Source organism: Pseudomonas sp. Z5-35, from assembly GCF_051131945.1.
Classification (GTDB): Bacteria; Pseudomonadota; Gammaproteobacteria; order Pseudomonadales; family Pseudomonadaceae; genus Aquipseudomonas; species Aquipseudomonas marvdashtae.
In genome coordinates this window covers 395,395-450,781 of sequence record NZ_CP071640.1, presented here as the reverse complement: position 1 = coordinate 450,781, position 55,387 = coordinate 395,395, and the positions used below count along the sequence as shown (strand labels likewise).

Here is a 55,387-nt window from a genome sequence, read left to right as displayed (position 1 = left end):
AAATATTCTGGCGAACAGCCATTGAAGGGCGCAAAAATCCTCGGCTGCATCCATATGACCATCCAGACCGCCGTGCTGATCGAAACCCTGATTGCCCTGGGTGCCGAAGTTCGTTGGTCCTCCTGCAACATCTTCTCGACCCAGGACCAGGCCGCTGCCGCCATCGCCGCTGCCGGTATCCCGGTATTCGCCTGGAAAGGCGAGACCGAGCAAGAGTACGAGTGGTGCCTGGAGCAGACCATCCTCAAGGATGGCCAGCCGTGGGACACCAACATGATCCTCGACGACGGCGGCGACCTGACCGAGCTGTTGCACAAGAAATACCCGGCCGTGCTGGACAAGGTCCACGGCGTGACCGAAGAAACCACCACCGGCGTACATCGCCTGCTGGACATGCTGGCCAAGGGCGAACTGAAGATCCCGGCCATCAACGTCAACGACTCGGTGACCAAGAGCAAGAACGACAACAAGTACGGCTGCCGTCACAGCCTCAACGACGCCATCAAGCGCGGCACCGACCACCTGCTGTCGGGCAAGCAGGCCCTGGTGATCGGCTACGGTGACGTGGGCAAGGGTTCGGCCCAATCCCTGCGTCAGGAAGGCATGATCGTCAAGGTGTCGGAAGTCGACCCGATCTGCGCCATGCAAGCGTGCATGGACGGTTTCGAGCTGGTTTCGCCGTTCATCGACGGGATCAACGACGGCACCGAGGCCAGCATCGACAAGGCACTGCTGGGCAAGATCGACCTGATCGTCACCACCACCGGTAACGTCAATGTCTGTGACGCCAACATGCTCAAGGCCCTGAAGAAGCGCGCCGTGGTCTGCAACATCGGTCACTTCGACAACGAAATCGACACCGCTTTCATGCGCAAGAACTGGGCATGGGAAGAAGTTAAGCCGCAGGTCCACAAGGTGCACCGCACCGGCACTGGCAGCTTCGACCCACAGAACGACGACTACCTGATCCTGCTCGCCGAAGGCCGCCTGGTTAACCTCGGCAACGCCACTGGCCACCCGAGCCGCATCATGGACGGCTCGTTCGCCAACCAGGTCCTCGCCCAGATCTTCCTGTTCGGCCAGAAATACGCCGACCTGTCGCCGGCCCAGAAAGCCGAGCGCCTGACCGTGGAAGTGCTGCCGAAGAAACTCGACGAAGAAGTAGCCCTGGAAATGGTCCGCGGTTTCGGCGGCGTGGTCACCCAGCTGACCAAGCAACAAGCTGACTACATCGGCGTCACCGTCGAAGGCCCGTTCAAGCCGCACGCTTATAGGTACTGACGGCAGCTGCGAGCTTTGAGCTTCAAGCTGCAAGTGAAAGCGGTTGTTCACTTGCAGCTTGAGGCTTCCTTCTTCATCGCTATTACGCAGCCGCGGGCTGCAAGCTTGAAAGCACAAGAATTCGGCGCACCGTCCTCTTGCAGCTTGTGGCTTGCAGCTTGCCGCTGGGAGCCCCGACCATGTCCCAAGAACGCCGCTACAGCTTCGAGTTCTTCCCGACGAAGACCGATGCTGGGCATGAAAAACTGATCGCCACTGCCCGTCAGTTGGCCAGCTACCAACCCGATTTCTTCTCCTGCACCTACGGCGCCGGCGGTTCGACCCGTGATCGCACGATGAACACCGTGCTGCAGCTCGAACGCGAAGTCAAAGTCCCGGCCGCTCCGCATCTCTCTTGCGTGGGCGATAGCAAGGATGACCTGCGCAGCCTGCTGACCCAATACCAAGCCGCCGGCATCAAGCGCATCGTGGCCCTGCGCGGCGACCTGCCGTCAGGCATGGGCATGGCCAGTGGCGAGCTGCGTCACGCCAATGAACTGGTTGAGTTCATTCGCGAAGAAACCGGCGAGCACTTTCACATTGAAATCGCCGCGTACCCGGAAATGCACCCTCAGGCGCGAAACTTCGAAGATGACCTGCGCAACTTCGTGCGCAAGGCCAACGCCGGCGCCAACAGCGCGATTACCCAGTACTTCTTCAACGCCGACAGCTATTTTTATTTCGTCGAGCGCGTTCGCAAGATGGGTGTCGACATTCCTGTGGTACCGGGGATCATGCCGATCACCAACTACAGCAAGCTGGCGCGATTCTCCGACGCCTGCGGGGCAGAAATCCCGCGCTGGATCCGCAAGCAACTGGAAGCCTACGGCGATGACACGTCCAGCATCCAAAGCTTCGGCGAAGAGGTCATCACGCAGATGTGTGAGCGGCTGCTGCAGGGTGGCGCGCCGGGCCTGCACTTCTACACGCTGAACCAGGCCGAGCCTAGCCTCGCGGTGTGGAACAACCTCAAGCTGCCGCGCTAGGCACCTCCCGAAGTGCCGGTACGCAAAGGCCCTGGTGAAAACCCGGGCCTTTTTCATGCGCCTTGCAGGCAAAGGGCAACCAACCCGCGAGCCAGAGCGCTCTAGCTATTTGATGAGTTCTCGTCGTAACCTCCGGCCATGCCCGTAGTCGTCCAGTTACTGACAGCCCTCTTTCTCTTGTGCCTGAGCGTCGCCGCCCAGGCCGAGAAGTTGCGCATTGTCACCGAACCCTGGGCGCCCTATGTCTATGAAGAAAATGGCAAGACCTTGGGCCTGGACTATGAAACCACGGCCATCGTTTTCAAGCGCCTGGGCATCGACGTGGAATGGCAACTGCTGCCCTGGAAACGTTGCCTGGCGATGTTGGAGCAAGGGCTGGCGGACGGCGCATTGGACATCTTCCGCAGCGACGAGCGCGATGCCTTGCTGCTCTACCCCAGCGAACCGCTGTCGGATGTGGAGTTCGTCATGTTCTACGCCAACGCGAGGCCCCATCCGTTTCGTAGCCTCGAGGACCTGGACGGGCTGACCGTCGGCACCTCCCCCGGTTATCTGTACAGTCAGGCGTTCAGGGAATCGACCCGATTCAAACAAGAAGCGGCGCCCACCCACGAAGCCAACTTCGGCAAGTTGCAGCTGGGCCGGATTGACTTGCTCATCACTGATCGCCGGGTCGGCCGGCATGTGCTCAAGGCGCTACAACTGGGGGACCAGATCACCGAAAGTCCCACGGTCGTGAGCCGCCAAAGCCAATACCTGGCGGTGCGGCGCGGCGCCGGCATGGATCTGCTGGTGCAACGCTTCGGCGCTGAGCTCAAGCGTTTCAAGCATGAGCCCGCCTATGCCGAGCTGAGTGCCCGCTATGGTGCCGGCCCGACGGCCAAGGCGGCTGGGACCGACACGGTGCCGCGTTGAAATACACCGTTGAGCAGCAGGAAAGCGGCGCACGGCGATTGCTCTGTTATACTCCGGCATTCCCGCCAGGCTCACGCCCGGACGCCCGGTCTTGCAAAAGGCATCCCGACACCGCTACAGCGCAGCTTCCAGCCCGCGCGAGCCCTGTCCGGACCCGTCTTCCAGACCCGGCGGGACCGGACGGGATGAGGTCTTCGATTGACCCCATTCGCGCCAGGCAAGACTATCCCTTTGGGCCAGGCCCTCACTAAAAACAGGATTACTCATGTCCTTTGCTTCCCTCGGTCTCTCCGAGGCTTTAGTCGGCGCCATCGAAGCCGCCGGCTACACCCAGCCTACCCCGGTGCAACAGCGGGCTATCCCCGCCGTGTTGCAAGGTCGCGATCTGATGGTCGCCGCACAGACAGGTACTGGCAAGACCGGCGGTTTCGCCCTTCCGATCCTGGAGCGGTTGTTTCCCAACGGTCACCCAGACAAATCCCAGCGTCATGGCCCGCGCCAACCGCGCGTACTGGTCCTGACCCCCACCCGCGAACTGGCGGCCCAGGTACACGAAAGCTTCAAGGTCTATGCTCGCGACCTGAAATTCGTCAGTGCCTGCATTTTCGGCGGCGTCGGCATGAACCCGCAGGTCCAGGCAATGGCGCGTGGCGTCGACGTGCTGGTGGCCTGCCCCGGTCGCCTGCTGGACCTGGCTGGCCAGGGCAGCGTCGATCTGTCCCACGTGGAAATCCTCGTGCTGGACGAAGCCGACCGCATGCTCGACATGGGTTTTGTCCATGACGTGAAGAAAGTGCTGGCCCGCCTGCCGGCCAAGCGCCAGAACCTACTGTTCTCGGCGACGTTCTCCAAGGACATCACCGACCTCGCCGGCAAGCTCTTGCACAACCCGGAACGCATCGAAGTCACGCCGCCGAACACCACGGTCGAGCGCATCGAGCAACGCGTATTCCGCCTTCCATCCAGCCATAAGCGTGCGCTGCTGGCGCACCTGATCACCACCGGCGCCTGGGAACAGGTCCTGGTGTTCACCCGCACCAAGCACGGCGCCAACCGCCTGGCCGAGTACCTGGATAAGCACGGCCTGCCGGCTGTGGCGATCCACGGTAACAAGAGCCAGAACGCCCGCACCAAGGCCCTGGCCGACTTCAAGGCCGGCGAAGTGCGCATCCTGGTTGCCACCGACATCGCCGCTCGCGGCCTCGACATCGACCAGTTGCCGCATGTGGTCAACTTCGAACTGCCGAACGTCGATGAAGACTACGTACACCGTATCGGCCGTACGGGCCGGGCCGGTCGTTCGGGCGAGGCGATCTCCCTGGTCGCGCCGGACGAAGAGAAGCTGCTCAAGAGCATCGAGCGTATGACCAAGCAGAAAATCGCTGACGGCGACCTGATGGGCTTCGATTCCAGCACCATTGAGGCTGAAAAACCTGAAGTGCGCGAGCGTCCGGATGTTCGTAACCCGCGCAACCCGCGTGGTCCACGCGGCGATGGTCCAAACGGCGGCGGCGGTGGCGGCGGTCGTAAAGACAAAGGCAAGGACAAGGGCAAGGAAAAGGCGGCCACCAGCGGTCGCGGCGAACGTCCGGCCCGCGAGCAGAAGCCCCGTGAAGGTACGCCAGCCCGTGAGCAGCAACGCCCAGCACCGCGCGCCGCAGCCGATCGTGCCCCGGATGAGTTCCTTGACGATGATGTCGATAACTTTGGCAACCGTGTCGACTACGTGCCACAGCAGAAACCGGCCCAAGGTCGCGGTCGTCGTCCAGGCGCCCCGGCACCCGGCGCTGGCGCTGGCGCAGCACCACGCAGTGGCCAGCCACAGGGCGGTCGCCAGAACGGTCCGCGCAACAGCAACGGCTCGTCCACCGGCACGCCACCGGCCAAGCGCAGCGGCCCGCGCAATGGCGCTCCGCGTGACGGCCAGGCCCGCCGCGAAGACTCTCGGCCACGCCGCCCGGCCCGTGATGACGACCAGCCTCGCCAGGAACCCGCCGTGCAGAACCCGCGTGGCAGCCAGCCGAAAATCATGCACAAGGAATCGAAGGTCGATCGTTTCCCGACGCCTGAGCAGCTGGATCAACTGCCAAGCCGTCCACGCGGTGAGAAGCCGGCATTGCTGACGCGAAATCGCTGAGTTTTTCCAACGCTTGAAAAAACGCCCCTGGTCGCAAGACCAGGGGCGTTTTTTTGTCAGGCCCGAAAGTTACTTCGCTTGAACACCTTCAAACGTCACGTACAGCTCGACCACGTCGGATTTTGGTCCCAGGTCTTTCTGCTTGCCAAAGTCGGAACGCTTGATCGTGGTAGTGCCTTCAAAGCCGGCACGGTAGCCGCCCCATGGGTCCTTGCCTTCACCCAGGAAAGTGGCCTTGACGACGATCGACTTGGTCACGCCCAGCAGGGTCAGATCACCAGTCACATCGGCGGTGTTCGCGCCGGTGGACTTGACGCTGGTGGACACGAAAGTGGCCTTGCCAAATTTGCTGGCGTTCAGGAAGTCGGCGCTGGCGATGTGCTTGTCACGCTCGGCGTGGTTGGTGAACACGCTGGCGGTATTGACGTTGAATTCGATCTTGCTGGCTTCAGGCTTGGCGGCGTCGAAGCTGAACTTGCCGTCGATATCCTTGAAGGTGCCGGTGATGTAGCTGTAGCCCAGGTGGCTGATCTTGAAGTCGACGAAGGCGTGCTGGCCTTCCTTGTCGACCACGTAGTCTGCGGCCATGGTCTGGCCGGCGGACAGCAGGGCAGAACCGATTGCCAGGGCGGCGAGCGTCTTTTTCAACATGCTTTCTATTCCTTTGGAGTCGAGGTTGAACATCAGGCTTGGCGCCCCAGCATGCGCTTGAGGGTCGCGTCACGGTCGATAAAGTGGTGCTTCAATGCTGCCAACGCATGGAGGCCGGAAAAAATTACCAGCGCCCACGCCAGGTAGAAGTGGATCTGGCCGGCGACGTCTGCCTGATCAGGCAGTCCGGATACCAGCGCGGGTACTTCAAACAAACCAAACACCGAGATCCCGACACCGTCTGCGGTGGAAATCAGGTAACCGGCGATCATCACGGCGAACAGCCCGAGATACAGTGCACTATGACCAATCCTGGCGCCGACGCGTGTAAGGCGGCCATAGGTTTCCAGGGTCGGTGGCGGCGGGCTGACGAAACGCCAGATCACTCGCAGCACCATCACCGCCAACAGCACCAGGCCGATGCTCTTGTGGATGTCCGGCGCGTCTTTGCGCCAGGTGCTGTAATAATCCAGCCCGACCATCCACAGGCCCAGCGCGAACAGCCCATACACCGCCAGGGCAACGGCCCAGTGCGAAACGATGCTGACCCAGCCATAGCGAGAAGAGGAGTTGCGTAGCTGCATTGCTCATATCCTGTAAAAACTGTGACCAAGACTAGCGAGTTATCTATCGAATTAAAGCGGAAAATTTCGCTTTGAAATATCGAGAAATACGATCATCAGTCTGGGACGAGTGCGTTAAGGAAAGATTAAAGCGGATGCGTTGGTTGGTGCCGAAGGGGGAGCCAGGAGATCAGCTTGGCTGGAAGGCGTCATCGCGAGCGGATTCGGCCCCACCAAAGCCGAGTGGGGCGACATTTGAGGAATGTGGAAATTAAAACTTGGTCGTTTTCTCTACCGCCTCTCTAGAGTCAATTGTTGACGCATTCAGACCTGTAGGGATCCATGTCGCATCTATAAGCTAATTGAGGATCGTGCTTTTTAAGCACCATACGGCCATTAGTACAGCCACCGACACCAAACACTATCAATACAATTAAAGCCGCTATCAATCTCATCTTCGCTCCAGTTTTTACGAGCTAAAGCCTTGAATGATTAGTTCACTGAACATTTTGGGTTGTAGGGATCAAGGGTGCATTTGTACGCCAACTGAGGGTCCCGTTCTGGAATCATCGGAATAATCAGGGGATCCCGACATTCACCATACACACACCCGTACAGCGAAACTGATACGACCATTGCCATCAGTATTTTCATACGCGCTCCTGTTTTTCAAGGAGCCTGAACGCATGGCCCGGCGAGCTCTATCGGCTGCTTCCGGTTAAAGGGTGGGAAGTTTCCGATATATCGTCGAGCCCTGTAGGACGTCGGCGTAATGATCGACCCGTGGCGAGGGAGCTTGCTCCCGCTCGGCTGCGAAGCAGTCGTAAACCGGCGGGTGCGGTGTGTCTGATGTTCCGCATCGGGAGGGTTTGGGGCCGCTTCGCGGCCCAGCGGGAGCAAGCTCCCTCGCCACGGGTTTATTGCTTGCCTTAAGTGGACGGCAGCGTTCTTTCCACTTGACGTTACTGAGCCTTGGTCTCAGCAGTCGTTGCCGGTTTGGCGGCGGGCTTCTTCGCCGGTTCAGCCTTTTTTACCGGAGCCTTGGCCGGGGCTTTTTTAGCCGGGGCCTTGGCCGCCGGCTTCTTCGCCGCTGGCTTGGCCGCAGCTTTCTTGGCTGGCTCGGTCTTCGCTGGCGCCGGCGCGGGTGGTTCCACCGGCGCTGGGGCTGGGACGGGGGCCGGTGCCGGTGCTGGAGGCGGCGCTACCGGCTCGGGGGCCTTGGCCGGCTCTGGTTTCTTGTCGTCATCCGAGCCGCCGAACAGGTTGCTGAAGAAATTGCCTTTCTTCGCCGCCACCGCTCCGGCGGCAGCTGCTGCGGCCGGGGCGACTTTTGGTGGTTCGAACGACTTGCCCGCCGCCAGGTCTTCAACCTGGCTGGCGGCGCGCTGGCCGCTGCGCAGTGCGCCTTCCAGGGTGCCCGGGTACAAAGCGTCAGTGTGTTCGCCGGCAAAGGCTACGCGCTGCAAGGGCTTTTCCCACAGGCGCCAGTATTTGCTGATCTGGCCCGGACCAAACGCCAGGTACGCGCCGCCCATGGCAGGGTCGGTGCTGTAGCGACGGATTTCATAACCGGTGAAGGCGCCGCGCGCCTGTGGATAAAACGCGTGGAGGCGGATCAGCACCTGGTCGACCATCTGTTTGTCGCCGAAGGCCTGCATCACTCGCGCATTGTCGCCGGACAGGTTGATGACCACATTGGCGCCGCCCTTCATGGCCGGCTCGATCCACATCATGCCGAGCCCGGCGTTGCTGTAGATCTCGCCCGACATGCGTGCCTTGCTGTCCCAGACCGGGGTCTTGAACTTGAGCATGATCTGGTCGCGCCAGCCGTAGTTGGTGCCTTTGATCGCGCCAAGGTGCTGGGCATCCAGGGCCGGGGTCAGCTGGATCTTGTTCAGCGCCCGCAAGGGCACGGCCAGCACGACATAGTCGGCCTGGTAACCAACGCTGCCGACCTTGACGGTGACGCCATCCTTGTCCTGGGAAATGGCCGACACCGGCGAGGCGGTCTTGATGGTTTTCAGTTGCTTGACGAACGCCTGGGCCAATACCGGGCTGCCACCGAGCAGGCGCGAGGCGCGCAGGTCACGGTCGGACACGCCGCGATAGACGCGGTTCTGCTGGGCGAAATAAAGCAGCGACAGGCGCGACGGCTCGTCATAGCGCGTGCGGATTTCCTGGTTGACCAACTGTCGGGCGGTGGCCGGCAGTTGCAAACGGTCCAGCCAGTTAGACACGGTGATCTGGTCGAGCGCGTGTAACGTACTGGTCGCCGTCGGGTTCAGTGGGTCGTCGATGGAACGGGCCAGATCATCCAGGGTGGTTTCGTAGCGCTTGAGCGCTTCGGCGGTCGCTGGCTGCTTGGTCGCCAGGTCGGCGGCAGTAAAATAGGTGCCGTCGATCAGGTAGCTGGGGGTACGCACGAATTCCGGCGCCGGCGTAGTGCTCAGCTTGAAGGTCGAAACGTACTTGTTCAGTACCGGCTGGACCTTGTCGTTGCCGATCCACTCGCTGGTGGCCATGCCCGAACGGCCGCCCAGGCTCGGTTTGGCTTCCAGCAGGGTCACGGCCCAGCCCTTGTTTTGCAATTCGTAGGCCGCCGTGAGTCCGGCCAGCCCGCCGCCGATGACGATGGCCGTCGGTTGTTTGTCCTTGGCCAGCGCCGAAACGCTGAACAGCCCTATCATCACCAGCGCACAGGCGCGCAGCCAACCAGCAGACATTCAGCGAACTCCGGAATTACGTAAGAATTTTCGGTTTTTCGAGCCAGTCGGCTCCGGGAACGGCGAAGAATACGTCAGCCATCAAAACGCCGCCAGCGACGTCTATCGCCTCACCGAAACTAGCGCGGACGACACAATGGGTTGTTCCCCGGCCCGCCATTGCATAGGCTTGCGCGATTGTTTTGCCCGCGCCCGCCGCGAGCTGCCTCGAGGAGACTGTACATGGGCCTGAATAACCAGTGGATGCAACGCGACCTCGCGGTGCTGTGGCATCCTTGCACGCAGATGAAAGATCACGAACAGCTGCCGCTGATCCCTATCAAGCGCGGCGAAGGCGTGTGGCTGGAAGACTTTGAAGGCAAGCGCTACCTCGACGCCGTCAGTTCCTGGTGGGTCAACGTGTTCGGCCACGCCAACCCGCGCATCAACCAGCGCATCAAGGATCAGGTCGATCAACTGGAACATGTGATCCTCGCCGGTTTCAGCCACCAGCCGGTGATCGAATTGTCCGAACGCCTGGTGAAGATGACGCCTGAAGGCTTGACCCGGTGCTTCTACGCCGATAACGGCTCGTCCTGCATCGAAGTGGCGATGAAGATGAGCTTTCACTATTGGATCAATCGCGGCCGACCGGACAAAAAGCGCTTCGTCACCCTGAGCAACAGCTACCACGGCGAAACCATCGCGGCGATGTCGGTGGGCGACGTGCCGCTGTTCACCGAAACCTACAAGGCGTTGCTGCTGGACACCATTAAAGTGCCGAGCCCCGACTGCTACCACCGCCCCGACGGCATGGGTTGGGAAGAGCATTCGCGCAACATGTTCGCCGCGATGGAACAGACCCTGGCCGAGCACCACGACACGGTGGCGGCAGTGATCGTCGAACCGCTGATCCAGGGCGCCGGCGGGATGCGCATGTATCACCCGGTGTATTTGAAGTTATTGCGCGAAGCTTGCGACCGCTACGGCGTGCACCTGATCCACGATGAAATCGCGGTCGGCTTCGGCCGCACCGGGACGATGTTTGCCTGTGAACAGGCCGGCATCACGCCGGATTTCCTCTGCCTGTCGAAGGCCCTGACGGGCGGTTACCTGCCGCTGGCGGCATGCGTGACCACCGATGAGGTCTACAGCGCCTTCTACGACGACTATCCGACCCTGCGCGCCTTCCTGCATTCCCACAGCTACACCGGCAATCCGCTGGCCTGCGCGGCCGCCCTGGCGACGCTGGATATCTTCGAAGAAGACAACGTTATCGAAAACAACAAGGCCCTGGCCCAGCGGATGGCGAGCGCCACGGCGCACCTGGCCGACCATCCCAACGTGGCCGAAGTGCGCCAGACCGGCATGGTGCTCGCCATCGAAATGGTCAAGGACAAGGCCAGCAAGACCGCCTATCCGTGGCAGGAGCGCCGCGGCCTGACGGTGTTCCAGCATGCCTTGGAGCGCGGCGCGTTGCTGCGGCCGCTGGGCAGCGTGGTGTATTTTCTGCCGCCTTATGTGATCACGCCGGAACAGATCGACTTTCTGGCCGAGGTCGCCAGCGAAGGTATCGACATCGCCACGCGAGACACGGTCAGCGTGGCGGTGCCGAAGGATTTCCACCCTGGCTTTCGTGATCCAGGCTGATTGCACGCTTTCCCGTGGCGAGGGAGCTTGCTCCCGCTGGGCTGCGTAGCGGCCCCATTCTTGCGATTGCTGCGCAATCGAGCGGGAGCAAGCTCCCTCGCCACAACAGCACTTGACCATGCAGCAATGCGCACCCGTACTTAGAGAACAAAACATGAGACTGTCCCGCTTCTTCATCGACACGCCCCTGAGCCTCGGCGACCATGAACTGCCCGAAGCCCAGGCCCATTACATCGGCCGTGTGCTGCGCATGGCCGAGGGTGATGCGGTGCAGGTGTTCGACGGCTCCGGCCAGGAGTTTCGCGGCACCCTGGCCGAAGTCGGCAAGAAGCGTGTGCGCGTGCAGCTCGACGAACAATTTGCCGGCCAGGCTGAATCGCCCTTGCGTATTCACTTAGGCCAGGGCCTGTCCCGGGGCGAGCGCATGGATTGGGCGATCCAGAAAGCCACGGAACTGGGCGTCAGCGAGATCACGCCGATTTTCACCGAGCGCTGCGAAGTGCGCCTCAAGGATGAACGCGCCGACAAGCGTTTGCTGCACTGGCGCCAAGTGGCGATCAGCGCCTGCGAGCAATGCGGGCGCTCCACCGTCCCAGTGATTCATCCACCCTTATTGCTGGCCGACTGGTTGAAGCAGACCGCCGCCGAACTGAAGCTGGTGCTGCATCCGGTGGCCGAGCCGCTGGTCAGCCATGCCAAGCCGACAACGCTGGCATTCCTGATCGGCCCGGAGGGTGGCCTATCCGACGCCGAGGTCGGGCAAGCCAAGGGCAACGGCTACCACGCCGCCCGCCTCGGCCCCCGCGTGCTGCGCACCGAAACCGCGCCAGTGGTAGCGCTGGCCGTGGCGCAGCAGTTGTGGGGAGATTTCTGAAGCTGGAAATTTCCCCGGTGTAAAAAGTTTATTTCACCGGATCACTGGTCGGCTTGGCAATGATCGCCTTCAATTCGCTGGTCATGGGGAATTCCAGGTTCAAGCCCTTGGGTGGGATCGGCTTCTGGAACCAGCGATCATAGATCGCGTTGATCTCGCCTGACTTGTACAAATCCGCGAGGGTCGCATTAACCAGCGCGAGGAACCGCGGGTCGTCCCTGCGCACCATGCAACTGTAGATTTCCCGCGATTGCTCTTCCCCGACCACCACCCATTTGTGCGGATCGCGGGCCTTGGCCCGTTCGCCGTAGAGCAGCGCGTCGTCCATGTAGAACGCCGCCGCGCGACCGGTCTCGAGCATCTGGAAGGCTTCGCCGTGGTCCTTGGCGCTGATAACGAACATGTCGACCTGGTTGTCCTGGTTGTAGCTTTTGAGGAAGCGCTCGTTGGTGGTGCCTGCCGTGGTCACCACGTTCTTGCCGCGCAGATCGGCGAAGCTGCGGATGCCGCTGTCCTTGGCCGTCAGCAACTGGCCCTTTACGTAAATGAAGCCGTAGGAAAACGCCACTTGCTTCTGGCGCTCGGCGGTAACGCCGGTGGAGCCGCACTCCAGGTCCACAGTGCCGTTTTGCACCAGGGGAATGCGGGTTTGGGAAGTCACCAGGTTGTACTTCACGTTCAGTTGCGGCAGCGCCAGTTGCTGTTTGATGCGCTCGACCACCTTGTTCGCCAGTTCCACCGAATAACCCATCGGCTTGCCGCTGTTATCTGCGATATAGGAAAACGGCACCGAAGCATCGCGATAGCCCAGGGTGATGCTGTGGCTGCTGGCGATCTTGTCCAGCGTGCCAACCGGGGGCGGCTCGTTGGCGAAAACCTGGGAGCCGAGCAGCAGGCTCAGGGTGCAGCCGATCAACGTGATTTTTTGCATTGTTATACTCCGTTGCGGTAGGTCAGGCGGCGCGGGGCGTGAGGCCCTGCATGTCGATAGAAGGCGTGCGATGGCGGATCAGTTCGCTGAGCAAACGACCGCTGCCGCAGGCCAGGGTAAATCCCAAGGCGCCATGGCCGAGGTTGAGCCACAGGTTGCGATAACCCGTGGCGCCGATCAGCGGCACGCCGCTGGGCGTGGCCGGACGCATGCCCGCCCACTCGACGGCGCGTTCGTAATCGCCGACCAGCGGGAACGTTTCCATGGCCTGACGCCGGATCAGGGCCAGGCGTCTGGGGTCTGGCGCTGGGTCGAAGCCGACAATGTCCACCATCGCCGCCACGCGCAGTTGTTCACCGATGCGAGCGTAGACGACCTTGCGGTCATAGTCGGTGATGCTCAGTTCAGGCGCGCGGTGTCGCGCATCGATCGGCACCGTCAGGCTGTAGCCCTTGAGCGGGTACAACGGCATTCGCATCCCTGGCAATGCAAGCGCTGCGCTGCGGTGCCCGGCGGCGATGACCAAGTGCTCCACTTCCAGGCGTCGCTCGCCCAGGTCGACCGCTTGCACCGCCCCGTTGGCATGATGGATACCCGTCACGGCGCGCCCCAACATGAATTCGCAGCGCCCTGACGCCCGCAGTCGCGCCGCCAGTTGCAGGCAAAAACCGTGGCAATCGGCGACTTCCTCATCCGGCGTGTAGATCGCCCCCGCCCACGACACGCCAGCCAAGGCAGGCTCCAGGCCAGCGCATTCGGTTGGGCCCAGCACGTGCTGATGAACGTGATCGGTCACTCGCTGGCGTGCGTGTTGAAAATGGCCGGCACTGCGAAACGTCACCAACTTGCCGTTGCGCCGCCACTCGAAGCCGTCGAGACGGTCTTCTTCACGCCAGGTCTGGAGCGTCGCCTGGCTCAACAATGCCAGGCGCAACAGGTGCGCGCCGTTGCGCCGGTTGATCGAGGTCCGGCATGCGGCAACAAACGCCGCCATCCAGCGCCATTGCGCCGGATCCAGGCGCGGACGCAGCTTGAGCGGCGAATCGCCACGCAACATCCAGCCCAACGCCTGCCACGGCACGCCGGCGTCAGCCAGCGGCGTGACGTAGCGATAGGACAACTGGCCGCCGTTGGCGAAACTGGTTTCGCTGCCCACCTCATTCCGGGCGTCCACCAGCGTGACGTCGATGCCATCGCGAACCAGCGCATAAGCCGTCGCCAACCCGACCACACCGCCACCGATGATGCAGACCCGCTCAGCCATGTCCATCTCACACCCGTTTCGAATGGACCGAGATTAGAACCAGGTGACAGCCCTCGAACAATGAATAAAGATGGGCCTCCTATAAGCAAAGGTTATGGGCTTGCCATGCGCCTTCGTCATATCGAGGTTTTCCAGGCCATTCGCCAGGCCGGCTCCATCAGCGGCGCCGCCCAGTTGCTGCACGTTTCCCAGCCGGCGGTGACCAAGGTGTTGCAGCATGCCGAGCAGCAACTGGGGTTTGCGCTGTTCTTGCGGGTGCGCGGCAAGTTGCAGGCCACGCCCGAGGCGCTGGAACTGGAACGCGAGGTCGACAAGGTCAGCGAAAGCCTGCAAGGTGTTCGACGCCTGGCCCAGAGCCTGCGCCGCGAGCCGGGGCACAGCCTGCGGATCGGCGCCACGCCGGCCTTGGCCCTGGCATTGTTGCCCGCGGCGGTCCATCAATGGACCCGACGCTATCCGGACATCGTCTGCGAGCTGTCCAGCGCCCATAGCCGCGAACTGACGCAGAACCTGCTGATGCGTGAAATCGACGTCGCCCTGACCTTGCAACCTCCCGACCACCCGGGGCTCAAGGCCCAGCCGCTCGCCAGCGGTGTGTTGGTGGCGCTGGCCCCGCGCGACCATTGGCCCGAAGCGGCAATCGGCAGTCCGATGCCGTTGCAGGAACTGGCCGATGCGCCATTGATCGGCCTGTCCAGCACCGACCCTTTATCCGCTAGGCTGGACGGCTATCTCATATCGGTGGAGCCGCCACCGCGCGTCAACATCGCTGTGCAGACCTATTCTCTGGCCCGGGCCATGGTCGAGTCCGGCGCCGGGCTGGCGGTTATCGACCCCTTCACGGCCTTGGGCGCCTCGAGCACCCGCACGGCCATCCGGCCACTGGCGCCGCCTCTGCCCATTTGCCTTTACGCCGTGACCCGAGCCAACGAGGCTGCGGCGCATACGCTGGGCGCCTTGCTGGAGATTGTTGCCAGCCAGGCCCAGGCGCAGTTGGATCGCCTGTTCGCCACCGCTCAAAGCACATAGAACAGAATTGCCACGAAGTGCAGCAGGCTCCCGGCGATCACGAACAGGTGCCAGATGCCATGGGCATGGCGCAGGCGATGATCGAGGGCGAAAAAAATGATGCCGACGGTGTAGAGCACGCCGCCCGAGGCCAGCCAGGCGAAACCGGTGCTGCCCAGGGCCGCCAGCAACGGCTTGACCGCGATCAATACAATCCAGCCCATCACCGCATAGATGACAATCGACAGGATCCGCGCTTCGGAACGCGGCTTGATCTCCTGCAGGATGCCGATCACGGCCAGTCCCCAGACGATCCCGAACAAGGTCCAGCCCCACGGCCCGCGCAGGGTCACCAGGCAGAACGGCGTATAACTGCCGGCAATCAGCAGATAGATCGAAAAATGATCGACCTTTTGCATGATCTCTTTCCGGCGCCCGCGCACGCTGTGATAAACCGTCGAGGCGCTGTAGAGCACCAGCAAGGTGAACCCATAGATCGCCACGCTGACGATCTTCCAGGGATCGCCGGCCATCCCGGCAATCACCAGCAACCACACCGCGCCGATAAACGCCGCGACCGCCCCCACCAAATGCGTCCAGGCGTTGAGTCGTTCCCCGTGATACATCCAATCCCACCCTACATTCCGAAACAGGTGCCAAGGCTCAGGCTTGGCGCTTTAAAGTGCAATGGTTTGCTTTTTTAAATGGCTACACGGCTTCTTCGGGCACAATCAGGCCATACGAATAAGAGTCCACCCCATGTTGATCGACGAAGAATTGACCCTTAAAAAGCTCGAGGTGTTCCTCGCCTTCATGCGCACCGGCAACCTGGCGCGGGCAGCGGCCGATTTGCAGACCAGCAACGTCAGCGTGCACCGGGCCATTCATTCGCTGGAGAGCGCGCTGCGTTGCCCGCTGTTCAAGCACGAAGGCCGCAACCTCACTCCGCTGGAGAGCGCCTATGTGTTGGAAGAGCGCGCGCAGAAGCTGATCCAGGACGTGGTCGAAAGCGTGCGCCTGACCCGCGAGGCGGCCGGGTTTTCCGCCGAACGCTTCAAACTGGGCTCGCTGTATTCGTTGACGGTCAAGACCGTGCCGCAACTGATCATGGGCCTGAAGATCCGCCGCAGCGAACTCAATATCGACCTGATCATGGGCTCGAACATCGACCTGTTGTACAAGCTCAAGAACATGGAAGTCGATGCGATCCTGGTGTCCCTGGACGACAGCGTCAACGATCCGGACTGCGAGCAAATATCGCTGTTTTCCGATGACATCTTCCTCGCCACGCCGGCCGACTCACCCTTCGCCCAGCGCAGCGACGTCGACCTGGCCGAAGTGCGCAACGAGACGTTCATTACCTTGACGCAGGGCTTTGCCACGCATCAGGACGGCGTGCGGGTGTTCAAGCAGGCAGGGTTCGCGCCGAAGGTGGCGATGCAGGTCAACGACATCTTCACCCTGCTGAGCATGGTCAGCTCCGGGGTCGGTTATGCGTTGCTGCCGGGCAGGATTGCGGCGGTGTATGAGAACCGGGTGAAGCTGATCCCGTTGCAGGAGAAATACCGGTTGCAGCAGCACATCGGCGTGGTCTTCCTGAAGGCCAAGGAGCGTGATCCGAATCTGCTGGCGCTGTTGGCCGAGTGTCGGATGTATGCCAACCGCCAGGCCTGAAACCGAGCCTGTCATGATCGTTCCCACGCTCTGCGTGGGAACGATCACTCAACGATCGCTCAAGCCCTACCCCATCAACCCGCGCATGATCAGAAACAACAACGAAGGCCCAAGCAAGCACCCTAGCGCGGTGTAGAACGCCGCCGTCAGGCAGCCATAGGGCACCAGTTTCGGATCGGTCGCCGCAAGGCCGCCCGCCACGCCGCTGGAAGTGCCCATCAAGCCGCCAAAGATCACTGCGCTGCGCGGATTGTTGAGACCGATATAGGGCGCCACGAAAGGCGTCGCCACCATCACCAGAATGGCCTTGATCAACCCGGCGGCAATCGACAGCGCCATGACTTCGGAACTTGCGCCAATCGCCGCGCCGGTGACCGGTCCGACAATGTAGGTTACGGCGCCGGCACCGATGGTAGTCAGACTCACCACGTCGGTGTAACCAAAGGCCATCGCGACACCGACCCCGGCGACAAACGAGGTGCCCACCCCGACGAACAGCGCCAGCACGCCGACGAGTCCCGCGCGCTTGAGCTCATCGACGCTGACGCCAAATGCCGTGGCGACAATGGCGAAGTCCCGCAGCATGGCGCCGCCGAGCAGACCGATGCCGGAGAGCAGCGGAATATCCACGACACCTTTTTGCCCGCCGGTCATTGCACCACCGATGTACGCGAGCACCAACCCCAGCAAAATTGCAATGGCCGAGCCGTGCAGGCGCCCCTTGGTGAACGTGTCGCTGATCCAGTACGACACCCACATGGTGATGCCGACAATGGCAAAACCACTGATCAGGCCGTAGCCGGTAATCACCTTCATCATCGATTCGTACATGGCGGTCACCCTACGGTTTTCACGGAAACATCGGCTTCAGGCGTCTTGTTGCCGATGCGCACCAGCACCGGAACGAGCGCGAATGCGATGACCACCGCCAACGTCCCGGCCAGAATCGCCATAGGCCCGCCCTTGAGCGCGCCATAGACGTTTTGCTGCGCCGCCATCGCCACCACGATCGGGATGTAGATAGCGCTCCAGAACTCCACGCCAGCTTCGGACTTGCCCTTGAATAGGCCACGCTTGCTCAGGTAGCTGCCCAAACCTATCAACAGCAGCATCGCTAAACCGACACCGCCGACGTTGGCCGGCACGCCAATCAGCTTGCCCAGCAGCTCACCCACAAAAATACCCGCCAGGGTACAAAAGGCCAGAAACGCCACACCATAGATAATCATTGTCGTCATCCTCAAATTGCATCGTCGAAGTTGTTGTTTTTGTGCTTCGCCAGCTTGAGTCGGTGTCTAGGGTTGGCGGCGTCCCTCCTCATGCAACAGCGCTTGCAGGGTGTCGAGCCGCGCGCCGTCAAACGCCATGACCGTGCCCTGCTCGAATACCCGGCGCGCCAGCCCGGTCAGCACCGCGCCGGGCGGCAACTCGATCTGCAAACGCACCCCACGCTCGTAGGCGCTTTGCACCGTGCCACGCCAATCGACCACGCGGCACATGTTGAACGCCAGGTCGTCGCGCAAGGCATCGGGCTTGATGATCGGCCGAGCGCGGCTGCCGCTGAGATAGCCCAGTGTTGGCGCTTTCAACGGCACCTCGGCAAACGCCTGGGCCAACGTCCGGGCCGGCGTCTCCAGCAGCGGACAATGGGACGGCACGCTCACCGCCAATCGGCAGGCCTTGCCGGCGCCCTGGCTGCGCGCCTGTTCGGCGACGCGGCGCATGCCTTCATCGCTGCCGGCGATGACTACTTGGTTGTCGGCGTTGATATTGGCCAGGTAGACCGGTGTGGTTTCGCTGTGCACCTGCGCCAGCAAGGCTTGCACCGCCGCGAGATCCAAGCCGATAATTGCCGTCATGCCGTAGCCTTGCGGATACGCCTGCTGCATCAACGCGCCGCGCAGGCTGACCAGTCGCAACGCATCCTCGAACTCCAGCGCGCCAGCCACCACCGCCGCCGGATAGGCACCGATGGACAGTCCCGCCACGTAATCCGGTGCGGGGGCCTGTTCCAACAGTTGACGGGAAGCCGCCACGCCTGCGATCAACAGGCACAGCTGCACGGCGCGGGTCGATTGCAGCGCCTGGGCCGTGTCGAGTTGCAGGACATCCTCGCCCAGCACATCACTTGCCTCGTCCAGAATCTGCCGCGACAAACCGTGGAGCATACCCACGCGCTGTGCACCCTGGCCGGGGAAAACGAAAAGGCTGCTCACGCGACCTGCTCCAAAGCAGGCTGCCACGGGTCGGTTACCAGGCGTGCCTGGACATCATCCTTGAGCAACACCCGTGGCGACGAACCCGCCCATTCCCGTAGGGCGAGCGCACCGCAGGGCGTTTGCAGTTGTATGTCCACGGTGCAGACCGAGGCGTCCAATTGCGTCAACAGGTCCTTGGCCTGGAGACGGTCCATGAAGCGCGGCGCCCTCAGGATCAAGTCGAGGTCGCTGCGTTCATGCAGTGCCTCGACGCCCGTGGCGAGCTCGAATCCGGCGCTGCCGCTGACGCCCCAGGTCCAGCGACTGGCATCGAGTAACGGACGCAACTGCGACAAGGCTTTCAAGGCCGGCAGGTCGCGAGGGGACTCAACATGGCAAAGGTCTTCCGGACGCACCCGGCGCTCTATCGCAGCCACAGGCATCGACGCGGCGTAACGCTGTTCACGGGAGCGACCGCGCAGGCCCACCGCAACGTGCCCGGGCGGCGTGACCGCTCGGCGCACCACCACCGGTTGCCCATGGCGCAGTGACTCGACAGCCCAGTCCGGCGCATCCGCCGGCAGCTGTTCCGGGGTCATGCCCCAGAGCAGGTCATGGGCCAGGAACGTCCTCACCACTGCGCCCTCAACAATTGGCGAACGTTGCTGGACGCTGCTCGGTGGGTCGCGCCCAGGCGACTGCCGAGATCCCGAGGCGCCCCGGCCACGTCATTGATCGCCTGTTGCAGGCAATCGGTCACCCGGGCCAGATCCGCCGCCGTCGGTTGCTCGATCTGTTCCACCGACAAGGTTTCCCAGAGCAGGCCCAAGCTGGCAAAACTGTCGATGTCATAGGCCATCGGCGGCACGCTGGCGGCCAAGGCCTCCAGCTCTTCGACACTGCGCAGAGTCACCCGCGCCGCCGAAGCCTTGCCCATGGCGTGCACCATCACGCCCGGGTCGCGCAGGGCGATCAGTCGGTTGGCCTGGTAGCCGTGGGCCAGGAATGCGCCGGACATGGCCTTGCCCACCAGCAAGCCGATCACCGGATGTCCGGCCAATCGTGCGCGGGCGTAGCTGTCCGCCGCACCGGCCAGGGCTTGATGAATGCCCAGGGCCTCTTCGCGCCGACCGTAGGCCTGGCTCGGTACATCGACGATGGCGATCAACGCACGCTTGGCTGCGGTATTGCGGTCGGCTTCGATGGCGTCGTCCACGGCTTTGGCCAGGCCCCAGCCTTCGAGCAAGCCGACTTCGCCGTTGCGCGCCCTTGGGAAACGGTTGTCGGGATCGGCCACCACCGTCAGCAGGCGCACGGTTTGCTCGCCCAGCCTGACATCCGCGACTCTCAACGAAGCGGGCAAACCTTGCACTGCACTGGCGCCGCCACTCAAGGCCTCGAACCAACGCAGCCCCCTCAACGAATACGCACTCATGGGCGTTCTCCCTGATACAACTGGCGAACCGCTGCCGGTTCGATTTGCACATCGGTATCCAAGCGAGCCAGGCGCTGGAGGAACCGCTCGGCCTGACCGCTGCGGTGCGCGGTGGGCACACCCAGGTGCAGCAGCTCGCCAACCTGCTGGCGAATCCGTGCCACGTCATCGGCGACGTAACGGTCCACCAGCCCGGTGGCGAAACGCTGTTCACCGCCCGTCAGGCTCCAGATGAAGGGGCGGTCGCGGGAATCGTATTCGTCCAGGCCGGCCTCCTGTTCGATCACCTGCGGACCGTTCAGCCCCAGTCGCGCTTCTTGGGTGACCAGCAAATAACTGCATAACCCGGCGGCGATCGACATGCCGCCAAAGCAGCCGACGCTGCCGGCCACCACGCCGACGACCGGTTGGTACTGGCGCAGGTCGACAATCGCCGAATGGATCTCGGCAATCGCCGCGAGCCCGAGGTTGGCTTCCTGTAACCGCACGCCACCGGTTTCCAGCAGCAGCACGGCGCGGGTGGGCGTGCCGTTGCGATTGTCTTCGGCGGCCAACTCCAGCGCACCGGCAATCTTTGCCCCGCCGACTTCGCCAAGGCTGCCGCCCTGGAACGCGCCTTCGATAGCTGCCACAACGACCGGCAAACCATCGAGGTTGCCCTTGGCGATCACCACGCCGTCATCGCTTTGCGGCACCACGCCCTGGCGCAGCAGCCAGGGCGACATGACACGCTGGAACGGGTCGAGCAATTCGCGGAACGTACCCTCATCGAGCAGGGCCTTGGCCCGTTGCCGGGCACCGAGTTCGACGAAGCTATGCTTGTTGAGCAACGCGGCGCTGTCAGTCATGGCCGATCTCCTCGAAGCCTTGTTCCAGGCGCAAGCGCACCACGCCGGGGGTGGCGCCAAAATCGTGGATATCGATGGTCATCGCAGGCGGGGTCTGGCCGTCGAACATGCGCGCGAACAGATGCCGCCAGCGTTGTTCGCTGCCATTGACCGACGTCTGCACTTGAATCGAAAGCGTACCCGCCAAGCCTGGTTCGATCAGCACTTCCAGGTCGCCCGAGCCGACGCAGCCCACCAGCGCCCGGCCCCGTGGCGGCTGCCCGGCGGGGAATTGAAAGGATAAGGTTTCCATCAGCACACTCCTGGGAAGCGGCCATCGCCGCGCTCGATGCGGTCGAGAAACAGGCAGGCGGCGAGCAGGTCGGCGGCGCCGCCGGGCGAGGCATTCAAGGCAATCAGTTGTTGGTCCAGCGCGTGCAATTGGCGGCGACCCGCCAAGGTCGCGCTGCCACCGGCAGCCAGCACGGCTTGGGCGCCTTGTTGCATGGCCTGCAAACCCGCTTCGCCGGCGCGGTAGAGCACGCAGGTGTCGGCCAGGGTGGTCATGATCGCCAGCAAGGCATCGAGACGAGAGTTCTGCTCACCCGCGCCCGCCGCGCGACTGCGCTTGAGTTGCGGCAGGCCCAGGCCGGTGACGGCCGGGAACGCCAGTTGCGCTTGCTCCCGGGCACCGCGCGCACCGTAGCGCTGGGCGACTTGGGCGCCGTGGCTTAACGGTTGGGGCGCATAACGGTCGTTGAGCAAGGCCAGGCGGGCGGCACGTAAAGTGACTGCGCTCGCGACGCTGGATTCAGGTTCCAGCGCCGCCGCCGCCACCAGCAGGCCCAAGGCCCAGATCGCGCCACGGTGGGTATTCACCCCGCCCGTGGTGGTAAGCATCGCGGCTTCACCTTCACGGCCTATCCGACCGAGGGCTTCGCGCAGCGGCAGGCCGATCTCGCCGCAGACCAACGCGGCTTCGGCCATCTCCTTGAACGCCGGCCACAACGACAGCGCCGAAGCGTGCATCAGGCCCAGGTGCAAATCGGTGTGGGCACCGCTGCCGCGAGGGTCAACCAGGGCCGGTTTGGGCGACAAGTCGGCTTCGTCGATCAGCGCGTCCACCGCCAGGTCGGCCAAGCGCTCAGCGAAGGATAATGTTTGGGGTTGCAGGTTTAGGGCGTGCATTTACCAGCTCCTGAACTTGGCGGGCGGGTTGTAGAGGCCACCGGACCACTCCACCAGATCGGCAACGCTCTTGGCCGCGAGCAGCTCGCGGGTGGCGTCGGTACGGCGGATGCCGAGGTCTTCGGGCAAGGCAATCAACCCTTCGCGGCGCATGCGCGCGGTGTCTTTCGGGTCATGGCGCAAGCCGATGGCGGTGACGCCGGCCACGGCGGCGATCATCGCCTGGCGCTCTTCCAGGGAGCGGGCCTTGTACAGGTAGGCGATGCCCTCTTCGGTGAGCAGATGGGTGACGTCATCGCCGTAGATCATGATCGGCGCCAGGGGCATGCCGGCTTTCTTTGCCACGTCCACCGCGTCAAGGGTCTCGACGAAAGTGGGTTTGCCGCCCTCCTGGAACGTCTCGACCATCTGCACCACCAGTTTCTTGCCGCGCTCGAGCAACGGCGCCTCGCCATCGCCGTGGCGCATGTCGAGCCACGCCGGTGTACCGTGACGGCGACCGCGCGGGTCATGGCCCATGTTTGGCGCTCCGCCGAAACCGGCCAAGCGGCCACGGGTCACGGTGGAGGAATGGCCGTCGCCGTCCACTTGCAAGGTAGCGCCGATGAACAGGTCCACCGCGTACTGCCCGGCCAGTTGGCAGACCATGCGATTGGAGCGCAGCGAGCCGTCGTGGCCGGTGAAGAACACATCGGGACGGGCGGCGATGTAGTTTTCCATGCCCAGCTCGGTGCCAAAGCAATGCACGCTTTCGACCCAGCCGCTTTCGATGGCCGGGATAAGCGTCGGGTGCGGATTGAGGGTCCAGTTGCGGCAGATCTTGCCTTTCAGGCCCAGGGATTCGCCGTAGGTGGGCAGGATCAGTTCGATGGCGGCGGTGTTGAAACCGATGCCGTGATTGAGGGATTGGACGTTGTGTTTTTCGTAGATTCCACGGATCGCCATCATCGCCATCAACACATGCACCGGCTTGATATGGCGCGGGTCGCGGGTGAACAGCGGCTCGATGTAGAACGGCTTGTCGGCCACCACCACGAAATCGACCCAGGACGCTGGAATGTCCACTCGCGGCAGGTCGCTGACGTCGTCCACCAACTGGTTGACCTGGACAATGACAATGCCATCGCTGAAGGCCGCCGGCTCGATCAACGCCGGGGTGTCTTCGGTGCTGGGGCCGGTGTAGATATTGCCGGCACGGTCGGCCATGAAGCCGGCTGACAGCACGACGTTGGGAATCAGGTCCACCACCAGCCGGGCATAGAGTTCGATGTAGGTATGGATCGCGCCGATTTCCAGCAAGCCGTCTTCGAGCAACTGGCTGATGCGCAGGCTTTGGGTGCCGGCGAAAGAGAAATCGAGCTTGCGGGCGATGCCGCGCTCGAACAGGTCCAGATGCTCGGACCGGCCAACGCTGGGCATGATCATGTGCAGATCGTGCAGTTTTGAAGGGTCGACTTTCGCCAGCGACCGCGACAGGAAATCCGCCTGCTTCTGGTTATTGCCCTCCAGCACCACACGGTCGCCGGGCAGGATCAACGCCTCCAGCGCCGCGACGATCTTGTCGGTGGGCAACACCACACCGTCGGCCAGCCCCTTCACCAGCCCGAGGCGCCGCTGCTTTTCGCTGCGCCGCCGCGTCCAGCGCGAGTCGGGGGATATTGTTGTTGTCATGACCACTCCACGGGTTCGCTGTCGTGGGGGTCACCTTAGGAGTGTTGGGGCGAGGGCATCAATCAAGCTGGGTGGTGAATCGTTACGGTTGGAGTAATGGTTGAATGCCAAAGCGGCGGACAATGCTTTGTGGCGAGGGAGCTTGCTCCCGCGCGGCTGCGCAGCAGTCGTCGCTTTTGGGGCCGCTTCGGGCTGGAGCGCCAGCCCGGCCCAGCGGGAGCAAGCTCCCTCGCCACGGATATCAAGTCTTGGCCATCAATTGCCGGACCCGTTCGAGCAGTTCTGCTGCGCTCTCAATCAGTTGGGTAAGGAGTGCATGGTCTTCGTCCATATAACCCTCGTACTCGGCAAGGTTACGCCGCTCATGACACAACGCGAATAACCGGACCTGTACTTTGCCGATGTCCGCCGTGTGAATCAGGCACTGGAAGACCAGATAGCGCTTGTCCGACCGATAACCGCTCAAGCGTAGCGCCGTGAGCGCCAAGGCATGGGCCGCGTTGTATGCCAGGTCGAAACGGCTGGCGAAAGAAAGGGCTGTTGTTTGGGCATCCTTCAAGCGATCCACGGCTGAACGCATCAGGCCCTCACACTCCTGGCGATCCGGTGGTTCGGCTTTCAGGCCGCCGCTATGTAACAGATTCTCCAGGTTTTGGTGCTTGTCCATCCTTGGTTTCCAAAGGGTCTTCACCCAGCAAATTGATCTTGTCCTGTTGCGCTACCCGCACCACAAAGCTGTTGCCGGCCGCAAATTTTGCTACCCAGTCCTGAGGCGTGTAGAGCGTAGGGTTGAGGGGGCGACCCAGTTGTTCTTCCAGAGGTAAGAGCCGCTCCATCACTTCACTGTAGTGCAGGCCCTCGCCAATCAGCATGAGGTCTATGTCGCTGGATGTGTTCGCTTGGCCCTTGGCGACAGAGCCATACACGAACGCCCAGCGCAGTTGTCCTGAAAAAGGCTCCAATGCCTGGCGCAACGGTTCGGCGATACCGATGGTTTTGCGCACGATGCCTAGCAGCTCAGCGTAAATCGGGCAGCGTGGGTTGGCTTGATAATGGGTTTGATTGCCCAGACGAGTCATGGTGAGCACGCCTGAGCGTTGCAGGCGTTCCAGCTCCCGCATGAGGCTGCCTTTGCCTATTTGAGCCCAGCGAGCAATTTCGTTGGTGTAGAAGCTTTGATCCGGCTTACCGAACAACAAACCTAAGACCCGGCGCTGAGTGGCCGTGAACAGCGCATCGCTGAGAGGAAGGTGATTCATGGTAACAACCGATAGTCCCAAAAAGGGAACGATAGGTCCCTTTTTGGGACTTATCAAGGCTTGCCGCTTAACTCAGTCCCATAAAGGGACTTAACAGACCCTTTATGGGACTGTTTCACAGTCCAGCGGGAAAAAGCTCTCTGGCCACGGAATCTCAACGGTTTTGAGATCTCGATGAAATGAATACCTACTCCTACAGGTACAACGCCAGGCCTATTTTTTTACCAACCCCGCCGCCATCACCAATTCTTCCAAGGCCAACAAATCCGGCACTTTCGCCACGTGTTCCCCCACTTGCACCGCCGCCTGCTCCAGCCCGCACAGCGGCACGTCGACGTAGCTCAATTGGCTGTCGAGCTTGTAGGAACGCGGGATGCCTTGTACCAGCAGCGCAACGAAGCGCAGTTCCGGCCGACCGCCCAAAGCGTTGAGCACGACGATGCGCGCGCGCTCACCGATGACGGTTTTCTGGCCGCAGGCCGATTCGAAGCTCAGCAGCGGGATCTGCCGTTCACGCCAGCTCACCCAGCCCAGGAACCACGGCGGGGTGTCCAGATCGAACGCGCTGCTCTGGTAATCGATCAGTTCGGCCACCGCCACGTTGGGCAGGATCAGGTGCCGATCAGCCAAGGGCAGCAATAGCCCAGTGAGATGACTGGCGCGAGAGTCATGCATGGTTTTTGCCCCAGTACGCAATGCTGTCGAGCAACACCGACTCTTGGTACGGCTTGCCCAGGTAGTCGTTGACGCCGATTGCCGTGGCGCGGTCGCGGTGTTTCTGGCCGGTGCGGGAAGTGATCATGATGATCGGCAGGTGCGCCAGGCGCGGGTCGTTGCGCACCTGGGTGGCCACTTCGAAGCCGTCCATGCGCGGCATCTCGATGTCCAGCAGCATCAGGTCGGGGGAGTGCTCGGCCAGCAACGCCATGGCGTCCACACCGTCCTTGGCGGTGAGCACGTGCATGCCATGGCGCTCCAGCAGGCGGCTGGTGACCTTGCGCACGGTCACAGAGTCGTCCACCACCAAAACCAACAGCGGACGTTGCGGTTCACTCTCGCCTTGCGCGCGTCCATCGCGACGCGGGACCTGGTGTGGCAAAGCGCGGATCGGCGCCAGCAGGTCAAGGATTAGCACCACCCGGCCGTCCCCCAGGATCGTCGCTCCCGACAGGCCCCGGACCGCCGAAAATTGCGGACCAAGGCTCTTGACCACGATTTCCCGGGTCCCGGTGGTGGCGTCCACCTGCACGGCAATATGCCGCTCATTGCATTGCACCAGCAGCACCGGCAAGGGTTGGCTCTGGCCCAGCAATTTCGGGCGAGCGCCGGTTTTCAGCAACTCGCCGAGGTAGCACAACTCATAACGCTGCCCGGCATAGGTGTAGACCGGCGGGTCGAGCTGGTAATAGCCGTCCAGCTCGGCGGGCAGCACCCGGACAATGCTTTCAATGGTGTTCAGCGGAATGGCGTACTGGTCCTCGTGACACTGCACCATCAACGCCCGGTTAACCGCCACGGTGAACGGCAGGCGAATGCGAAAATGCACGCCCTGCCCCGGCGTGGAGTCGATGCCCATGCTGCCGCCCAACTGCCGCACCTCTTCATGGACCACGTCCATGCCGACGCCACGCCCGGATATCTGGGTGATTTTTTCGGCGGTGGAGAACCCGGGCTGCAAGATGAACTGCAACACGTCGCGATCGCTCATGTCGCTGTCTGGCGACAACAAGCCACGCTTGATCGCCTTGCGCCGCACCGCGTCCAGCGGCACACCGGCCCCGTCGTCACGGATGTCGAAAATGATGTCGCCGCCCTCCCGGGACAGGTCGAGGCTGATACGTCCCCGGGCGGGTTTGCCCGCGGCGATCCGCACGTCGGCCGGCTCGAGGCCATGGTCGACGGCGTTACGCAGCATGTGTTCCAGGGGGGCGGCCATGCGCTCGAGCACATTTCGATCCATCTCGCCCTCGGCGTTGCCGACCACGAACTCAACGTCCTTGCCCAGCTCCTGCGCCACTTGCCGCACGATGCGTTTGAGGCGCGGCAGCATGCGCTCGAACGGCACCATGCGCGTACGCATAAGGCCCTCTTGGAGTTCGGTGTTAATGCGCCCTTGCTGTTGCAACAGGTTTTCCGCGTCGTGGTTGCTGCGATCAAGGGTTTCCTTGAGGTCGAGCAGGTCCGAGGCGGACTCGAACAGCGCCCGGGACAATTGCTGCAACTGGGAGTGGCGGTCCATTTCCAGCGGGTCGAACTCTTCGTAGCCCAACCGTTCGGCTTCCACCTGTTGGCGACTGAGAATTTGCCCCTGGGTCTCGGTATCCAGGCGGCGCAACTGGTCGCGCATGCGCTCGATGGTGGTTTCCATCTCGCTCAGGGCGGTGCGGGCATCGTTGACCTGCTGCTCGATGCGGCCACGGAAGATCGAGGTTTCACCGGCCAGGTTCACCAGATCGTCGAGCAATTCGGCGGAGACCTTGACCATGTCCGCACCGTCGCTTGACGCGACGGGCTCGGCTCGCGCCAGCAAAGGCGCCGGGGCCTGGGGCAACGCCGGTTCCGCTGCCGCAACGGTCGCGGGGGCCTCGCCGCCCTGCGGATGATTCACGGCCTGGATCCGCGCAATCAATCGATCGCCTGGCGGACATGGCTGGCCGGCACGAACCGCGTCGAGCATCTGCGCCAGCCGGTCATGGCTGCCCTGCAACAAGCTGAAGAGCTCCGGGCTTGGCTGCAACAGGCCCGCCGACAGACCTTCATAAAGGTTCTCAAGCTCGTGGGCGAGATCGCCGATGGGCGCGATTTCCACCATCCGCGCTCCACCCTTGAGCGTGTGCAAGTCTCGCAGCAGCGTTTCCACGGCCTGGCGGTTCGCCGGATCTTCCTGCCAACGCAGCAACGCCGCGCCGGAACTCTCGAGAATGTCGAACCCTTCCTCAAGGAAGATTTCCAGCAGCTCAGGATCGTGCCCGGCCACATCGCTCGAACCTGACCCTGGCATCTCGATGGCGTTAGGCCTGTCCTGACGGAACCGGTGGATCGCGTCGATCAACGCAACCGGATCCCCCAACGGTTGACCTTGCTGCAACTGCCCAAGCAACAGATCGAGGCGTTCGTGGCTGCTGTGGAGCAACTGCGCCAGCTCCGCGCTGTAGCTGTAGCGGCGGTCCACCAGCCCTTCGTAGAGACTCTCCAACTCTTGGGCGAGGTCGCTGACCGGCCGGATATCCGCCATGCGCGCGCCACCCTTGAGGGTATGCAAATCGCGTTGCAGCGATGACAACGGTGCGCCGTTGTCCGGGTCGGCGAGCCAGCGCTGCAAGGCTTGCGCGGCACTTTCGAGAATGTCCTGGGCCTCTTCGAGGAAAATCGCTGCGATGTCATCGTCCACCGAAGTGTCGGCGGGGGCGCTGCGCTCCATTTCGGCCGTCGCGTGGCTCAGTTCGCGGATGCTCAGGGTGCGGCTGCCATCGCTGCGGATCAGTCCCGTGGCGGCCGGATCGAGACTCTCTTCAAGCAGGCTGCGCAGGGCCTGCACGCGTGCAGGCTGCGGATTCACATGCTGCCCGGCCGCCAATTCATCAAGCATGTCGATCAGCGCTTCATGGGCCCGTTGCGCCTCTTGAAAAAAAGCCTCGTTGACCGCCAGGCTGCTTTCCTCCACCGCACCATAGAGATCGAGCAAGGCTTCGCAGAGCTCGTCCACCGGGTGCAGGTCGGCCAGGTGCGCGCCTTCGCCGAGGGTGGTCAGCTCATCGAGCAGCGCGCTCAATTCCTGGCCTTCGGCGGGATGTTGTTGCCACCGCTGCAGCAGGTTTTCCGCGTCCAGCAGGATGTCCATGCCTTGGGCGAGGAAGTTATTGATCAACTGCGGATCGCGCCTGGTTCGCACGCCTTGGTCCGGCGAGCCGTGGACCGCTTGCAGGCGCTCGGCCAACAGCGCCCGGGCGCGCTGGATCAGGTCGGCGGCACCGGGGATCGGCGACAGCGGTTCGCTGTGCAACTGGCGCAGGCCCCGTCGCAGCAACCCTTCGCCTTCCAGCAACAGCTCAACCTCCTCCAGGTCGAGAGCCAGCAGATGCGCCCTGTATTCCCGGGCCATTTCGTCCATCACCCCGGCGAGCTCGGCGATCGGCGCTACACCGGCCATCGATGCGCTGCCCTTGAGCGTATGCAAGGCCCGTTGCAGTTCGTCGCCGGCTTGCAATGGCAACTGTTCGGCGGCTTGGTCGAGAAAGCGATTGAGCGTGGCGAGGTGGGCCTGGGCTTCGTTGTCGAAAATTTTCAGGAGCAAAGGATCGAGCGCAGCCACGTCCTGTTCGTCGTCATCCTCTTCATCACTGCCTTTGGCAAGCGCATGGGCACGGGCGGCCAAGCGGTCGACATCGTCACGCTGGCGCTGGTGAGAGGCCGCGAAATCGGCGACCAGCTCAGGCAGCAATTGCACCGTTTCTTCAACCAACTGCCGGACCGAAGTGCCCGGCCCGACGCTGCGTTCCAACACGCGATTGAGCAGGTTCTCCACAGCCCAGGCCAGCTCACCCAGGATCAGCGCCCGGACCATCCGACCGCTGCCCTTGAGGGTGTGGAAGGCTCGGCGCAGTTCAGCCAGGGCAACGTGGTCATCCGTGTGAGCGGCCCAGCGCGGCAGGTACTCATGCAGGACGTCCAGCACCTCGGCGGTTTCCTCAAGGAACACTTCGCGCAGTTCATCGTCCACCGGGCTTTCATCCCGCGGCGGCGGCAGCAGGCTGGCCGGCATGTTCCTCGCCGGCGGGTTGACCGCCGAGACCGGGCTGGCCAGGACTTCGGCGAGCGATTGCACGGTTTGCGGATCGTCCAGTTCCTGCAAGTCCTGCATGACCTGGGCCTCGTTGGGGCTCAGCACATCATCGAGCAACGGCACGCGGGCTTCGTCTGGGAAATAGCCGAGGGCGCCGAGACTGCGTTCGACCTCATCCAGCAGACCCTCGGCAGGCTTCTGCGGATCTTCGCTCAAACGCTCCAGGTAATATTCCAGGCCGGTGATCACATCGGCCAGATGGTCGAGTTCTTCCCAACCCGGCTGTGCATGATCAAGCAGCAGATGCTCGTGGATGAAACCGTTGCAAGCCTCCACGAGACTGGCGGCACGGCTCAACGGAATCATCGCCAGCGCGCCACGCACCTGGGTCAGCAATCCCGGCAACGCCTCGAGCTGCTCGCTGTTCCAGTCGGCGTCGATGTAATCGACGATCATGTCCTTGGCCTGTTGCAGGCAGGTGTGGGCTTGCTTGATGACGATCTGGTGGATCTGGGTCAGGTCAATCGTTGGCAGAGGGTTGTCGTCGCGGCTTTCAGGCTCGACGGTGCCGACCATGCCGGCCAGCGTTGCCTCGACATAGAGCAAGGCCCCCGCGACATCCATGAGCGTCGCGTCATCCGGGTCGCGTTGACCCTGGGCGAGGCTCAGCACTACCGCCAATTGGTCGATGATCACTTTGCGCGGCTGGCCGAAACCGAGCACCGCCAAGGTGTCGGCGATCTGCCGCAGGGGCGCCAACAGGCTGTCCAGTTCCGAGGCGTGCTGGCGGTCGCTGCGCACGAACAGGTCCAGGCGCTCCTTGACCCGCACCAATTCCTCGCAAAGCGCCGCCAGCACCGAGCGCATGGCATCGCGGTCGGGCCCGGCCAGCCGCGCGCGTTCTTCATCGACCATGGCGCCGTCGGACAGCGCGTCGTCCAGTGAGTAGCGTTCTTTCATGATCTGCATCTGCCCGCTGGGGTGTTCGGCCTTGGCAATATAGAACAACAAGCTTTTGACCAAGTGGGGTGGGGCCGGTTGATTGATGCCGGCAATGCCCTGCTCCAGCAGGCGCTTGAGTTCTTTGTCGGCGTCCTTGAACAGGCTGCGCAGCGCCGGGCTGTTGCCGATGCGTGCGTCGCGCATGCCCTCGACCAGCGCCGAAGCGACTTGCCACAGCGCGTTGAGTGGCGCGCCGGCACACAAGGTTTCCATACGGTGAAAGACTTTGGCCAGGTAACCGAGATGGGTGGCGTCGTCCTGTTCGCGCAACAGCCCCACCAGGGCCACTTGCAGGGTCTGGCGCAACTTGCGCAAAGTGCCTGGCAGGTCGGCCGGCTCGAGCCGTTTCAAGGCGTCCTCGCCGAGCGGGGCAATATCGGCTAATTGCGGACTGAAAAGGCTGGTTTCCGACAACAGGCTCTCGCCCCGGGCACTGCGCAAGTCGTTGATCAATGGCAGCACCACTAAAGGCAGGTCGCGACGAGCGCCCTGGACCCGATCAAGATAGATCGGCAACTGGCCCAAGGCTTGGCGCAACAGGCTGATGGCCTCGTCGCGATGGACGATTCGATCGCTCTGCAAGGCACCGCACAGTTGCTCCATTTCCTCGGCCAGCAACGCCGCGCCGTAGAACTCGACCATCTGCAGGCCGCCATGGACCTGATGGATGCAGGCCAGGCATTGGGCAAGGGCATCCGACGCCTGCGGGTCGTCCACCAGGCGATTGAGGGCCAGGTGGGCCTGCTTCAGCGTTTCGGCAATCTCGCCCTTGACCCATTCCAGGGCCACGTAGTCGTGCCGATCACCCATAACCACTCCAAATCATATGCAGCACATCAGCCCTTGTGAGGCAGGTACGACGAATCACCCTTGCCCTCATCAGCCATAGGCTTCTCGGGCAAGGTGAACCCCGACACCGAACGGCGCAGCTGGCTGGCCATTTTCGCCAGGTTGCCAATGCTCTCGGCGGTGGCAGTGGAACCGGACGAGGTCTGGCTGGTGATCTGCTGGATCACGTTCATGGTCAAGGAGATCTGCCCCGCCGAGGTGGTCTGCTGCTGCGCCGCGTTGGAAATGCTCTGGATCAGTGCCGCCAAGGTCTTGGAAACCCCTTCGATTTCTTCCAGCGCGACCCCGGCATCCTGTGCCAGCCGGGCGCCGCGGACCACTTCGGTAGTGGTCTGCTCCATGGAGATCACCGCTTCGTTGGTGTCGGCCTGGATCGCTCGCACCAGCGTCTCGATCTGCCGGGTCGCCGCCGAGGAGCGCTCCGCCAACCGCTGCACTTCGTCGGCCACCACCGCAAAGCCGCGCCCGGCATCGCCCGCCATGGACGCCTGGATCGCCGCGTTGAGCGCGAGGATGTTGGTCTGGTCTGCAATATCGTCGATCAGGCTGACGATATCGCCGATTTCCTGGGACGACTCGCCCAGGCGCTTGATGCGCTTGGCGGTGTCCTGGATCTGTTCGCGAATGTTGTCCATGCCATGAATGGTGTTGTGCACCACCTCGTTGCCCTTGTTGGCGATTTCCACGGAACGCTCGGCCACGGCCGACGACTCGGCGGCATTGGCCGACACCTGATCGATGGACTGGGCCATTTCATTGATTGAAGTCGAAGCTTCGCTGATCTGCTGGGCCTGGTGCTCGGACGCCTGGGCCAGATGCATGGCGGTGGCCTGGGTTTCCTGCACGGCGGCAGCCACCTGGCCGGCGGTCAGGTTGATCGTGGCCACCAGATCGCGCAGTTGATCCACCGAATAGTTGATCGAATCGGCGATGGTCCCGGTGAAGTCCTCGGTGACCGAAGCCGTCACGGTCAGGTCGCCGTCGGCCAGGTCTTCGATTTCGTCCAGCAAACGCATGATCGCGTTCTGGTTGCGCTCGTTCTTTTCGGCGGTTTCACGCAATTGGCGATTGGTCTCGCGGACCATTACCAACCCGATCAGGATGATCGACATCAGCGCCAGCAAGCCCAGTACATAGCCGCCAATGGTGTTCACGGAACGCCCGCCGGCCAGGTTTTCGAAGGCCGTGGCCAGGTGCGAGGCTTCGTCGAGCAGGGTCTGCGACAGGTTGAAGATGTTGCCCGCCGACTCGCGGACCTTGAACAGCTCCGGAGAAGTTTCGAGAATTTCATCCACCGAGCCTGAGACAAATTCGAACAGCTCACTGATTTCAGTCAGGCGCGCCCGGGCATCGCGATCCTGTACCTGGGAAATTTTCAAGGTCGCGTCGCCCTGCAACATGCCGTTGAGCACCTGGCCAAAGCGCGCGGCGTCGCGGCCAAACGTATCGGCCGCCTGGCTAGCGTTCTCGTCGCCGGCCAACACCGTGTTCACCGCGCCAAGAATCCGCTCGGCCAGCAATGACTGGCGCTGGGCCATGGCCACTTGGGCGGCCGGCGCGCCGCGTTGCAGGAGGATTTCAACGACTTTCTCGTATTCGACCTGCAGTTGCGGCACGGTTTCGGCCAGGGTCGCCGCGACCTGATGCAACGACAGGACGGTCTGCTCGCTGGACAAGATGGCATCGGTGTTCTTCAGCAGGCGTTCCCAGTCCAGTTGCACAGCGCGCATCTGCGGGCGCAGGGTGGCGGGCGCCGGCGGCAGGCCAGTCACCGGGTCGCCTTGTTTCAGATACCCCCAGCGCTGGGCAAAATCGTTGCGCGCATCGCTCAGTAATTTGAAGGCCGCGGCCTTGCCTGTCGCGGCCTCGGTGGCATTCTTGGCGATGCGCTGGGACAACACTCGCAACTCACCGGCATGGCCGATGTACTGCTTGTCGTACGTAGACTGGGTGTTGAGGTACGCGAAGTTGGCAAATAACAGCATGATGAAGACAATCAGCGCGACGAACAGCACGATGATCTGCGAACGACTGCGCGACGCCTCCAGAGTCTTGCCTGTTTGAGTTTTGATCATCGCTCCTCGCCTGTCCTGCTCGCTTCCACAGGGGCCGCGCTAAGTCTCGTTAAACCGCCACATCCATGAATCCTGGCGAGCGCGCCAGCGCAAACGGGCTGAACACCCGCCATTGCCGCTCTGCGCCAAAACGGCCCTGGACGAAGGCCGATTCCAGGCCATCGAGGTCGTTCGTCGAAGTCGATTCGAGGCTGCCCTGGGGGAAATGCTGCAACCCCTGGACTTCGTCCACCAGCAAGCCGGCGAACACCTCGTCATGATCCACCACCAGCACCCGCCGCTGCTTGCGCACGCTGGACAGTTCATGGCCGAAGAAACCGCACAGATCCATCAATGGCAACAAACGCCCGCGCAGGTTAGCCACGCCGCGAACCCATGGCTTGACCCCGGGCAAAGGCGTGTGGCGCGGCTCGTGCAGAACCTCGCTGACTTCGCCCATGGGCGCCACGTACCAATGATCGCCCAGGCGAAAGCCGATGCCGCTCCAGCTATCGCGGTGGACCGGTTGGGACGGCAAGTCCGCGCCCAATAGCCGACAGCGCCGATCGATCTGCAGCAACAGCTCGAATGCGGTCAGGGATTGGCTCATGGCCGCACTTTCAACCCGCCAGTACTTTGTTCAGGGTCGCGATCAGGGTTTCTTCGTCCACCGGCTTGGTCAGGTAGTCCTTCGCCCCCTGGCGCGTCCCCCAGACCTTGTCGGTTTCCTGGTCCTTGGTGGTGATGATGATGACCGGGATATGGCCGGTGTCCGGGTCCTTGGTCAGTTGGCGCGTGGCCTGGAACCCGTTGAGGCCGGGCATGACGATGTCCATCAACACCGCGTCGGGCTTTTCCTGGCGTGCCAGTGCCACGCCATCGGCGCCGTTCTCGGCCTTCAGGACTTGATGGCCGTGCTTTTCCAGCATGCCGGTCAACTTGTACATTTCAGTCGGCGAATCATCGACGATCAGAACTCGTGCCATGGTATTCCCCATTCTTCTAGACCTCAGGCCCGAGGCCGAGCGTCATTAATGTGCCTGGTGCAACTGGGCAGCGGCAAAACCCGGGACATGGGCCTGTATCGCGCCCAGCAACTCTTCCTTGCTGAAAGGCTTGGTCAGAAACTGATCGGAACCGACGATGCGTCCCTTGGCCTTGTCGAACAAGCCATCGCGGGACGACAGCATGATCACTGGCGTGGCCTTGAAAGCGCTGTTGTTCTTGATCAGGGCACACGTCTGGTAACCGTCCAGGCGCGGCATCATGATGTCGACAAAGATAATGCCTGGGTGATGGTCGACGATCTTGGCCAGGGCATCGAAGCCGTCGATCGCCGTGATCACCTCGCAACCGACGTTGCGCAGCAAGGTTTCGGCGGTGCGGCGGATGGTCTTCGAGTCGTCGATGACCATGACCTTCAAGGCGCTGGGTTGCTGCTGCGTAAGATGCTCTGCCATTGCCACTGCAAACCGGTTTTTAACGCGTGAGTGTGATCGACAGCGCAAACCCTTGATGTTCAAGGCCCGCACGTCACATGGCAGCCTTTTTAGCACAGTCTCCAGCGCCGATCTATCAGCCGCTCGGTACGGCGGTTTTTCCTTGACCGCCAATCTTGGGGGCGCCACTCTGACGCCACTTTTTCACGCCCTTCGTGCCCACCCAATTTTCGAGGAACCAAGCCATGAGCGTACGCGTCGGCATTGTCATGGACCCTATCGCCAGCATTTCCTATAAGAAGGATAGCTCGCTGGCCATGTTGCTGGCCGCTCAGAAGCGCGGCTGGGAGCTGTTCTATATGGAACAGCGCGACCTCTACCAGGCCGAAGGCCAGGCCCGGGCGCGGATGAAGCCGCTGAAGGTCTTCGCCGATCCCGAGAAGTGGTTCGAACTGGGCGAAGAAAGCGATGCGCTGCTGAGCGACCTGAACGTGATCCTGATGCGCAAGGATCCGCCGTTCGACATGGAATTCGTTTACTCCACCTACCTGCTGGAACAGGCCGAGAGCGCTGGCGTACTGGTGGTCAACAAGCCGCAGAGCTTGCGCGACTGCAACGAAAAGCTCTTCGCCACGCTGTTTCCTCAGTGCACGCCGCCGACCATCGTCAGCCGTCGCCCGGACGTGTTGCGCGAGTTCGCCGACCATCACGGCGACGTGATCCTCAAGCCTCTGGACGGGATGGGCGGCTCCTCGATCTTCCGTCACACCGCCGGTCACCCGAACCTGTCGGTGATCCTTGAGACGCTGACCTTGCACGGCAAGCAGCAGATCATGATCCAGGGTTACCTGCCGGCCATCGTCGATGGCGACAAACGCATCCTGATGATCGACGGCGAACCCGTCGATTATTGCCTGGCGCGTATCCCGGCCGCGGGTGAAACCCGGGGCAACCTGGCGGCCGGCGGTCGCGGCGAAGCCCGCCCGCTGACCGAGAAGGATCGGTGGATCGCCGCCCAGGTCGGCCCGACCCTGCGCGAAAAAGGCCTGCTGTTCGTCGGCCTGGATGTGATCGGCGAGCACCTGACGGAGATCAACGTCACCAGCCCGACCTGTATCCGCGAAATCGACAATGCCTTCGGAACGGACATCGGCGGGATGTTGATGGATGCCATCGAGAAGCAGCTACAAGCGGCAAGCTTCAAGCGGCAAGTTTGATGCAGCTTGTCGCTTGCAGCTTGAGGCTTGAAGCAAAAAACCAACATTGCGTTATCATGCCCGGCCTGTGAAACCCGCGATGTTGGTTTTTTTGTCATGACACGCCCGTCCGATCTGCCCCAAGAGCTCGCCCATCGTGGCGTGCGCCCGGCTGATCGTCTCGGTTTTACCTTGTTCCTGGCGGCATTGATCCACTTGGCCGTGCTGCTGGGCGTTGGTTTTGCCACGGTCGAACCCAAGCAGATCAGCCAGACCCTGGAAATCACCCTGGCCACCTTCAAGAGCGAAACCAAGCCACAGAAGGCGGACTTCCTGGCCCAGGAGAACCAGCAAGGCAGCGGCACCCTGGAAGAGAAAGCGATTCCCAAGACCACTGAGATCGCGCCATTCCAGGACAACAAGGTACAAAAGATCACCCCGCCCCCGGCCGCCAAGCCGGAGGTGCAGGAGACGGCGCCGAAGGCTGCCGTCACCACCGTGGCGCCAAAGCCGAAAAAGGCCCCGGTCAAGGAAGAGGTCAAGCCTGATCCGAAACCCAAGGCCCCCGAGCCAACCTTCGACAGTTCGCAGCTGTCCAGCGACATTGCTAGCCTGGAAGCCGAATTGGCCCAGGAGCAGCAGTTGTACGCCAAGCGTCCGCGCATTCATCGCCTGAGCGCTGCGTCGACCATGCGCGACAAGGGCGCGTGGTACAAGGACGAGTGGCGCAAGAAGGTCGAGCGCATCGGCAACCTCAACTACCCCGAGGAAGCCCGGCGCAAGCAAATCTACGGCAACCTGCGATTGATGGTCTCGATCAACCGCGACGGTTCGCTGTATGAGGTGCTGGTACTGGAATCCTCCGGTCAGCCCTTGCTGGACCAGGCGGCCCAGCGAATCGTGCGCCTGGCCGCGCCGTTCGCGCCGTTCACAGGGGATCTGTCGGACATCGACCGACTGGAAATCATCCGCACCTGGAAGTTTGCCCGCGGTGATCGGCTTTCCAGCAACTGAACCTGCTGTGGTTAAAGGTGGCTGTGATCGGCGCTTCCTGCGCATCCCCGGCTTGTCAGTTCGCGCCTGCGCCGCCACACTAGCGCCTATGAAAAACGTCAGCCCCACCTACCTCAAGCATCACTTCCTGATTGCCATGCCGCACATGGCTGATCCGAATTTTGCCCACACCTTGACCTACATCGTCGAGCACACGGCCAATGGGGCCATGGGACTGGTGGTCAATCGTCCGCAGGAACTGAACCTGGCGGATATCCTTGAGCAACTGCGGCCCGAGGTCGAGCCGCCACTCTTGTGCCAGCACGTACCGATTTTCATCGGCGGCCCGGTGCAGACCGACCGCGGTTTCGTACTCCATCCGTCGGGCCCCAAATTCCAGGCCACCGTCGACCTGAATGGCGTGTCGCTGTCTACCTCCCAGGATGTGCTGTTCGCCATCGCCGACGGCGTCGGCCCGGAGAAAAGCCTGATCGCCCTCGGCTACGCCGGTTGGGAACCGGGGCAACTGGAAGCCGAACTGGCTGACAACGCCTGGCTGACCTGCCCATTCGACGCCGATATCCTGTTCAACACCAGCAGCGAACTGCGCCTGGAAGCGGCGGCCAGCCGGCTGGGTGTCAACCTCAACCTGCTCACCAGCCAGGCAGGACACGCCTGATGGCGCTGCGCTTGCTGCTGGGCTTCGATTACGGCACCAAACAGATCGGCGTCGCGGTCGGCCAGGTCATCACCGGCCAGGCCCGCGAGCTGTGCACGTTGAAGGCGCAGAATGGCGTTCCGGACTGGAACCAGGTCGAAGCGCTGATCAAGGAATGGAAGCCCGACGCCGTGGTGGTCGGCCTGCCGTTGAACATGGACGGCACGCCCAGCGACATGTGTCTGCGCGCGGAAAAGTTCGCGCGCCGGCTCAATGGCCGCTACAACCTGCCCTTCTATACCCATGACGAGCGCCTGACCACCTTCGAGGCCAAGGGCGAGCGCCTGGTACGCGGCGGGCAGAAAGGCAGTTACCGCGACAACCCGGTGGACGCCATCGCCGCGGCCCTGCTGCTGCAAGGCTGGCTCGACGCCAACACCGCCCTGTTTGAAACCTGATTTTCTGAAAGCGCCGCCAAGGCGCTTTCTTTTAGCGAAAGACCGCGCCTCTCACCACCGGCCCGGGAACCTGAAGGAGCCAGCATGAGCCTGCCCAATCCTGCCGAACTGATCAGCCAGATGGCGATCCGTCTCACGGCGCACCTGGAACAACGCGGCATCAGCGAGCCGCGCTACATCGGCATTCGCACCGGCGGCGTCTGGGTTGCCCAGGCCTTGCTCGATGAACTGGGCAGCGACTCACCGCTGGGCACCCTGGACGTGTCCTTCTATCGTGACGACTTCAGCCAGAACGGCCTGCACCCGCAAGTACGCCCTTCGGCGCTGCCGTTCGAGATCGAAGGCCAGCACCTGGTGCTGATCGACGACGTGCTGATGAGCGGGCGGACCATCCGCGCGGCCATGAACGAACTTTTCGACTACGGTCGCCCGGCCAGCGTGACGCTGGTGTGCCTGCTGGACCTGGACGCCGCCGAGCTGCCGATTCGGCCGAACGTGGTCGGCGCGACGCTGGCGCTGGCCGCCGATGAGCGAGTCAAGCTGTCCGGCCCGTCGCCGCTGCAACTCGAACTGCAAGACCTTGCCCTTTAACTGCCCTTGTAAGAGTCCATCGCGATGACGCCTCTCGAAACCAAGCGCCCGCTGCAGCTCAACGATCAGGGCCAGCTGCGGCATTTCCTGTCCCTCGACGGCCTGCGCCGCGAGCTGCTGACGGAAATCCTCGACACCGCCGACTCCTTCCTTGAAGTCGGTGCCCGGGCGGTGAAAAAAGTCCCGTTGCTGCGCGGCAAGACCGTGTGCAACGTGTTCTTCGAAAACTCCACGCGCACTCGCACCACCTTCGAACTGGCGGCCCAGCGGCTGTCGGCGGACGTGATCACCTTGAACGTGTCGACATCCTCGGCGAGCAAGGGCGAAACCCTGCTCGACACCCTGCGCAACCTCGAAGCCATGGCCGCCGACATGTTCGTCGTCCGTCACGGCGATTCCGGGGCGGCGCACTTCATTGCCGAACACGTCTGCCCACAGGTGGCGATCATCAACGGCGGCGACGGCCGTCACGCACACCCTACCCAGGGCATGCTCGACATGCTGACCATCCGTCGGCACAAGGGCAGCTTCGAAAACCTGTCGGTGGCCATCGTCGGCGACATCCTGCATTCGCGGGTGGCCCGCTCCAACATGCTGGCCCTCAAGACCCTCGGCTGCCCGGACATCCGCGTGATCGCGCCGAAAACCCTGCTGCCCATCGGCGTCGAGCAATACGGCGTGAAGGTCTACACCGACATGACCGAAGGCCTCAAGGATGTCGACGTGGTGATCATGCTGCGCCTGCAACGCGAGCGGATGACCGGCGGCCTGCTGCCCAGCGAAGGCGAGTTCTACCGCCTGTTCGGCCTGACCACGGCGCGCCTGGCCGGGGCCAAGCCGGATGCCATCGTCATGCACCCGGGGCCGATCAACCGCGGCGTGGAGATCGAGTCGGCGGTGGCCGACGGACCGCATTCGGTGATCCTCAACCAGGTGACCTACGGCATCGCCATCCGCATGGCCGTGCTGTCCATGGCCATGAGCGGGCAAACGGCCCAGCGCCAATCCGACCAGGAGAACGCCCAGTGAAGCTCAGCATTCTCGGCGCACGCGTGATCGATCCAGCCAGTGGCCTGGATCAAGTGACTGACATTCATATAGATGCCTGCAAGATCGTCGCCCTTGGCGCGGCGCCGGTCGGTTTTGTCGCGGTCGACATCCTCGACGCACAAGGCCTGGTGGCCGCTCCCGGCCTGGTGGACCTGAGCGTCGCCTTGCGCGAGCCCGGCTACAGCCGCAAAGGCAGCATTGTCAGCGAAACCCGGGCCGCCGCTGCTGGTGGCGTAACCAGCCTGTGCTGCCCGCCCCAGACCAAGCCGGTGCTGGACACCTCGGCGGTGGCCGAACTGATTCTCGACCGCGCCCGGGAAGCCGGCAACACCAAGGTCTTCCCGATCGGGGCGTTGAGCAAAGGCCTGGAGGGCGAGCAACTGGCTGAGTTGATCGCCTTGCGCGACGCCGGTTGCGTGGCGTTCGGCAACGGCTTGAACAGCTTCCGCAACGCCCGCACCCTCTGCCGTGCACTGGAGTACGCCGCGACCTTCGGGCTGACCGTGGTTTTCAACTCACAGGATCATGACCTGGCCGAAGGTGGCCTGGCCCACGAAGGCCCGACCGCCAGCTTCCTGGGCCTGCCGGGTATTCCGGAAACCGCCGAGACCGTGGCCCTGGCCCGCGACCTGCTGCTGGTGGAGCAAAGCGGCGTGCGTGCCCATTTCAGCCAACTGACCAGTGCCCGCGGCGCGGCGTTGATCGCCCAGGCCCAGGCCCGCGGCTTGCCGGTGACCGCCGATGTGGCGCTGTACCAGTTGATCCTGACCGACGAAGCGCTGATCGATTTCAACAGCGTCTACCATGTCCAGCCGCCGCTGCGCACCCGCGCCGACCGCGATGGCTTGCGCGAGGCGGTGAAGTCCGGCGTCATTTCGGCCATCTCCAGCCATCACCAACCCCACGAGCGCGATGCCAAGCTGGCCCCGTTCGGCGCCACCGAGCCAGGCATCAGCAGCGTCGAACTGCTGCTGCCGCTGGCCCTGACGCTGGTGGAAGACGGCTTGCTCGACCTGCCAACCCTGCTGGCACGCCTGAGCGCCGGCCCGGCCCAGGCGCTGCAGCTTCCAGCTGGGAAACTGGCCGTGGGCGCGCCGGCGGACTTGGTGCTGTTCGACCCCGCCACCTCCACCGTGGCCGGTGAAGCCTGGCGTTCCAAGGGCGACAACTGCCCGTTCCTCGGCCACAGCCTGCCGGGTGTGGTGCGCTACACCCTGATGGATGGGCGGATCACCCACCAGGCCTGAAAAAATCGAGTCGCCTGCTGCGCGAATGCAGGCGACTCGATCTGCCGTCTTACTGGAAAGCTCCGCGTTTCTGAGCATTGCGGATCGAAACCTGATCGTTCAGCGTCCAGAAGTCATACAGCACGCCCAGGAAAAACACCCCGCCGGTCAGCAGATAGAGGATGCCGCTGAGCCATTTGCCCTGATACATGCGATGCACGCCCAGTACGCCGAGAAACGTCAGCAGTATCCACGCCACGCTGTACTCGATCGGCCCCGGCGTAAAACGCAGGTCCGCTTCGCGGTCCATGGCCGGAATCAGGAACAAGTCGATCAGCCAACCGATGCCCAGCAGCCCGAAGGTGAAGAACCAGATCGTGCCGGTGACCGGCTTGCCGTAATAGAAGCGGTGAGCGCCGGTAAAACCCAAAATCCACAGCAGATACCCGATGACTTTGCTGTGGGTATCGCGAATTGCGCCCTGCTGATAGCTGTTCATGAATGGCCTCTTTTGCCTCGATAGAAAAATTTGTTCAGATTTTTTGTGACTTTTTTGTGTCTCGCCGACAAGCGGTCCTGACCACCTCGAATCACGCAAGTGCCCGTGACACGGGGGTTCTGTCGGACAATCGAGGCAAATTGTCGCAATTTTGCCGGGTTTGCGCTGGGTTTCGAATCGACAAACGGCCTCGGAATGGCAAAAAAAGCTGTTATAAAGTTGCGCGCTAACCTTCAAGAGCCCTGCCTAATGCGTCCATTTTTCAAGACATGGCTAACCATTTGCCTATTATTGCCACTGGCCGCCCACGCCACCAATCGTGAGCAACGTCTTCCCAACGTCAACGGCTATACCCCTAAATCCCATGTTTCTGCTCCCTCGAGCAAGAACAAGCAAAGCGTCCAGCGTTTGAGCAGCTCGCATAGCAGGCTGGTGCCACCCATGGCGACCAAGACAACCAGCAATGTCCTGAGCCGCGCCGTGAATGTACTCGGCACACCCTACCGTTGGGGCGGAAGTAGCCCAAGCAAAGGTTTCGATTGCAGTGGTCTGGTGAAGTACGCTTTCAACGACGCCACGTTCGACCTGCCGCGCACCTCCAACGCCATGGCAGCCGGCCACGGCGAGAAAGTCGAGCGCAAGGACCTCAAGCCTGGCGATCTGATTTTCTTCAAGCTCAAGAGCCGCCGGGTCAACCACGTGGCCATCTACTTGGGCAACGACCGCTTCATCCACGCCCCGCGCCGTGGCAAGTCGGTGACCATCGACACCCTGAACAAACCGTACTGGAACACTCATTACGTGGTTGCCAAGCGGGTGTTGCCGAAAGAGCCGAATACGCTGCGCGTCGTCCAGCGCTGATCACCGTGGCGAGGGAGCTTGCTCCCGCTGGGTGGCGCAGCCGCCCTAAACAGACCAATGATATCTGTGGGCCCAATTATTTTGGGTCCGCTTCGCGGCCCAGCGGGAGCAAGCTCCCTCGCCACAGGGATTGCACTACCGCCCCTGCCCTTCTAGAAATTATCCGGCGTCCGCGCCCGCTCCCGCGCATGCTCGCGGCTGATCAATCCCTTGGTCACCAAGTCTTTCAAGCACATGTCCAGCGTCTGCATCCCCAGCGAGCCGCCAGTCTGGATCGACGAATACATCTGCGCGATCTTGTCTTCCCGAATGAGGTTTCGGATCGCCGAGGTTCCCAGCATGATTTCGTGGGCAGCGACCCGGCCGCCACCAATCTTCTTGACCAGGGTCTGGGAGATCACTGCCTGCAACGATTCCGACAGCATCGAGCGAACCATCGATTTTTCATCGCCCGGGAATACGTCCACCACCCGGTCAATGGTCTTGGCCGCCGACGTGGTGTGCAGGGTGCCGAACACTAAGTGCCCGGTTTCGGCGGCGGTCAGCGCCAGGCGGATGGTCTCCAGGTCGCGCATTTCCCCCACCAGGATCACGTCCGGGTCTTCTCGCAGCGCCGAGCGCAGGGCGGTGGAAAAACTTTGAGTGTCGCGGTGCACCTCACGCTGGTTGATCAGGCACTTGCGCGGTTCATGAACGAATTCGATCGGGTCTTCGATGGTGAGGATGTGATGGTGCTTGTGGCTGTTCAAGTAATCGATCATCGCCGCCAGGGTGGTGGACTTGCCTGAACCGGTCGGGCCGGTCACCAGCACCAGCCCGCGAGGGGCCTCGGTCACTTTGCGAAACACCTCGCCCATCCCGAGGTCTTCCATGGTCAGGACTTTCGACGGAATGGTCCGGAACACTGCCCCCGCGCCACGATTCTGGTTGAAGGCATTGACCCGAAACCGCGCCACGCCGGGCACATCGAAGGAAAAATCGGTTTCCAGAAACTTCTCGTAATCCACTCGCTGGCGGTCGTTCATGATGTCGAAGATCAGCTCATGAACCTGCTTGTGGTCCAGTGCCGGCAGGTTGATCCGCCGCACGTCGCCATCGACGCGGATCATTGGCGGCAGCCCGGCGGACAGGTGCAGGTCCGACGCGCCCTGTTTGGCGCTGAAGGCCAGTAACTCAGTGATATCCATAGCGCTCCTCAATTCCAGTAGAATGCCGCGAACCTCAGACCGCTGGCCTTTCTTTATGACCACGATAGCAGACAACATTGCTCAGGTTAGATCGCGCATCCATGCCGCGGAACAGGCCGCCCAACGCGCCGGACACAGCGTCCAGCTATTGGCGGTGAGCAAGACCAAGCCCGCCCAGGCACTTCGCGAGGCTTATGCCGCCGGCCTGCGGGACTTCGGCGAGAATTACCTGCAAGAAGCGCTGGGCAAACAGACCGAACTCACCGACCTGCCCTTGATCTGGCACTTCATCGGCCCCATTCAATCGAACAAGACGCGCGCTATCGCCGAACATTTCGACTGGGTGCACTCCGTGGATCGCCTGAAAATCGCCCAACGCCTGTCCGAGCAGCGCCCGGCCGACTTGCCGCCGCTGAATATCTGCATCCAGGTCAACGTCAGCGGCGAAGCCAGCAAATCCGGCTGCACGCCAGCGGACCTGCCCGCCCTCGCCAGCGCCATCAGCGCACTGCCGCGCCTCACATTGCGCGGGTTGATGGCCATTCCCGAGCCCACCGACGATCGCGCCGAACAGGATGCAGCTTTTGCCGCCGTCCAGCGTTTGCAAGCCAGCCTGGACCTGCCGATGGACACATTGTCCATGGGCATGAGCCATGACCTCGAATCCGCCATCGCCCAAGGCGCTACCTGGGTGCGCATCGGCACGGCCCTGTTTGGGGCTCGCGACTACGGCCAAGCGCCCAGCTGACTCACTCATCTCTTTATAAGGACCCGTCATGAGCAACACGCGTATTGCCTTTATCGGCGCCGGCAACATGGCCGCCAGCCTGATCGGCGGCCTTCGGGCCAAGGGCTTGGATGCTTCACGGATTCGCGCCAGCGATCCGGGTGAAGAGACCCGTCACCGGGTGAGCGCCGAGCATGGCATCGAAACCTTCGCCGACAACGCCCAGGCCATCGATGGGATGGACGTCATCGTGCTGGCGGTCAAGCCGCAAGCGATGAAAGTCGTGTGCGAGGCGCTTCGTCCGAACCTCAAGCCCCATCAACTGGTGGTGTCGATTGCCGCGGGTATTACTTGCGCGAGCATGAATAACTGGCTCGGCGCCCAGCCGATCGTGCGCTGCATGCCCAACACTCCCGCGCTGCTGCGCCAGGGCGTCAGCGGCCTGTTCGCAACCGAACAGGTGACCGCCGAGCAACGCCAGCAGGCGCAAGAGTTACTGTCGGCTGTCGGCTTGGCGCTGTGGCTGGACACCGAGCAGCAACTGGACGCGGTCACCGCCGTCTCCGGCTCGGGCCCGGCGTATTTCTTCCTGCTGATCGAAGCCATGACCGCCGCAGGCGAAAAGCTCGGCCTGCCTCGCGAAGTCGCCGCCCAGCTGACTGTGCAGACCGCTCTGGGCGCCGCCCACATGGCGGTGTCCAGCGACGTCGACGCGGCCGAGCTGCGTCGCCGCGTGACTTCACCGGCCGGCACCACCGAAGCCGCCATCAAATCATTCCAGGCCGGGGGCTTCGAAGCCCTGGTGGAAAAAGCACTCGGCGCCGCCGCGCACCGCTCGGCCGAAATGGCCGAACAACTGGGCCAATAAGGAGCCATTCATGATTGGATTGAACACTGCAGCGGTCTACGTGCTGCAAACCCTTGGTAGCTTGTACCTGCTGATCGTGCTGATGCGCTTCGTGTTGCAACTGGTGCGCGCCAACTTCTACAACCCGCTGTGCCAGTTCATCGTCAAGGCGACCCAGCCACTGCTCAAGCCGCTGCGCCGGATCATCCCGAGCCTGTTCGGCCTGGACATGTCGTCGCTGGTATTGGCGATCCTCATTCAACTGGCGTTGATGGCCCTGACCCTGCTGCTGACCTATGGCACCATCGGCAACCCGCTGCAACTGCTGATCTGGTCGCTCATTGGCGTGACCGCGCTGTTCCTGAAGATATTCTTCTTCGCCCTGATCATCAGCGTGATCCTGTCGTGGGTCGCGCCGGGCAGCCACAACCCGGGCGCCGAGCTGGTGAACCAGATCTGCGAACCGGCCCTGGCACCGTTCCGCCGCATCGTGCCGAACCTCGGCGGCCTGGATATCTCGCCGATCCTGGCGTTCATGGTGCTCAAGCTGATCGACATGCTGGTGATCAACAACTTGGCGGCGATGACCCTGATGCCGGAAATCCTGCGTCTGCTGATCTAAAGCACACCGCAGTTTCCTGTGGCGAGGGAGCTTGCTCCCGCTGGGCTGCGAGCAGCCCCAAACCAGGCGCCATCGTCTTCCAGACAGCCCCGGGCAGCAGTTTTCAGGGCCGCTTCGCGCCCCAGCGGGAGCAAGCTCCCTCGCCACGGGTAAAGCGGTGGCCAATCAGCGCCGCCCTTTGCTTGCCGCTTGCCACAGCGGTCTTTAGACTTACGCCTCATTTCAACGAGAGCAGGGTCGATGCCAGCTGCCTTTCCCCCCGATTCCGTTGGTCTGGTGACGCCGCAAATGGCGCATTTCAGCGAGCCCCTGGCCCTGGCCTGCGGTCGTTCGCTGCCAGCCTATGACCTGATCTACGAAACCTACGGCACCCTCAATGCCACGGCGAGCAACGCCGTGCTGATTTGCCACGCCCTGTCCGGGCACCACCACGCCGCCGGTTACCACAGCGTCGACGACCGCAAGCCCGGTTGGTGGGACAGTTGCATCGGCCCCGGCAAGCCCATCGACACCAGCAAGTTCTTTGTGGTCAGCCTGAACAACCTCGGCGGCTGCAACGGCTCTACCGGCCCCAGCAGCCTCAATCCGGACACCGGCAAGCCGTTCGGCGCCGATTTCCCGGTACTGACCGTGGAAGACTGGGTGCACAGCCAGGCGCGCCTGGCCGACCGCCTAGGCATTGGCCAGTGGGCAGCGGTGATCGGCGGCAGCCTCGGCGGCATGCAAGCGCTGCAATGGACCATCACCTACCCGGACCGCGTGCGCCACTGCCTGGCAATCGCGTCGGCGCCCAAGCTCTCGGCGCAGAACATCGCCTTCAATGAAGTAGCGCGCCAGGCAATCCTCACCGATCCGGAGTTCCACGGCGGGTCGTTCCAGGAACACGGGGTGATTCCCAAGCGCGGGCTGATGCTGGCGCGGATGGTCGGGCACATCACCTACCTGTCCGACGACTCCATGGGCGAAAAATTCGGCCGTGGCCTCAAGAGCGAAAAGCTCAACTACGACTTCCACAGCGTCGAGTTCCAAGTCGAGAGCTACCTGCGTTATCAAGGTGAAGAGTTCTCCGGGCGTTTCGACGCCAACACCTACCTGTTGATGACCAAGGCGCTGGACTACTTCGATCCGGCGGCGAACTTCGACGATAACCTGGCGAAAACCTTCGCCAACGCTACCGCCAAGTTCTGCGTGATGTCGTTCACCACCGACTGGCGCTTCTCTCCGGCCCGCTCTCGGGAACTGGTGGACGCGCTGATGGCCGCGCGCAAGGACGTCTGCTACCTGGAAATCGACGCACCCCAGGGCCACGACGCCTTTTTGATCCCGATCCCGCGCTATTTGCAGGCGTTCGGCAACTACATGAACCGTATTACGCTGTGAGGACGCCATGAGAGCCGATCTGGACATCATCCAGGAATGGATCCCCGCCGGCAGCCGCGTGCTCGACCTGGGCTGCGGCAATGGCGAACTGCTGACCTGGCTGCGGGACAACAAGCAGGTGACCGGCTACGGCCTGGAAAACGACCCGGACAACATCGCCGAATGCGTGGCCAAAGGCATCAACGTCATCGAACAGGACCTGGACAAGGGCCTGGGCAATTTCGCCAGCAACAGCTTCGACATCGTGGTCATGACCCAGGCCCTGCAAGCCGTGCATTACCCCGACAAGATCCTCGACGAAATGCTCCGTGTCGGCCGCCAATGCATCATCACCTTCCCCAACTTCGGGCATTGGCGCTGCCGCTGGTACCTGGCGAGCAAAGGGCGCATGCCGGTCTCGGAATTCCTGCCCTATACCTGGTACAACACCCCGAACATCCACTTCTGCACCTTCGAGGATTTCGAAGCTCTGTGCCGTGAGCGCGAAGCCCGGGTCATCAATCGCCTGGCGGTTGACCAGCAGCACCGGCACGGGTGGGCAAGCAAGCTATGGCCTAATCTGCTAGGTGAAATCGGCATCTATCGGGTCAGCAGCCCAGGCCTGGCCGACCACCAGGTCGCAATCTGAACACCGGCCTTTTCAGGAGCACGACATGAAACGCCTAGCACTGTTTTTGATCACCGCCTGCCTGAGCGCGGGCGCCATGGCTGCCGACGTCATCAAGGCCGAGCGCAAGGAAGTGTTCGGTGACGTTACCGTGCACTACAACACCTTCAACTCCACCTTCCTGACCCCCGACATCGCCAAGGCCGCCGAACTGATCCGCAGCAAGAACCAGGGCGTGATCAATGTCTCGGTACTCAAGGGCGGCAAGCCGCTGATCGCCCAAGTCAGCGGCACGGTGAAGGACCTGACCAGCAAGACAGTCACCCTCACCTTCCGTCAGGTCACTGAACCAGGCGCGATCTATTACATCGCCCAGTACCCGGTGGACCAGCAGGAAACCCGCACCTTTGAGATCAAGGTGCAGACCGGCGACAAGATCAACACGATCAACTTCAACCAGGAACTGTTCCCGGGGCAATGATGAACCTCACCCAACTCGTGCTCGCCAGCCACAACGCCGGCAAACTCAAGGAACTCCAGGCCATGCTCGGCGGCTCGGTGCAACTGCGCTCGATCGGCGAATTCAGCCAGGTGGAGCCGGAAGAGACCGGCCTGTCGTTTGTCGAGAACGCCATCCTCAAGGCCCGCAATGCCGCGCGTATCTCGGGTTTGCCGGCGCTGGCCGACGATTCCGGGCTGGCCGTGGATTTCCTTGGCGGCGCGCCGGGCATTTACTCGGCCCGTTACGCTGATGGCAAAGGCGATGCAGCGAACAACGCCAAGCTCCTCGATGCTCTCGAGGACGTGCCCGAAGCCGAGCGCGGGGCGCAGTTCGTATGCGTCCTGGCATTGGTGCGGCATGCCGACGATCCGCTGCCGATCCTCTGCGAAGGATTGTGGCACGGGCGCATCCTCACCGAAGCCAGCGGAGAACACGGTTTCGGCTACGACCCGCTGTTCTGGGTGCCGGAACGCGATTGCTCCAGCGCTGAGTTGGGACCCGTGGAAAAAAATCAACTGAGCCACCGCGCCCGCGCCATGGCCCTGCTGCGCCAACGCCTGGGCTTGCAATGATCAATGATGCTCCGCCACCGCTGATCCACGGCGGTGCACAAACGCCACGGGGTTCGCTGCCAGTGCTGCCGCCCCTGGCGTTGTACATCCACATCCCGTGGTGTGTACGCAAATGTCCTTATTGCGATTTCAATTCCCACACCGCCAGCCCGCAGCTACCGGAAGAGGAATACGTCGACGCATTGCTCGCCGATCTCGACCAGGACCTGCATGCTGTGTATGGCCGGGAACTGAGCTCGATCTTTTTCGGTGGCGGCACCCCAAGCCTGTTCAGCGCTCAGGCTTTGGGGCGATTGCTCCGGGGCGTCGAGGCGCGCGTCCCTTTTGCGCCGGACATTGAAATCACCCTGGAAGCCAACCCCGGAACCTTCGAGCAAGAGAAGTTCGTCGCGTACCGGGCGCTGGGCATCAATCGGCTGTCCATCGGCATCCAGAGTTTCCAGCAGGCCAAGCTCGAAGCCTTGGGCCGGATCCACAATGGCGACGAAGCGGTACGCGCCGCCGGCATGGCCCGCCAGGCCGGGTTCGATAACTTCAACCTGGACCTGATGCACGGCCTGCCGGATCAGTCCCTGGACGATGCCCTGAGCGACTTGCGCCAGGCCATCGCCTTGAAGCCGACCCATTTGTCCTGGTACCAGCTGACGCTGGAGCCGAACACGGTGTTCTGGAACCAGCCGCCGACCTTGCCGGAAGACGACACTTTGTGGGATATCCAGGAAGCCGGGCAAGCGCTGCTCGCCGAACACGGCTACGCCCAGTACGAAGTCTCGGCGTATGCCCAGCCTGGGCGCGCGGCACGGCACAATCTCAACTATTGGAGTTTCGGCGATTTCATCGGCATCGGCGCCGGCGCCCACGGCAAGCTCAGTCATCCGGACGGGCGCATCGTGCGAACCTGGAAGACCCGCTTGCCCAAGGACTATCTCAACCCGGCCAAACGCTTCCTCGCCGGTGAAAAACAGCTCGCCAACGAAGAGCTGCCCTTCGAATTCCTGATGAACGCGCTGCGCCTCACCGATGGCGTGGACGCGCAGCTTTATCCACAACGCACCGGGCTGTCCCTGGACAGCTTGGCCGAAGGCCGCCGCGAGGCCGAACAAAGTGGCCTGTTGCAGGTCGAACCGTCACGTCTGGCGGCGACCGAGCGCGGACAACTGTTTCTCAATGACTTGTTGCAAAAATTTCTGAGCTGATCAAACAAGGAAAACGAATGGATCTGGTACTCGACCTGCTCGCCACCGTGTCCCGCTGGAGCCGCAGCAATCTGTCGGAAATCTCCCTGGCACTGGTTGGCTGCCTGCTGGTGCTGTTTGGTGCTGACATCAAGGGCTGGGTCGAGCAACGCTTGGGCAGCATCGCCGGCGCCTTGCGCGTCCCGCTGATCGCCCTGCTGTGCATGATCGGCAGCGGCGCCGCACTGATCTACGCCACGCCGTGGATCGTCCGAGGCTTGAGCCAGTTCAACAACTACAGCCTGGCGCCGGTATTGCTGGTGGTGCTGGTGCTGATTGGCGTGGTGGCGGACCGTCGATAGACCGTGAAACGAAAGGTGGGAGCACACCGGCTCCCACATGGTTTAACGCGCGATGCTTACGCCAGCTTCTCGAACTTCAAATCCCAAACCCCATGCCCGAGCCGTTCGCCACGGCGTTCGAACTTGGTGATCGGCCGTTCGGCCGGGCGCGGTACGCACTTGCCGTCTTCGGCCAGGTTGCGGTAGCCCGGCGCGACATTCATGACTTCCAGCATGTACTCGGCATAAGGTTCCCAGTCGGTGGCCATGTGCAGCACACCGCCGACCTTCAACTTGCTGCGCACCAACTCAGCGAACGACGCCTGGACGATACGGCGCTTGTGGTGACGACTCTTGTGCCATGGATCCGGGAAGAACAGCATCAGCCGGTCGAGGCTGTTATCGGCAACGCAACGGTTTAGCACTTCGATGGCATCGCAGTCGTAGACCCTCAGGTTGGTCAGGCCTTGGCTCAGCACGCCGTTGAGCAGCGCACCAACGCCCGGACGGTGGACTTCCACACCGATGAAATCCTGTTCCGGTGAAGCAGCGGCCATTTCCAGCAGCGAGTGGCCCATGCCGAAGCCGATCTCCAACGAGCGCGGCGCCGAGCGGCCGAACACCTGGTCGAAATCCACCGGTGCATCGGCCAGCGGCAGGACATAAAGCGGTGCGCCCTGCTCCAGGCCGCGTTGCTGGCCTTCGGTCATGCGCCCGGCGCGCATCACGAAACTCTTGATGCGGCGGTGTTGGCGCTCTTCGCCTTCTTCCGGCAGGACAGGCGTGTCGTTCGATTCAGTCATCAATGGCTCTTACTTGATCAGACCATCCAGCGGTGAGGACGCGCTGGCGTAAAGTTTTTTCGGCATGCGGCCGGCCAGATAAGCCAGGCGCCCGGCGACAATCGCGTGCTTCATCGCTTCGGCCATCAGGATCGGTTGCTGGGCGTGGGCAATGGCAGAGTTCATCAACACCGCTTCGCAACCCAGTTCCATGGCGATGGTGGCGTCGGACGCGGTACCGACACCGGCATCCACCAGCACCGGGATCTTGGCTTCTTCGAGGATGATCTGCAGGTTGTACGGGTTGCAGATTCCCAGGCCGGTGCCGATCAGGCCGGCCAGCGGCATGACCGCAATGCAGCCGATTTCCGCCAACTGACGGGCGATGATCGGGTCATCGCTGGTGTAGACCATCACGTCGAAACCTTCCTTGACCAGGCTTTCTGCGGCCTTGAGGGTTTCGATCACGTTGGGGAACAGGGTCTTCTGGTCCGCCAGCACTTCCAGCTTCACCAGGTTGTGGCCGTCGAGCAGCTCACGGGCCAGGCGGCAGGTGCGCACGGCCTCGATGGCGTCGAAGCAACCGGCGGTGTTCGGCAGAATGGTGTAGCGATCCGGCGGCAGGATATCCAGCAGGTTCGGTTCGCCCGGATTCTGGCCGATATTGGTCCGGCGCACAGCGACGGTCACGATCTCGGCGCCCGAGGCTTCGATGGCCAGGCGGGTTTCTTCCATGTCGCGGTATTTGCCGGTGCCTACCAGCAAACGCGACTGGTAGGTACGACCGGCCAGGACGAAAGGCTTGTCGCTACGAACGATGCTCATGGGAAATCCTCTGTTGGGGTGAGGTTCTTGCGAAATACTGCGAAGCTGGGGCGACTAGCCGCCGCCAATGGCGTGGACCACTTCGACGTTGTCGCCATCGTGCAACGTGGTGTCAGTGTGCTGGCTGCGCGGGACGATATCCAGGTTGAGCTCCACCGCGACACGGCGTCCGGTGAGTTCCAGACGGGTCAGCAGGGCCGCGACGGTTTCGCCGTCGGGCAGTTCAAGGGGTTCGCCGTTCAACTGAATGCGCATGCCGGATGCCGCCATCATTTTTAGGGGCTGGCATTCTAGCCCGATCAGTCTGGGTGACCCAAGCCCCTTGGTCAGCTACGAGCCGCAAGCTTTAAGCGGCAAGTTGTAGGCGCCAAGCCGCAATGCCCAGGCAAAGCCAGCCAATCAGGAAGGCCACACCGCCCAAGGGCGTGATCATGCCCAGTTTGGTGACACCTGTAAGGGTCAACAGGTACAGGCTGCCGGAGAACAGAATGATGCCGATCACAAAGGAAATCCCGGCCCAGGTGACGATGCGCCCAGGAATGTGCGTGGCCAGCAACGCAACGCCCAGCAGCGCCAAGGTGTGCACCAACTGATAAGTGACGCCGGTGTGGAAAATGGCCAGGTAATCGGCACTCAGGCGGTTTTTCAGGCCATGGGCGGCGAATGCCCCCAGCGCCACGCCCGTGAAGCCGAAAAACGCCGCCAGCATCAAAAAGCTACGCAACATGGGAACTCCAATCAGACTCGGTGGACAGGGTCTGTATAATGGCCCGCTCGACGGGTTCGGCCAAGCCATCTCTATGCTGCGTACATTGTTTCGACGATTCGTTAAAGCCCTGCTCTGGTTCGCCGTCGGCAGCGTTGTGCTGGTGCTGCTGTTTCGCGTGGTGCCGCCGCCGTTCACCGCGCTGATGATCGAGCGCAAGGTTGAATCCTGGTTCGGCGGCGAGCCGATCGACTTGCAGCGTGACTGGCAGCCATGGGACCAGATTTCCGACAGTCTCAAAGTGGCGGTGATTGCCGGTGAGGACCAGAAATTCCCTGAGCACTGGGGCTTCGACATCAGCGCGATCCAGGCCGCATTTGCCCATAACGGGCGCGGCGGTTCGATCCGTGGCGCGAGCACCCTCAGCCAGCAAGTGTCCAAGAACCTGTTCCTGTGGTCGGGACGCAGCTGGCTGCGAAAAGGCCTGGAAGCCTGGTTCACCACGCTGATCGAGGTGTTATGGCCCAAGCAGCGGATCCTTGAGGTGTACCTCAACAGCGTCGAGTGGGACGACGGGGTGTTTGGAGCGGAAGCGGCCGCGCGGCATCACTTCCGTGTAAGCGCCGATGCCTTGTCCCGGCAACAGGCCAGCCTGCTGGCGGCAGTGCTACCCAACCCGCGGGTATGGAACGCCAGCCGACCGAGCCCCTATGTACTGCGGCGCGCGAGCTGGATCCGCCAGCAGATGAGTCAGTTGGGAGGCGACAGCTATTTGCTGGGGCTCGATCATGCGCGGCGGGCACCTTGGGCTCAATAGCCTGATCGTTTCCACGTTCCGCGTCCCAACACAAATAAAAAACGCCCCGATCATCACTGATCGGGGCGTTTTTTATTGCCGCTGTCGCAGGTCAAGCTGCGATGGATGTCTTGAGCTTGTTCATCGCGCTTTTCTCGAGCTGACGAATCCGCTCGGCCGACACGTTGTACTTCTGCGCCAGGTCGTGCAGCGTGGCTTTCTCCTCGGCCAGCCAACGCTGGTAGAGAATGTCGCGGCTGCGTTCGTCCAGCACCTCCAACGCTTCGTGCAGGTTGGTGTTGGAGTTGTCACTCCAGTCGGCATCTTCCAGCTGACGGGCCGGGTCGTACCGGTGGTCTTCCAGGTAGTTGGCCGGCGATTGGAAAGCGCTGTCGTCGTCCGCTTCGGCGGCCGGGTCGAAAGCCATGTCATGGCCGGTCAGGCGACTTTCCATCTCGCGAACTTCCCGAGGCTCCACGCCAAGGCTTTCCGCGACGCGATGGACTTCTTCATTGTTCAGCCAGGCCAGACGCTTTTTCTGGCTGCGCAAGTTGAAGAACAGCTTGCGCTGGGCCTTGGTGGTCGCGACTTTCACGATGCGCCAGTTGCGCAGGATGAACTCGTGGATTTCCGCCTTGATCCAGTGCACCGCAAAGGACACCAGGCGTACGCCCATTTCCGGGTTGAAACGCTTGACCGCCTTCATCAGGCCAACGTTGCCTTCCTGGATCAGGTCGGCCTGGGCCAGCCCGTAGCCGGAATAGCTGCGGGCAATATGTACGACAAAACGCAGGTGGGCGAGCACCATCTGCCGAGCCGCCTCAAGATCCTGCTCATAATAGAGACTCTCGGCCAGTTCACGCTCCTGCTCGGGCGTCAGCAATGGAATGCTGTTCACCGTGTGCACATAGGCCTCGAGGTTCGCACCCGGGACCAGGGCATAAGCAGGTTGCAAAGAAGTGGTCATACGAAAAAACCTCCGACTCACATAACTCGTGCAGTTCAGCACTGCGAAAATTGACCGGGAACCGTAGGACAAGTTCCCACAAAGACTGAAAGGTCAATACGCGCAAAAAATACTATTTTGGAGCAAGCTCACGCAGGTGGCGTGCTACCGCAATCCATGCACCGATATAACCCAACAGCACCGCGCCAAGCAAGAGCGACACGCCGTCGGCGACTGGCACACCGGCCAGTGAAAAATCACTGCCGTACAAACCGGCCAATCCCACTACCGCATCGTTCAGCCAATCCAGGCCGAACGCCAATACGCCCCAGGACAGGATCCCGGCACCGAAGCCATACAGCGCCCCCATGTAGAGGAAGGGTCTGCGAACATAACTGTCCGTACCGCCGACGAGTTTAATCACTTCTATCTCTGTGCGGCGGTTTTCAATATGAAGACG

The 55,387-nt window shown here is 62.3% G+C and carries 56 protein-coding genes and 1 pseudogene (2 of these 57 running past the window's edge); 26 read left to right on the top strand and 31 right to left on the bottom strand.

Features of this window, described 5'->3' with window-relative positions; all coding sequences use genetic code 11:
• The 4 genes and pseudogenes from ahcY to J3P95_RS02170 all read left to right on the top strand — a co-directional run.
• Window positions 1–1,281, top strand: partial view of an adenosylhomocysteinase gene (ahcY, locus tag J3P95_RS02185; protein ID WP_434560356.1) — the 3' portion only. It extends 129 nt beyond the left edge of the window; only the last 1,281 of its 1,410 coding nucleotides appear in the window; its start codon lies off the left edge, out of view; the stop codon is at window positions 1,279–1,281.
• Between the two features lie 179 nt (window positions 1,282–1,460).
• On the top strand, window positions 1,461–2,306 hold the full coding sequence (gene metF / locus J3P95_RS02180) for a methylenetetrahydrofolate reductase [NAD(P)H] (protein ID WP_434578894.1): 846 nt from the start codon (window positions 1,461–1,463) through the stop codon (window positions 2,304–2,306).
• Window positions 2,307–2,444: 138 nt separating this feature from the next.
• A pseudogene (locus J3P95_RS02175) lies at window positions 2,445–3,256 on the top strand (substrate-binding periplasmic protein); the annotation flags it as partial.
• A 230-nt stretch (window positions 3,257–3,486) separates the two neighbouring features.
• Complete coding sequence (locus J3P95_RS02170; protein ID WP_434578895.1) at window positions 3,487–5,358, top strand: DEAD/DEAH box helicase; 1,872 nt, start codon at window positions 3,487–3,489, stop codon at window positions 5,356–5,358.
• Between the two features lie 69 nt (window positions 5,359–5,427).
• On the opposite strand, the gene J3P95_RS02165 is transcribed toward J3P95_RS02170, so the two are convergent.
• The 3 genes from J3P95_RS02165 to J3P95_RS02155 all read right to left on the bottom strand — a co-directional run bounded on the left by J3P95_RS02165 (window position 5,428) and on the right by J3P95_RS02155 (window position 9,295).
• Window positions 5,428–6,009: a YceI family protein gene (locus J3P95_RS02165; protein WP_434578897.1), complete on the bottom strand. Its 582-nt coding sequence runs from the start codon at window positions 6,007–6,009 to the stop codon at window positions 5,428–5,430.
• A gap of 32 nt (window positions 6,010–6,041) precedes the next feature.
• Window positions 6,042–6,593, bottom strand: coding sequence for a cytochrome b (locus J3P95_RS02160; RefSeq protein ID WP_305498213.1), 552 nt, complete (start codon window positions 6,591–6,593; stop codon window positions 6,042–6,044).
• Between the two features lie 941 nt (window positions 6,594–7,534).
• Entirely contained in the window at window positions 7,535–9,295 is a 1,761-nt protein-coding gene (locus tag J3P95_RS02155; protein WP_434578900.1) for a flavin monoamine oxidase family protein, read from the bottom strand.
• 222 nt (window positions 9,296–9,517) lie between these two features.
• On the opposite strand from J3P95_RS02155, the gene J3P95_RS02150 reads away from it, so the two are divergent.
• Both J3P95_RS02150 and J3P95_RS02145 read left to right on the top strand, forming a co-directional pair.
• Window positions 9,518–10,924, top strand: coding sequence for an adenosylmethionine--8-amino-7-oxononanoate transaminase (locus J3P95_RS02150; protein ID WP_434560346.1), 1,407 nt, complete (start codon window positions 9,518–9,520; stop codon window positions 10,922–10,924).
• A 154-nt stretch (window positions 10,925–11,078) separates the two neighbouring features.
• Window positions 11,079–11,798: a 16S rRNA (uracil(1498)-N(3))-methyltransferase gene (locus J3P95_RS02145; protein WP_434578902.1), complete on the top strand. Its 720-nt coding sequence runs from the start codon at window positions 11,079–11,081 to the stop codon at window positions 11,796–11,798.
• A 28-nt stretch (window positions 11,799–11,826) separates the two neighbouring features.
• Here J3P95_RS02145 and J3P95_RS02140 read toward each other — a convergent pair whose 3' ends face one another.
• Window positions 11,827–12,729 carry a transporter substrate-binding domain-containing protein gene (locus tag J3P95_RS02140; protein ID WP_434578904.1) on the bottom strand — a complete coding sequence of 301 codons (903 nt, stop codon included), beginning with the start codon at window positions 12,727–12,729 and terminating at the stop codon, window positions 11,827–11,829.
• Between the two features lie 22 nt (window positions 12,730–12,751).
• Window positions 12,752–13,993 (bottom strand): D-amino acid dehydrogenase, encoded by a 1,242-nt coding sequence (locus tag J3P95_RS02135; RefSeq protein WP_434578906.1) that lies wholly within the window; start codon window positions 13,991–13,993, stop codon window positions 12,752–12,754.
• Window positions 13,994–14,098: 105 nt separating this feature from the next.
• On the opposite strand from J3P95_RS02135, the gene J3P95_RS02130 reads away from it, so the two are divergent.
• Window positions 14,099–15,022 (top strand): LysR family transcriptional regulator, encoded by a 924-nt coding sequence (locus tag J3P95_RS02130; protein WP_434560338.1) that lies wholly within the window; start codon window positions 14,099–14,101, stop codon window positions 15,020–15,022.
• Here J3P95_RS02130 and trhA read toward each other — a convergent pair.
• Window positions 15,010–15,627 (bottom strand): PAQR family membrane homeostasis protein TrhA, encoded by a 618-nt coding sequence (gene trhA, locus J3P95_RS02125; RefSeq protein ID WP_434578908.1) that lies wholly within the window; start codon window positions 15,625–15,627, stop codon window positions 15,010–15,012. The two genes, J3P95_RS02130 and trhA, sit on opposite strands and share 13 nt — an antisense overlap.
• A gap of 133 nt (window positions 15,628–15,760) precedes the next feature.
• On the opposite strand from trhA, the gene J3P95_RS02120 reads away from it, so the two are divergent.
• A complete protein-coding gene (locus J3P95_RS02120) occupies window positions 15,761–16,675 on the top strand; it encodes a LysR family transcriptional regulator (RefSeq protein WP_434560334.1) in 915 nt (304 codons plus the stop codon).
• Window positions 16,676–16,741: 66 nt separating this feature from the next.
• Here J3P95_RS02120 and madM read toward each other — a convergent pair whose 3' ends face one another.
• The 17 genes from madM to J3P95_RS02035 all read right to left on the bottom strand — a co-directional run bounded on the left by madM (window position 16,742) and on the right by J3P95_RS02035 (window position 35,401).
• Window positions 16,742–17,506, bottom strand: a complete 765-nt coding sequence (madM, locus tag J3P95_RS02115; RefSeq protein WP_434560332.1) for a malonate transporter subunit MadM — start codon at window positions 17,504–17,506, stop codon at window positions 16,742–16,744.
• A gap of 5 nt (window positions 17,507–17,511) precedes the next feature.
• Complete coding sequence (gene madL / locus J3P95_RS02110; protein ID WP_434560330.1) at window positions 17,512–17,904, bottom strand: malonate transporter subunit MadL; 393 nt, start codon at window positions 17,902–17,904, stop codon at window positions 17,512–17,514.
• 66 nt (window positions 17,905–17,970) lie between these two features.
• Entirely contained in the window at window positions 17,971–18,891 is a 921-nt protein-coding gene (gene mdcH / locus J3P95_RS02105) for a malonate decarboxylase subunit epsilon (protein WP_434578911.1), read from the bottom strand.
• Window positions 18,888–19,508 (bottom strand): malonate decarboxylase holo-ACP synthase, encoded by a 621-nt coding sequence (locus J3P95_RS02100; protein WP_434578912.1) that lies wholly within the window; start codon window positions 19,506–19,508, stop codon window positions 18,888–18,890. Before J3P95_RS02100 ends, mdcH begins: the two co-directional genes overlap by 4 nt.
• A complete protein-coding gene (mdcE, locus tag J3P95_RS02095; RefSeq protein ID WP_434578914.1) occupies window positions 19,505–20,308 on the bottom strand; it encodes a biotin-independent malonate decarboxylase subunit gamma in 804 nt (267 codons plus the stop codon). Before mdcE ends, J3P95_RS02100 begins: the two co-directional genes overlap by 4 nt.
• On the bottom strand, window positions 20,305–21,156 hold the full coding sequence (locus tag J3P95_RS02090; RefSeq protein ID WP_434578916.1) for a biotin-independent malonate decarboxylase subunit beta: 852 nt from the start codon (window positions 21,154–21,156) through the stop codon (window positions 20,305–20,307). The genes mdcE and J3P95_RS02090 overlap by 4 nt, the downstream gene beginning before the upstream one ends.
• Window positions 21,149–21,448: a malonate decarboxylase subunit delta gene (locus J3P95_RS02085; RefSeq protein ID WP_434578918.1), complete on the bottom strand. Its 300-nt coding sequence runs from the start codon at window positions 21,446–21,448 to the stop codon at window positions 21,149–21,151. Before J3P95_RS02085 ends, J3P95_RS02090 begins: the two co-directional genes overlap by 8 nt.
• Complete coding sequence (locus J3P95_RS02080) at window positions 21,448–22,323, bottom strand: triphosphoribosyl-dephospho-CoA synthase (protein ID WP_434578920.1); 876 nt, start codon at window positions 22,321–22,323, stop codon at window positions 21,448–21,450. The genes J3P95_RS02085 and J3P95_RS02080 overlap by 1 nt, the downstream gene beginning before the upstream one ends.
• Complete coding sequence (gene mdcA, locus J3P95_RS02075) at window positions 22,324–23,994, bottom strand: malonate decarboxylase subunit alpha (protein ID WP_003206457.1); 1,671 nt, start codon at window positions 23,992–23,994, stop codon at window positions 22,324–22,326.
• Window positions 23,995–24,235: 241 nt separating this feature from the next.
• Window positions 24,236–24,661 carry a hypothetical protein gene (locus J3P95_RS02070; RefSeq protein ID WP_434578923.1) on the bottom strand — a complete coding sequence of 142 codons (426 nt, stop codon included), beginning with the start codon at window positions 24,659–24,661 and terminating at the stop codon, window positions 24,236–24,238.
• The gene (locus J3P95_RS02065) at window positions 24,624–25,253 is read right to left on the bottom strand and encodes a nucleotidyltransferase domain-containing protein (protein WP_434578924.1); all 630 of its coding nucleotides are present in this window, start codon (window positions 25,251–25,253) and stop codon (window positions 24,624–24,626) included. Before J3P95_RS02065 ends, J3P95_RS02070 begins: the two co-directional genes overlap by 38 nt.
• Before the next feature lie 213 nt (window positions 25,254–25,466).
• A complete protein-coding gene (locus J3P95_RS02060; protein WP_434578926.1) occupies window positions 25,467–25,928 on the bottom strand; it encodes a chemotaxis protein CheW in 462 nt (153 codons plus the stop codon).
• A complete protein-coding gene (locus J3P95_RS02055) occupies window positions 25,921–31,848 on the bottom strand; it encodes an Hpt domain-containing protein (protein WP_434578928.1) in 5,928 nt (1,975 codons plus the stop codon). The genes J3P95_RS02060 and J3P95_RS02055 overlap by 8 nt, the downstream gene beginning before the upstream one ends.
• A gap of 26 nt (window positions 31,849–31,874) precedes the next feature.
• Complete coding sequence (locus tag J3P95_RS02050; RefSeq protein WP_434560308.1) at window positions 31,875–33,962, bottom strand: methyl-accepting chemotaxis protein; 2,088 nt, start codon at window positions 33,960–33,962, stop codon at window positions 31,875–31,877.
• 49 nt (window positions 33,963–34,011) lie between these two features.
• Window positions 34,012–34,551, bottom strand: a complete 540-nt coding sequence (locus J3P95_RS02045; RefSeq protein ID WP_434578930.1) for a chemotaxis protein CheW — start codon at window positions 34,549–34,551, stop codon at window positions 34,012–34,014.
• Window positions 34,552–34,561: 10 nt separating this feature from the next.
• Window positions 34,562–34,927, bottom strand: a complete 366-nt coding sequence (pilH, locus tag J3P95_RS02040; RefSeq protein ID WP_186612056.1) for a twitching motility response regulator PilH — start codon at window positions 34,925–34,927, stop codon at window positions 34,562–34,564.
• A gap of 45 nt (window positions 34,928–34,972) precedes the next feature.
• Window positions 34,973–35,401, bottom strand: a complete 429-nt coding sequence (locus J3P95_RS02035) for a response regulator (RefSeq protein WP_434560304.1) — start codon at window positions 35,399–35,401, stop codon at window positions 34,973–34,975.
• A gap of 224 nt (window positions 35,402–35,625) precedes the next feature.
• On the opposite strand from J3P95_RS02035, the gene gshB reads away from it, so the two are divergent.
• From gshB to J3P95_RS02000, 7 genes are all read left to right on the top strand, one after another.
• Window positions 35,626–36,597, top strand: coding sequence for a glutathione synthase (gshB, locus tag J3P95_RS02030; protein WP_434560302.1), 972 nt, complete (start codon window positions 35,626–35,628; stop codon window positions 36,595–36,597).
• Window positions 36,598–36,693: 96 nt separating this feature from the next.
• Entirely contained in the window at window positions 36,694–37,590 is an 897-nt protein-coding gene (locus tag J3P95_RS02025; protein WP_434578932.1) for a TonB family protein, read from the top strand.
• A gap of 88 nt (window positions 37,591–37,678) precedes the next feature.
• Window positions 37,679–38,248 (top strand): YqgE/AlgH family protein, encoded by a 570-nt coding sequence (locus J3P95_RS02020; RefSeq protein ID WP_434560298.1) that lies wholly within the window; start codon window positions 37,679–37,681, stop codon window positions 38,246–38,248.
• Complete coding sequence (ruvX, locus tag J3P95_RS02015; protein ID WP_039590497.1) at window positions 38,248–38,685, top strand: Holliday junction resolvase RuvX; 438 nt, start codon at window positions 38,248–38,250, stop codon at window positions 38,683–38,685. The genes J3P95_RS02020 and ruvX overlap by 1 nt, the downstream gene beginning before the upstream one ends.
• An 84-nt stretch (window positions 38,686–38,769) precedes the next feature.
• The gene (gene pyrR, locus J3P95_RS02010; protein WP_434560294.1) at window positions 38,770–39,276 is read left to right on the top strand and encodes a bifunctional pyr operon transcriptional regulator/uracil phosphoribosyltransferase PyrR; all 507 of its coding nucleotides are present in this window, start codon (window positions 38,770–38,772) and stop codon (window positions 39,274–39,276) included.
• A 24-nt stretch (window positions 39,277–39,300) separates the two neighbouring features.
• Window positions 39,301–40,305: an aspartate carbamoyltransferase catalytic subunit gene (locus J3P95_RS02005; RefSeq protein WP_434560292.1), complete on the top strand. Its 1,005-nt coding sequence runs from the start codon at window positions 39,301–39,303 to the stop codon at window positions 40,303–40,305.
• Window positions 40,302–41,573, top strand: a complete 1,272-nt coding sequence (locus J3P95_RS02000; protein WP_434560290.1) for a dihydroorotase — start codon at window positions 40,302–40,304, stop codon at window positions 41,571–41,573. The genes J3P95_RS02005 and J3P95_RS02000 overlap by 4 nt, the downstream gene beginning before the upstream one ends.
• 49 nt (window positions 41,574–41,622) lie before the next feature.
• On the opposite strand, the gene J3P95_RS01995 is transcribed toward J3P95_RS02000, so the two are convergent.
• Window positions 41,623–42,051, bottom strand: coding sequence for an NINE protein (locus tag J3P95_RS01995; RefSeq protein WP_186612062.1), 429 nt, complete (start codon window positions 42,049–42,051; stop codon window positions 41,623–41,625).
• A 249-nt stretch (window positions 42,052–42,300) separates the two neighbouring features.
• On the opposite strand from J3P95_RS01995, the gene J3P95_RS01990 reads away from it, so the two are divergent.
• On the top strand, window positions 42,301–42,912 hold the full coding sequence (locus J3P95_RS01990; protein WP_434560288.1) for a C40 family peptidase: 612 nt from the start codon (window positions 42,301–42,303) through the stop codon (window positions 42,910–42,912).
• A gap of 152 nt (window positions 42,913–43,064) precedes the next feature.
• Here the strand turns inward: J3P95_RS01990 and J3P95_RS01985 are convergent, their stop codons facing one another.
• A complete protein-coding gene (locus J3P95_RS01985; RefSeq protein ID WP_186634078.1) occupies window positions 43,065–44,099 on the bottom strand; it encodes a type IV pilus twitching motility protein PilT in 1,035 nt (344 codons plus the stop codon).
• 55 nt (window positions 44,100–44,154) lie between these two features.
• Here J3P95_RS01985 and J3P95_RS01980 point away from each other — a divergent pair, with 55 nt between their 5' ends.
• From J3P95_RS01980 to J3P95_RS01940, 9 genes are all read left to right on the top strand, one after another.
• Window positions 44,155–44,847, top strand: a complete 693-nt coding sequence (locus J3P95_RS01980; protein ID WP_434578937.1) for a YggS family pyridoxal phosphate-dependent enzyme — start codon at window positions 44,155–44,157, stop codon at window positions 44,845–44,847.
• A gap of 28 nt (window positions 44,848–44,875) precedes the next feature.
• A complete protein-coding gene (gene proC, locus J3P95_RS01975; RefSeq protein ID WP_434578939.1) occupies window positions 44,876–45,694 on the top strand; it encodes a pyrroline-5-carboxylate reductase in 819 nt (272 codons plus the stop codon).
• A 10-nt stretch (window positions 45,695–45,704) separates the two neighbouring features.
• Window positions 45,705–46,295, top strand: a complete 591-nt coding sequence (locus tag J3P95_RS01970) for a YggT family protein (RefSeq protein ID WP_434560280.1) — start codon at window positions 45,705–45,707, stop codon at window positions 46,293–46,295.
• A 240-nt stretch (window positions 46,296–46,535) separates the two neighbouring features.
• On the top strand, window positions 46,536–47,675 hold the full coding sequence (gene metX / locus J3P95_RS01965) for a homoserine O-succinyltransferase MetX (protein ID WP_063323960.1): 1,140 nt from the start codon (window positions 46,536–46,538) through the stop codon (window positions 47,673–47,675).
• A 7-nt stretch (window positions 47,676–47,682) separates the two neighbouring features.
• A complete protein-coding gene (gene metW, locus J3P95_RS01960; protein WP_434578942.1) occupies window positions 47,683–48,303 on the top strand; it encodes a methionine biosynthesis protein MetW in 621 nt (206 codons plus the stop codon).
• Window positions 48,304–48,328: 25 nt separating this feature from the next.
• Window positions 48,329–48,763, top strand: coding sequence for a DUF4426 domain-containing protein (locus J3P95_RS01955; RefSeq protein ID WP_434578943.1), 435 nt, complete (start codon window positions 48,329–48,331; stop codon window positions 48,761–48,763).
• Window positions 48,760–49,356: an RdgB/HAM1 family non-canonical purine NTP pyrophosphatase gene (gene rdgB, locus J3P95_RS01950; protein WP_434578945.1), complete on the top strand. Its 597-nt coding sequence runs from the start codon at window positions 48,760–48,762 to the stop codon at window positions 49,354–49,356. The genes J3P95_RS01955 and rdgB overlap by 4 nt, the downstream gene beginning before the upstream one ends.
• On the top strand, window positions 49,353–50,552 hold the full coding sequence (gene hemW, locus J3P95_RS01945; protein WP_434560272.1) for a radical SAM family heme chaperone HemW: 1,200 nt from the start codon (window positions 49,353–49,355) through the stop codon (window positions 50,550–50,552). Before rdgB ends, hemW begins: the two co-directional genes overlap by 4 nt.
• Before the next feature lie 17 nt (window positions 50,553–50,569).
• Window positions 50,570–50,893 carry a DUF3392 domain-containing protein gene (locus J3P95_RS01940; RefSeq protein ID WP_014340681.1) on the top strand — a complete coding sequence of 108 codons (324 nt, stop codon included), beginning with the start codon at window positions 50,570–50,572 and terminating at the stop codon, window positions 50,891–50,893.
• Between the two features lie 56 nt (window positions 50,894–50,949).
• On the opposite strand, the gene trmB is transcribed toward J3P95_RS01940, so the two are convergent.
• The 4 genes from trmB to J3P95_RS01920 all read right to left on the bottom strand — a co-directional run bounded on the left by trmB (window position 50,950) and on the right by J3P95_RS01920 (window position 53,206).
• Entirely contained in the window at window positions 50,950–51,675 is a 726-nt protein-coding gene (gene trmB / locus J3P95_RS01935) for a tRNA (guanosine(46)-N7)-methyltransferase TrmB (RefSeq protein ID WP_434560270.1), read from the bottom strand.
• A 9-nt stretch (window positions 51,676–51,684) separates the two neighbouring features.
• The gene (locus J3P95_RS01930) at window positions 51,685–52,479 is read right to left on the bottom strand and encodes a thiazole synthase (protein ID WP_434560268.1); all 795 of its coding nucleotides are present in this window, start codon (window positions 52,477–52,479) and stop codon (window positions 51,685–51,687) included.
• 54 nt (window positions 52,480–52,533) lie between these two features.
• On the bottom strand, window positions 52,534–52,734 hold the full coding sequence (gene thiS, locus J3P95_RS01925; RefSeq protein ID WP_434560266.1) for a sulfur carrier protein ThiS: 201 nt from the start codon (window positions 52,732–52,734) through the stop codon (window positions 52,534–52,536).
• 91 nt (window positions 52,735–52,825) lie between these two features.
• The gene (locus J3P95_RS01920) at window positions 52,826–53,206 is read right to left on the bottom strand and encodes a DUF423 domain-containing protein (protein ID WP_434560264.1); all 381 of its coding nucleotides are present in this window, start codon (window positions 53,204–53,206) and stop codon (window positions 52,826–52,828) included.
• Window positions 53,207–53,279: 73 nt separating this feature from the next.
• Between J3P95_RS01920 and mtgA the strand changes: the two genes are divergently transcribed.
• Complete coding sequence (gene mtgA / locus J3P95_RS01915) at window positions 53,280–54,002, top strand: monofunctional biosynthetic peptidoglycan transglycosylase (protein WP_434560262.1); 723 nt, start codon at window positions 53,280–53,282, stop codon at window positions 54,000–54,002.
• Between the two features lie 91 nt (window positions 54,003–54,093).
• Here the strand turns inward: mtgA and rpoH are convergent, their stop codons facing one another.
• Window positions 54,094–54,948, bottom strand: coding sequence for an RNA polymerase sigma factor RpoH (gene rpoH / locus J3P95_RS01910; protein WP_092395442.1), 855 nt, complete (start codon window positions 54,946–54,948; stop codon window positions 54,094–54,096).
• A gap of 112 nt (window positions 54,949–55,060) precedes the next feature.
• Window positions 55,061–55,387, bottom strand: partial view of a permease-like cell division protein FtsX gene (gene ftsX, locus J3P95_RS01905; RefSeq protein WP_434578949.1) — the 3' end only. Its footprint extends 696 nt past the window's final position; 327 of the gene's 1,023 nt are visible here — the last part of the coding sequence; its start codon lies off the right edge, out of view; the stop codon is at window positions 55,061–55,063.

What these genes read in the sequence shown, in the direction of transcription:
- metF (WP_434578894.1), top strand. Translation starts at nt 1,461, where the DNA reads ATGTCCCAAGAACGCCGCTACAGCTTCGAGTTCTTCCCGACGAAGACC.
- J3P95_RS02170 (WP_434578895.1), top strand. Translation starts at nt 3,487, where the DNA reads ATGTCCTTTGCTTCCCTCGGTCTCTCCGAGGCTTTAGTCGGCGCCATC.
- J3P95_RS02165 (WP_434578897.1), bottom strand. Translation starts at nt 6,009, where the DNA reads ATGTTGAAAAAGACGCTCGCCGCCCTGGCAATCGGTTCTGCCCTGCTG.
- J3P95_RS02160 (WP_305498213.1), bottom strand. Translation starts at nt 6,593, where the DNA reads ATGCAGCTACGCAACTCCTCTTCTCGCTATGGCTGGGTCAGCATCGTT.
- J3P95_RS02155 (WP_434578900.1), bottom strand. Translation starts at nt 9,295, where the DNA reads ATGTCTGCTGGTTGGCTGCGCGCCTGTGCGCTGGTGATGATAGGGCTG.
- J3P95_RS02150 (WP_434560346.1), top strand. Translation starts at nt 9,518, where the DNA reads ATGGGCCTGAATAACCAGTGGATGCAACGCGACCTCGCGGTGCTGTGG.
- J3P95_RS02145 (WP_434578902.1), top strand. Translation starts at nt 11,079, where the DNA reads ATGAGACTGTCCCGCTTCTTCATCGACACGCCCCTGAGCCTCGGCGAC.
- J3P95_RS02140 (WP_434578904.1), bottom strand. Translation starts at nt 12,729, where the DNA reads ATGCAAAAAATCACGTTGATCGGCTGCACCCTGAGCCTGCTGCTCGGC.
- J3P95_RS02135 (WP_434578906.1), bottom strand. Translation starts at nt 13,993, where the DNA reads ATGGCTGAGCGGGTCTGCATCATCGGTGGCGGTGTGGTCGGGTTGGCG.
- J3P95_RS02130 (WP_434560338.1), top strand. Translation starts at nt 14,099, where the DNA reads ATGCGCCTTCGTCATATCGAGGTTTTCCAGGCCATTCGCCAGGCCGGC.
- trhA (WP_434578908.1), bottom strand. Translation starts at nt 15,627, where the DNA reads ATGTATCACGGGGAACGACTCAACGCCTGGACGCATTTGGTGGGGGCG.
- J3P95_RS02120 (WP_434560334.1), top strand. Translation starts at nt 15,761, where the DNA reads ATGTTGATCGACGAAGAATTGACCCTTAAAAAGCTCGAGGTGTTCCTC.
- madM (WP_434560332.1), bottom strand. Translation starts at nt 17,506, where the DNA reads ATGTACGAATCGATGATGAAGGTGATTACCGGCTACGGCCTGATCAGT.
- madL (WP_434560330.1), bottom strand. Translation starts at nt 17,904, where the DNA reads ATGATTATCTATGGTGTGGCGTTTCTGGCCTTTTGTACCCTGGCGGGT.
- mdcE (WP_434578914.1), bottom strand. Translation starts at nt 20,308, where the DNA reads ATGAGTGCGTATTCGTTGAGGGGGCTGCGTTGGTTCGAGGCCTTGAGT.
- J3P95_RS02090 (WP_434578916.1), bottom strand. Translation starts at nt 21,156, where the DNA reads ATGACTGACAGCGCCGCGTTGCTCAACAAGCATAGCTTCGTCGAACTC.
- J3P95_RS02085 (WP_434578918.1), bottom strand. Translation starts at nt 21,448, where the DNA reads ATGGAAACCTTATCCTTTCAATTCCCCGCCGGGCAGCCGCCACGGGGC.
- J3P95_RS02080 (WP_434578920.1), bottom strand. Translation starts at nt 22,323, where the DNA reads ATGCACGCCCTAAACCTGCAACCCCAAACATTATCCTTCGCTGAGCGC.
- mdcA (WP_003206457.1), bottom strand. Translation starts at nt 23,994, where the DNA reads ATGACAACAACAATATCCCCCGACTCGCGCTGGACGCGGCGGCGCAGC.
- J3P95_RS02070 (WP_434578923.1), bottom strand. Translation starts at nt 24,661, where the DNA reads ATGGACAAGCACCAAAACCTGGAGAATCTGTTACATAGCGGCGGCCTG.
- J3P95_RS02065 (WP_434578924.1), bottom strand. Translation starts at nt 25,253, where the DNA reads ATGAATCACCTTCCTCTCAGCGATGCGCTGTTCACGGCCACTCAGCGC.
- J3P95_RS02060 (WP_434578926.1), bottom strand. Translation starts at nt 25,928, where the DNA reads ATGCATGACTCTCGCGCCAGTCATCTCACTGGGCTATTGCTGCCCTTG.
- J3P95_RS02055 (WP_434578928.1), bottom strand. Translation starts at nt 31,848, where the DNA reads ATGGGTGATCGGCACGACTACGTGGCCCTGGAATGGGTCAAGGGCGAG.
- J3P95_RS02050 (WP_434560308.1), bottom strand. Translation starts at nt 33,962, where the DNA reads ATGATCAAAACTCAAACAGGCAAGACTCTGGAGGCGTCGCGCAGTCGT.
- J3P95_RS02045 (WP_434578930.1), bottom strand. Translation starts at nt 34,551, where the DNA reads ATGAGCCAATCCCTGACCGCATTCGAGCTGTTGCTGCAGATCGATCGG.
- pilH (WP_186612056.1), bottom strand. Translation starts at nt 34,927, where the DNA reads ATGGCACGAGTTCTGATCGTCGATGATTCGCCGACTGAAATGTACAAG.
- J3P95_RS02035 (WP_434560304.1), bottom strand. Translation starts at nt 35,401, where the DNA reads ATGGCAGAGCATCTTACGCAGCAGCAACCCAGCGCCTTGAAGGTCATG.
- gshB (WP_434560302.1), top strand. Translation starts at nt 35,626, where the DNA reads ATGAGCGTACGCGTCGGCATTGTCATGGACCCTATCGCCAGCATTTCC.
- J3P95_RS02025 (WP_434578932.1), top strand. Translation starts at nt 36,694, where the DNA reads ATGACACGCCCGTCCGATCTGCCCCAAGAGCTCGCCCATCGTGGCGTG.
- J3P95_RS02020 (WP_434560298.1), top strand. Translation starts at nt 37,679, where the DNA reads ATGAAAAACGTCAGCCCCACCTACCTCAAGCATCACTTCCTGATTGCC.
- ruvX (WP_039590497.1), top strand. Translation starts at nt 38,248, where the DNA reads ATGGCGCTGCGCTTGCTGCTGGGCTTCGATTACGGCACCAAACAGATC.
- pyrR (WP_434560294.1), top strand. Translation starts at nt 38,770, where the DNA reads ATGAGCCTGCCCAATCCTGCCGAACTGATCAGCCAGATGGCGATCCGT.
- J3P95_RS02005 (WP_434560292.1), top strand. Translation starts at nt 39,301, where the DNA reads ATGACGCCTCTCGAAACCAAGCGCCCGCTGCAGCTCAACGATCAGGGC.
- J3P95_RS01995 (WP_186612062.1), bottom strand. Translation starts at nt 42,051, where the DNA reads ATGAACAGCTATCAGCAGGGCGCAATTCGCGATACCCACAGCAAAGTC.
- J3P95_RS01990 (WP_434560288.1), top strand. Translation starts at nt 42,301, where the DNA reads ATGCGTCCATTTTTCAAGACATGGCTAACCATTTGCCTATTATTGCCA.
- J3P95_RS01985 (WP_186634078.1), bottom strand. Translation starts at nt 44,099, where the DNA reads ATGGATATCACTGAGTTACTGGCCTTCAGCGCCAAACAGGGCGCGTCG.
- J3P95_RS01980 (WP_434578937.1), top strand. Translation starts at nt 44,155, where the DNA reads ATGACCACGATAGCAGACAACATTGCTCAGGTTAGATCGCGCATCCAT.
- proC (WP_434578939.1), top strand. Translation starts at nt 44,876, where the DNA reads ATGAGCAACACGCGTATTGCCTTTATCGGCGCCGGCAACATGGCCGCC.
- J3P95_RS01970 (WP_434560280.1), top strand. Translation starts at nt 45,705, where the DNA reads ATGATTGGATTGAACACTGCAGCGGTCTACGTGCTGCAAACCCTTGGT.
- metX (WP_063323960.1), top strand. Translation starts at nt 46,536, where the DNA reads ATGCCAGCTGCCTTTCCCCCCGATTCCGTTGGTCTGGTGACGCCGCAA.
- metW (WP_434578942.1), top strand. Translation starts at nt 47,683, where the DNA reads ATGAGAGCCGATCTGGACATCATCCAGGAATGGATCCCCGCCGGCAGC.
- J3P95_RS01955 (WP_434578943.1), top strand. Translation starts at nt 48,329, where the DNA reads ATGAAACGCCTAGCACTGTTTTTGATCACCGCCTGCCTGAGCGCGGGC.
- rdgB (WP_434578945.1), top strand. Translation starts at nt 48,760, where the DNA reads ATGATGAACCTCACCCAACTCGTGCTCGCCAGCCACAACGCCGGCAAA.
- hemW (WP_434560272.1), top strand. Translation starts at nt 49,353, where the DNA reads ATGATCAATGATGCTCCGCCACCGCTGATCCACGGCGGTGCACAAACG.
- J3P95_RS01940 (WP_014340681.1), top strand. Translation starts at nt 50,570, where the DNA reads ATGGATCTGGTACTCGACCTGCTCGCCACCGTGTCCCGCTGGAGCCGC.
- trmB (WP_434560270.1), bottom strand. Translation starts at nt 51,675, where the DNA reads ATGACTGAATCGAACGACACGCCTGTCCTGCCGGAAGAAGGCGAAGAG.
- J3P95_RS01930 (WP_434560268.1), bottom strand. Translation starts at nt 52,479, where the DNA reads ATGAGCATCGTTCGTAGCGACAAGCCTTTCGTCCTGGCCGGTCGTACC.
- thiS (WP_434560266.1), bottom strand. Translation starts at nt 52,734, where the DNA reads ATGCGCATTCAGTTGAACGGCGAACCCCTTGAACTGCCCGACGGCGAA.
- J3P95_RS01920 (WP_434560264.1), bottom strand. Translation starts at nt 53,206, where the DNA reads ATGTTGCGTAGCTTTTTGATGCTGGCGGCGTTTTTCGGCTTCACGGGC.
- mtgA (WP_434560262.1), top strand. Translation starts at nt 53,280, where the DNA reads ATGCTGCGTACATTGTTTCGACGATTCGTTAAAGCCCTGCTCTGGTTC.
- rpoH (WP_092395442.1), bottom strand. Translation starts at nt 54,948, where the DNA reads ATGACCACTTCTTTGCAACCTGCTTATGCCCTGGTCCCGGGTGCGAAC.